The sequence below is a fragment of the Bombella pollinis genome (genome assembly GCF_026385485.1).
Lineage (GTDB): Bacteria > Pseudomonadota > Alphaproteobacteria > Acetobacterales > Acetobacteraceae > Bombella > Bombella pollinis.
On sequence record NZ_JANIDX010000002.1, the window covers coordinates 57672 to 115342 of the forward strand.

50 protein-coding genes (2 of these 50 cut by a window edge) are annotated in these 57671 nt (G+C 52.3%); 24 read left to right on the plus strand and 26 right to left on the minus strand.

The genetic code is table 11. From position 1 onward, the window contains the following. Window positions 1-1262 carry the 5' portion of an adenylate/guanylate cyclase domain-containing protein gene (locus NQF89_RS02240; RefSeq protein ID WP_266137410.1) on the minus strand. Its footprint begins 1114 nt before the window's first position, so 1262 of the gene's 2376 nt are visible here — the first part of the coding sequence; the start codon lies at window positions 1260-1262; the stop codon falls past the left edge of the window. 99 nt (window positions 1263-1361) lie between these two features. Here NQF89_RS02240 and ygfZ point away from each other — a divergent pair, with 99 nt between their 5' ends. Both ygfZ and hisI read left to right on the plus strand, forming a co-directional pair. Then, window positions 1362-2216, plus strand: coding sequence for a CAF17-like 4Fe-4S cluster assembly/insertion protein YgfZ (gene ygfZ / locus NQF89_RS02245; RefSeq protein ID WP_266137411.1), 855 nt, complete (start codon window positions 1362-1364; stop codon window positions 2214-2216). After that, entirely contained in the window at window positions 2197-2640 is a 444-nt protein-coding gene (gene hisI / locus NQF89_RS02250) for a phosphoribosyl-AMP cyclohydrolase (protein WP_266137412.1), read from the plus strand. Before ygfZ ends, hisI begins: the two co-directional genes overlap by 20 nt. Before the next feature lie 56 nt (window positions 2641-2696). On the opposite strand, the gene fghA is transcribed toward hisI, so the two are convergent. Continuing rightward, the gene (gene fghA / locus NQF89_RS02255) at window positions 2697-3548 is read right to left on the minus strand and encodes an S-formylglutathione hydrolase (protein ID WP_155579354.1); all 852 of its coding nucleotides are present in this window, start codon (window positions 3546-3548) and stop codon (window positions 2697-2699) included. Beyond that, complete coding sequence (locus tag NQF89_RS02260; RefSeq protein ID WP_155579355.1) at window positions 3545-4666, minus strand: S-(hydroxymethyl)glutathione dehydrogenase/class III alcohol dehydrogenase; 1122 nt, start codon at window positions 4664-4666, stop codon at window positions 3545-3547. The genes fghA and NQF89_RS02260 overlap by 4 nt, the downstream gene beginning before the upstream one ends. A 110-nt stretch (window positions 4667-4776) precedes the next feature. Here NQF89_RS02260 and NQF89_RS02265 point away from each other — a divergent pair, with 110 nt between their 5' ends. The 3 genes from NQF89_RS02265 (at window position 4777) to NQF89_RS02275 (ending at window position 7196) form a co-directional block, all read left to right on the plus strand. Further along, entirely contained in the window at window positions 4777-5652 is an 876-nt protein-coding gene (locus NQF89_RS02265) for a bestrophin family protein (RefSeq protein WP_266137494.1), read from the plus strand. A 70-nt stretch (window positions 5653-5722) separates the two neighbouring features. Beyond that, on the plus strand, window positions 5723-6313 hold the full coding sequence (locus NQF89_RS02270; RefSeq protein WP_099027284.1) for a CarD family transcriptional regulator: 591 nt from the start codon (window positions 5723-5725) through the stop codon (window positions 6311-6313). An 82-nt stretch (window positions 6314-6395) separates the two neighbouring features. Beyond that, complete coding sequence (locus NQF89_RS02275; RefSeq protein ID WP_155573227.1) at window positions 6396-7196, plus strand: glucose 1-dehydrogenase; 801 nt, start codon at window positions 6396-6398, stop codon at window positions 7194-7196. Window positions 7197-7268: 72 nt separating this feature from the next. Here NQF89_RS02275 and NQF89_RS02280 read toward each other — a convergent pair whose 3' ends face one another. The 3 genes from NQF89_RS02280 to NQF89_RS02290 form a co-directional block, all read right to left on the minus strand. After that, window positions 7269-7913 carry a YceI family protein gene (locus NQF89_RS02280; protein ID WP_155573228.1) on the minus strand — a complete coding sequence of 215 codons (645 nt, stop codon included), beginning with the start codon at window positions 7911-7913 and terminating at the stop codon, window positions 7269-7271. Window positions 7914-7985: 72 nt separating this feature from the next. Further along, window positions 7986-12164, minus strand: coding sequence for a translocation/assembly module TamB domain-containing protein (locus NQF89_RS02285; protein ID WP_266137413.1), 4179 nt, complete (start codon window positions 12162-12164; stop codon window positions 7986-7988). Next, window positions 12164-14215, minus strand: a complete 2052-nt coding sequence (locus tag NQF89_RS02290) for an autotransporter assembly complex protein TamA (protein WP_266137414.1) — start codon at window positions 14213-14215, stop codon at window positions 12164-12166. The genes NQF89_RS02285 and NQF89_RS02290 overlap by 1 nt, the downstream gene beginning before the upstream one ends. 164 nt (window positions 14216-14379) lie before the next feature. Here NQF89_RS02290 and NQF89_RS02295 point away from each other — a divergent pair, with 164 nt between their 5' ends. The 11 genes from NQF89_RS02295 to NQF89_RS02345 all read left to right on the plus strand — a co-directional run bounded on the left by NQF89_RS02295 (window position 14380) and on the right by NQF89_RS02345 (window position 28334). Then, window positions 14380-15357 carry a lysophospholipid acyltransferase family protein gene (locus tag NQF89_RS02295; RefSeq protein WP_155579358.1) on the plus strand — a complete coding sequence of 326 codons (978 nt, stop codon included), beginning with the start codon at window positions 14380-14382 and terminating at the stop codon, window positions 15355-15357. Window positions 15358-15380: 23 nt separating this feature from the next. Further along, entirely contained in the window at window positions 15381-16766 is a 1386-nt protein-coding gene (miaB, locus tag NQF89_RS02300) for a tRNA (N6-isopentenyl adenosine(37)-C2)-methylthiotransferase MiaB (protein WP_266137415.1), read from the plus strand. Further along, window positions 16763-17821: a PhoH family protein gene (locus NQF89_RS02305; protein ID WP_155573231.1), complete on the plus strand. Its 1059-nt coding sequence runs from the start codon at window positions 16763-16765 to the stop codon at window positions 17819-17821. Before miaB ends, NQF89_RS02305 begins: the two co-directional genes overlap by 4 nt. After that, window positions 17793-18311, plus strand: a complete 519-nt coding sequence (ybeY, locus tag NQF89_RS02310) for an rRNA maturation RNase YbeY (protein ID WP_266137416.1) — start codon at window positions 17793-17795, stop codon at window positions 18309-18311. Before NQF89_RS02305 ends, ybeY begins: the two co-directional genes overlap by 29 nt. Before the next feature lie 17 nt (window positions 18312-18328). After that, window positions 18329-19213, plus strand: coding sequence for a hemolysin family protein (locus tag NQF89_RS02315; RefSeq protein WP_230873282.1), 885 nt, complete (start codon window positions 18329-18331; stop codon window positions 19211-19213). 85 nt (window positions 19214-19298) lie between these two features. Continuing rightward, window positions 19299-19928 (plus strand): thioredoxin domain-containing protein, encoded by a 630-nt coding sequence (locus tag NQF89_RS02320; RefSeq protein WP_266137417.1) that lies wholly within the window; start codon window positions 19299-19301, stop codon window positions 19926-19928. A gap of 40 nt (window positions 19929-19968) precedes the next feature. Beyond that, complete coding sequence (locus NQF89_RS02325) at window positions 19969-24516, plus strand: coiled-coil domain-containing protein (RefSeq protein WP_266137418.1); 4548 nt, start codon at window positions 19969-19971, stop codon at window positions 24514-24516. Between the two features lie 82 nt (window positions 24517-24598). After that, entirely contained in the window at window positions 24599-25321 is a 723-nt protein-coding gene (locus tag NQF89_RS02330; protein ID WP_266137495.1) for a metallophosphoesterase, read from the plus strand. Then, window positions 25305-25613 carry a chorismate mutase gene (locus NQF89_RS02335; RefSeq protein WP_370513446.1) on the plus strand — a complete coding sequence of 103 codons (309 nt, stop codon included), beginning with the start codon at window positions 25305-25307 and terminating at the stop codon, window positions 25611-25613. The genes NQF89_RS02330 and NQF89_RS02335 overlap by 17 nt, the downstream gene beginning before the upstream one ends. Before the next feature lie 140 nt (window positions 25614-25753). Continuing rightward, window positions 25754-26134 carry a glycerol dehydrogenase gene (locus NQF89_RS02340; protein ID WP_266137419.1) on the plus strand — a complete coding sequence of 127 codons (381 nt, stop codon included), beginning with the start codon at window positions 25754-25756 and terminating at the stop codon, window positions 26132-26134. Next, window positions 26127-28334 carry a pyrroloquinoline quinone-dependent dehydrogenase gene (locus tag NQF89_RS02345; RefSeq protein ID WP_266137420.1) on the plus strand — a complete coding sequence of 736 codons (2208 nt, stop codon included), beginning with the start codon at window positions 26127-26129 and terminating at the stop codon, window positions 28332-28334. Before NQF89_RS02340 ends, NQF89_RS02345 begins: the two co-directional genes overlap by 8 nt. A gap of 67 nt (window positions 28335-28401) precedes the next feature. On the opposite strand, the gene NQF89_RS02350 is transcribed toward NQF89_RS02345, so the two are convergent. Further along, window positions 28402-28656, minus strand: a complete 255-nt coding sequence (locus NQF89_RS02350) for a hypothetical protein (RefSeq protein ID WP_155573238.1) — start codon at window positions 28654-28656, stop codon at window positions 28402-28404. Window positions 28657-28849: 193 nt separating this feature from the next. Between NQF89_RS02350 and NQF89_RS02355 the strand changes: the two genes are divergently transcribed. Next, a complete protein-coding gene (locus NQF89_RS02355) occupies window positions 28850-29605 on the plus strand; it encodes an orotate phosphoribosyltransferase (protein WP_099027253.1) in 756 nt (251 codons plus the stop codon). Window positions 29606-29631: 26 nt separating this feature from the next. Beyond that, window positions 29632-30456 carry a glutamate racemase gene (locus tag NQF89_RS02360; protein WP_155579364.1) on the plus strand — a complete coding sequence of 275 codons (825 nt, stop codon included), beginning with the start codon at window positions 29632-29634 and terminating at the stop codon, window positions 30454-30456. Here the strand turns inward: NQF89_RS02360 and NQF89_RS02365 are convergent. From NQF89_RS02365 to fabI, 5 genes are all read right to left on the minus strand, one after another. Beyond that, window positions 30453-31463, minus strand: a complete 1011-nt coding sequence (locus tag NQF89_RS02365) for a polyprenyl synthetase family protein (protein WP_155573529.1) — start codon at window positions 31461-31463, stop codon at window positions 30453-30455. The genes NQF89_RS02360 and NQF89_RS02365 overlap by 4 nt on opposite strands. A 263-nt stretch (window positions 31464-31726) precedes the next feature. Then, window positions 31727-32749, minus strand: a complete 1023-nt coding sequence (locus NQF89_RS02370; protein WP_099027077.1) for a ribonucleotide-diphosphate reductase subunit beta — start codon at window positions 32747-32749, stop codon at window positions 31727-31729. 34 nt (window positions 32750-32783) lie between these two features. Then, window positions 32784-34697: a ribonucleoside-diphosphate reductase subunit alpha gene (locus tag NQF89_RS02375; RefSeq protein ID WP_266137421.1), complete on the minus strand. Its 1914-nt coding sequence runs from the start codon at window positions 34695-34697 to the stop codon at window positions 32784-32786. A 190-nt stretch (window positions 34698-34887) separates the two neighbouring features. Next, window positions 34888-35982: a chorismate synthase gene (gene aroC / locus NQF89_RS02380; RefSeq protein WP_155573242.1), complete on the minus strand. Its 1095-nt coding sequence runs from the start codon at window positions 35980-35982 to the stop codon at window positions 34888-34890. A gap of 5 nt (window positions 35983-35987) precedes the next feature. Next, window positions 35988-36839: an enoyl-ACP reductase FabI gene (gene fabI, locus NQF89_RS02385; RefSeq protein WP_155573243.1), complete on the minus strand. Its 852-nt coding sequence runs from the start codon at window positions 36837-36839 to the stop codon at window positions 35988-35990. 171 nt (window positions 36840-37010) lie between these two features. On the opposite strand from fabI, the gene NQF89_RS02390 reads away from it, so the two are divergent. From NQF89_RS02390 to NQF89_RS02405, 4 genes are all read left to right on the plus strand, one after another. Then, window positions 37011-38261 (plus strand): 3-deoxy-D-manno-octulosonic acid transferase, encoded by a 1251-nt coding sequence (locus NQF89_RS02390; RefSeq protein ID WP_266137422.1) that lies wholly within the window; start codon window positions 37011-37013, stop codon window positions 38259-38261. Then, a complete protein-coding gene (gene lpxK, locus NQF89_RS02395; protein WP_155573245.1) occupies window positions 38261-39241 on the plus strand; it encodes a tetraacyldisaccharide 4'-kinase in 981 nt (326 codons plus the stop codon). The genes NQF89_RS02390 and lpxK overlap by 1 nt, the downstream gene beginning before the upstream one ends. An 11-nt stretch (window positions 39242-39252) precedes the next feature. Further along, entirely contained in the window at window positions 39253-40152 is a 900-nt protein-coding gene (locus NQF89_RS02400) for a lysophospholipid acyltransferase family protein (protein ID WP_266137423.1), read from the plus strand. Window positions 40153-40332: 180 nt separating this feature from the next. Then, entirely contained in the window at window positions 40333-40716 is a 384-nt protein-coding gene (locus NQF89_RS02405; protein WP_155573247.1) for a hypothetical protein, read from the plus strand. 56 nt (window positions 40717-40772) lie between these two features. Here NQF89_RS02405 and NQF89_RS02410 read toward each other — a convergent pair whose 3' ends face one another. After that, on the minus strand, window positions 40773-42248 hold the full coding sequence (locus tag NQF89_RS02410) for a penicillin-binding protein activator (RefSeq protein WP_266137424.1): 1476 nt from the start codon (window positions 42246-42248) through the stop codon (window positions 40773-40775). Between NQF89_RS02410 and rsmI the strand changes: the two genes are divergently transcribed. Beyond that, complete coding sequence (rsmI, locus tag NQF89_RS02415) at window positions 42233-43132, plus strand: 16S rRNA (cytidine(1402)-2'-O)-methyltransferase (RefSeq protein WP_370513584.1); 900 nt, start codon at window positions 42233-42235, stop codon at window positions 43130-43132. The two genes, NQF89_RS02410 and rsmI, sit on opposite strands and share 16 nt — an antisense overlap. Here rsmI and NQF89_RS02420 read toward each other — a convergent pair. The 3 genes from NQF89_RS02420 to NQF89_RS02430 form a co-directional block, all read right to left on the minus strand. Continuing rightward, window positions 43129-43758 carry a LolA family protein gene (locus NQF89_RS02420; RefSeq protein ID WP_266137425.1) on the minus strand — a complete coding sequence of 210 codons (630 nt, stop codon included), beginning with the start codon at window positions 43756-43758 and terminating at the stop codon, window positions 43129-43131. The two genes, rsmI and NQF89_RS02420, sit on opposite strands and share 4 nt — an antisense overlap. Before the next feature lie 18 nt (window positions 43759-43776). Next, window positions 43777-45162 carry a glutamate--cysteine ligase gene (locus tag NQF89_RS02425; RefSeq protein WP_266137426.1) on the minus strand — a complete coding sequence of 462 codons (1386 nt, stop codon included), beginning with the start codon at window positions 45160-45162 and terminating at the stop codon, window positions 43777-43779. Window positions 45163-45289: 127 nt separating this feature from the next. Further along, window positions 45290-46012 carry a 16S rRNA (uracil(1498)-N(3))-methyltransferase gene (locus NQF89_RS02430; protein WP_266137427.1) on the minus strand — a complete coding sequence of 241 codons (723 nt, stop codon included), beginning with the start codon at window positions 46010-46012 and terminating at the stop codon, window positions 45290-45292. A gap of 77 nt (window positions 46013-46089) precedes the next feature. Here NQF89_RS02430 and ubiA point away from each other — a divergent pair, with 77 nt between their 5' ends. Continuing rightward, entirely contained in the window at window positions 46090-47031 is a 942-nt protein-coding gene (ubiA, locus tag NQF89_RS02435) for a 4-hydroxybenzoate octaprenyltransferase (protein WP_266137428.1), read from the plus strand. On the opposite strand, the gene NQF89_RS02440 is transcribed toward ubiA, so the two are convergent. From NQF89_RS02440 to NQF89_RS02485, 10 genes are all read right to left on the minus strand, one after another. Next, window positions 47006-48412 (minus strand): MFS transporter, encoded by a 1407-nt coding sequence (locus NQF89_RS02440; protein WP_266137429.1) that lies wholly within the window; start codon window positions 48410-48412, stop codon window positions 47006-47008. The two genes, ubiA and NQF89_RS02440, sit on opposite strands and share 26 nt — an antisense overlap. Next, complete coding sequence (locus NQF89_RS02445; protein WP_266137430.1) at window positions 48402-49841, minus strand: sugar porter family MFS transporter; 1440 nt, start codon at window positions 49839-49841, stop codon at window positions 48402-48404. The genes NQF89_RS02440 and NQF89_RS02445 overlap by 11 nt, the downstream gene beginning before the upstream one ends. An 85-nt stretch (window positions 49842-49926) precedes the next feature. Continuing rightward, complete coding sequence (der, locus tag NQF89_RS02450) at window positions 49927-51294, minus strand: ribosome biogenesis GTPase Der (RefSeq protein WP_155579372.1); 1368 nt, start codon at window positions 51292-51294, stop codon at window positions 49927-49929. Continuing rightward, window positions 51287-52696: an outer membrane protein assembly factor BamB family protein gene (locus tag NQF89_RS02455; RefSeq protein ID WP_266137431.1), complete on the minus strand. Its 1410-nt coding sequence runs from the start codon at window positions 52694-52696 to the stop codon at window positions 51287-51289. The genes der and NQF89_RS02455 overlap by 8 nt, the downstream gene beginning before the upstream one ends. Beyond that, window positions 52693-53385, minus strand: a complete 693-nt coding sequence (locus tag NQF89_RS02460) for a tetratricopeptide repeat protein (protein WP_155573255.1) — start codon at window positions 53383-53385, stop codon at window positions 52693-52695. The genes NQF89_RS02455 and NQF89_RS02460 overlap by 4 nt, the downstream gene beginning before the upstream one ends. 105 nt (window positions 53386-53490) lie before the next feature. After that, complete coding sequence (locus tag NQF89_RS02465; protein WP_266137432.1) at window positions 53491-54813, minus strand: dihydroorotase; 1323 nt, start codon at window positions 54811-54813, stop codon at window positions 53491-53493. A gap of 51 nt (window positions 54814-54864) precedes the next feature. After that, window positions 54865-55773: a glycosyltransferase family 9 protein gene (locus tag NQF89_RS02470; RefSeq protein ID WP_266137433.1), complete on the minus strand. Its 909-nt coding sequence runs from the start codon at window positions 55771-55773 to the stop codon at window positions 54865-54867. Continuing rightward, entirely contained in the window at window positions 55770-56465 is a 696-nt protein-coding gene (gene dnaQ, locus NQF89_RS02475) for a DNA polymerase III subunit epsilon (RefSeq protein ID WP_099027095.1), read from the minus strand. The genes NQF89_RS02470 and dnaQ overlap by 4 nt, the downstream gene beginning before the upstream one ends. Continuing rightward, the gene (coaE, locus tag NQF89_RS02480) at window positions 56462-57097 is read right to left on the minus strand and encodes a dephospho-CoA kinase (protein ID WP_266137434.1); all 636 of its coding nucleotides are present in this window, start codon (window positions 57095-57097) and stop codon (window positions 56462-56464) included. The genes dnaQ and coaE overlap by 4 nt, the downstream gene beginning before the upstream one ends. Before the next feature lie 2 nt (window positions 57098-57099). Beyond that, window positions 57100-57671, minus strand: partial view of a shikimate dehydrogenase gene (locus tag NQF89_RS02485; RefSeq protein WP_266137496.1) — the 3' portion only. Its footprint extends 259 nt past the window's final position; the window shows 572 of its 831 coding nt (coding positions 260-831); its start codon lies off the right edge, out of view; it ends in the stop codon at window positions 57100-57102.

The following is a 57671-nucleotide window of genomic DNA, read 5'->3' on the forward strand; positions in this document are numbered from 1 at the left end:
TCGGCTAAAGCCTCACATAAATAAGGCTGCTCTTTACTGGGGTCTAACAAGCCCGTGGTGTTAATAATTTTGAGGAGGATGATATTATCTTCTTTTCTCTCCGTTGCAAAAGACCCTAACTTCTTCTGTAAGTTTTCAACACGACGCCCTTGATAAATAAGCCCCGCGGCCAAAACTAAAGCCAAACCAACGATAATAATGGAGAAGTAAAGTGTTTGATGCTTCACAACTTGTGTAAAATTAGCAAAATCATTCTCAGGAGCATTAAGTAAAAGCACCCAAGAGCGTTTTGCTAAAGGCATAGCTGCGGCAATTGTTACATAATTTAACCCACGCGTATGAACCAGACCAGAACCATCCCCCATAACGCGGAAGACATCTAACGCACGTACAAAAACAGGTTGTGTTTTAGGGTCTAGCCTCACATTAGCAGCATCAAAGCCGGGCTTGCCAATGTCAGCCATATTATGGCCCGCGATGACATGACCATCTAAATCGACAATAACGGCCTGCCCACTTTTACCGACTTTAAGGCTGTTTACAAACTTAGTAAGCTGATTAAGGGAAATATTAATTGCAAAAACAATCTTATGTCCATCCAATGCTTGGAAAGCCAAAGACGCTGTTACAATAAATTGACGTGTTGAAAGATGCAAATATGGTGCCGTCCAGAATAAACGGCGATCAGGCGTTCTACTTTCACGCTCTACAGCCTTTTTATACCAAAGCCGTAAGCGAGGGTCGTATCCTTCAGCCGAAAAACGATCTGTCGAGATAAAGCGACCATCTTTATCCGTGACTTTATGACGATAATAGGGAGCACCGTCCTCCATTTGCATGGTTGTTTCTTCATAATCATCATCACGCCGGCTCGTCATCCAAAAATGACCTTGGTCATCCGCGAGATAAAAGCTATCGACATGCGGCATATCACGCAGGACGGAACGACCAAGGGTCATGAAGGTTGCGACATTTTGTTTCTGGTCGTCACCTGTCAGCATATTGCTAGCCATAAAGGAGATCCCCGTAGCGGGGGAGAGATAATGGCTGACCTCCTCGGTAATGTAGCGTTGTTGGCTACGCAGCAAGTTGCGCGATAGGGTAATCGCCCCTTCCCGCATGGTGCGATATGTGTAGAGCGTCACCATCGCGATGGTCACAATGACCAAAATAACGCCCAAAATCGGCCCAATAAATTGGAAGAGCTGCCACCGCCGCCCTGTGGTATCAATAGCGGGGTCAACGATTTCATCTGTCAGCAAAGCTTAAAAATCCCCTCTAATCGTCCAGAACGCGAAGATAATCTCTTGTATCTCACCCCTAAATGGGGCGAAACTCCCCACACCTAAGATTTCACTATCATGCGGACACTGATGAAGCGCAACCATCTTTCTCACCGTTCTGTCATTTCATTAACAGGAAATGAACGCGCAAGCTTTCTCCAAGGGCTTATCACTAATGATGTCCTCACTCTGCCACCACAACAAAGTTGCTGGGCGGCCCTCCTTAATGCACAAGGCCGTATAGAATCGCTCTTCTTTCTCTGGAAGACAGAAGACGCTCTCTATCTCGACATTACTGCCGCGCAGGCTGAAAGCATCATTAAAACACTCAAGCGGTTTCGCCTCCGGGCTGATGTGCAGATAGACCTAACAGAGTATGGCATCCTAACAGGTACGCCAGAAGATGCCCCCCCAGAACACACCCTCATCACCGTGACAGACCCGCGGCACCCTAGCCTTGGATGGCGGGCCATATGTCCCCCCTCTATCATCACGACACCTCATCACGACACGACATTAGCCTCTTTGGAACATCGCCTGACAATTGGTGTCCCTGATGATGCGGACATCATACCCGGCCAAACGCTCGTATTAGAAGCGAATATGGATTATTTGCATGGTGTCTCGTGGGAGAAAGGCTGTTACCTCGGCCAAGAAGTCACCGCTCGTACCCATTATCGTGGGCTTATCAAAAAGCGGATTTTGCCGATTTCATCACGAGATGGAACACCCTTCCCTGCTAATGCAGCTATCACGCTTGATGGGCAAGAGGTAGGCGAACTCCGCTCCTATAACGGATCTCACGGTCTTGCTCTGCTCCATCGCCGTGCTTGGGAGGCGACTAACCTTATGCTCGGACCATGCCCCATCACACTTAATTGGCCAGATTGGCTACCTCGTGAGGAGATGAAACATGACACAGCAGGACAATAAAGTGGAATGGGCCCCTATAGCCACGCCTATTTTGACAGAGCTTTTGGGAAAAGTCCGCTTTAATGAGCAAGGGCTTATCAGTGCCATTGCTCAAGATGAGAGCAGAAACGTCCTTATGCTCGCCTGGATGAATCGAGAGGCCCTGGCAGAAACACTCACAACGGGCCGGGTATGTTATTATTCACGCAGCCGCAAAACACTCTGGCGTAAAGGGGAAAGCTCTGGCCAAGTGCAGCATCTTCTTGCCGCTGCGCTAGATTGTGATTTGGATTGTCTCTTGCTGACTGTAAGACAAAAAGGTGTGGCCTGCCATACAGGGCGGCGTAGCTGTTTTTATAACGCCCTTACCCCTACCGGCCTCATAGAACTTACCGAGCCAGACATCACACCAGATGCCCTTTATGGGGCAAAAACATCATCATAAAAGGAAAATCCCCTTCCTCTTATACAACAGGAAGGGGATTTTTTATAATAAGGACCTTACAGCAAGCCTTTAGCGTGATGAGCGAGGTGATCTTTCACAAAGCTTTGCACAAACCAATAGGAATGGTCATAGCCTTTATGGCGGCGTAGCATGAGAGCTTGGCCTGCCTTCGCGGCCGCTTCCTCCAACAAATCAGGGCGTAAGCGGTCGAGGAACTCATCATCTGTACCCTGATCAACCAGCAAAGGCCCGGGATGAGTCTTCCCTGCGGCTAAAAGTAAACAAGGGTCATATTGCCCCCATTCAGCCTCATAGCCCCCAAAATAAGCCTTTGTGACTTTCTGGCCCCATTCGACACGCGCAGGGGCAGAAATAGGCGCAAAAGCGGAGACCGTTTGCCAAGCAGAGGCATCCCCCAACGCAATGGCTAACGCTCCCATCCCGCCCATAGAATGGCCCATAATGCCACGGCATCCCGCTTTAAGGGGGAAATGGGCTTCCATCAAAGCAGGAAGCTCTTTGCGGATATAGGAGCCCATACGATAATGAGCTGCCCAAGGGTCCGCAGTGGCGTCCAGATAATAACCAGCCGCTGTCCCTAGGTCGTAAGCCTCATCTTCCCCCGCGACATCTGCGCCACGTGGAGAAGTATCAGGCGCAATAAGGGCCAAGCCATGCGCTGCCGCATAGCGGATGGCATTGCTTTTAATCAAAAACGTATCTTGGTCGCATGTCAGCCCAGCCAGACAATACACAGCCGGGACAGCCGCACCCGCCACGGCACTTTCTGGGAGGAAAAGATTAACCCGCGCTGGCAAGCCTAGCTCACGGGACTGATGGGAGAGGAAGCGTACTTCCCCCCCACAACATGCATGGCTCTCAAGAAGTGTGAAAGGATTTGCCGTCATAATCTGTAATTCACGACATTACGAATCCCTTCGCCGCGCCCCATCATGTCAAAACCTTTATTGATGTCCTCTAGCTTCATCTCATGGGTGATGAGGTCATCAATATTGATGCGTCCTTCCATGTACCAATCAACAATTTTGGGCACATCCGTCCGGCCACGCGCCCCCCCAAAGGCGGAACCAATCCAACGCCGACCTGTCACAAGCTGGAAGGGACGCGTGCTAATTTCTTCCCCCGCACCGGCAACACCAATCACGCAGGAAACACCCCAACCGCGATGGGCACTCTCTAGGGCCTGACGCATGAGGCTAACATTACCCACACATTCGAACGTATAATCCGCCCCACCATTGGTCAGCTCAATTAAGTGCGCAACAAGGTCACCCTTCTCACCAAGCTCTTTAGGATTCACAAAATCTGTCATCCCAAACTTACGGGCAATGGCCTCACGCTCTGGGTTCACATCAATACCGATGATGCGGTTTGCCCCGACCATTTTAGCCCCTTGGATGACATTCAGCCCAATACCGCCAAGGCCAAACACAGCCACGGTGGAGCCTGCTTCAACCTTCGCCGTAAATAATACCGCGCCGATACCCGTGGTCACACCGCAGCCAATATAGCAAACTTTATCAAACGGTGCGTCAGAACGAATCTTTGCCAAAGCAATCTCCGGCATGACCGTGAAATTAGCAAAGGTAGAGCAGCCCATATAATGATGAACAGGCTTCCCTTTATAGGAAAAACGTGTCGTCCCATCAGGCATAAGGCCCTTGCCCTGTGTGCTGCGGATAGACGTGCACAGATTCGTCTTACGAGAGAGGCAAGACGGACATTCCCGACATTCCGGCGTGTAAAGAGGAATGACGTGATCGCCGGGTCTCAGATGCTTCACACCTGCGCCTACCTCACGCACAATCCCTGCACCCTCATGCCCCAAGATAGAGGGGAACAGCCCCTCCGGGTCTTTACCGGAGAGTGTATATTTATCCGTATGGCATAGCCCGGTAGCCATCAGCTCTACCAAAACTTCCCCTTCGCGAGGGCCTTCAAGCTGAATAGTATCGACAACCAGCGGTTGTCCTGCCTCTAAAGCGATTGCAGCGCGAACATCCATTGCGTAATTACCTTGTTTCCACAGTTTCTGTTATCTGGATTGTGCCACAGAATGAGCGGGCTTCAAGCCCTGATGTCATCACTGCTAATTTATGTGAGGATTCTGCCCCCGTGATCATCAAACGCCGGTACGGCTTCTCCATATTATTTAAGGAAATTATCCCCCCTCTCGTTATCCTGACAGGATGGGATTGCGTGGTTGTGATTCTCTTCCAAATCTTCCATCAGGAATGGATGGAGCAACCTGCCTTACCCTTCTCCCTGATGGGGTCGGCTTTAGCTATCTTCCTCGGTATCCGCAATAATGCTGCTTATGCGCGCTGGTGGGAGGGACGTACCTTATGGGGCTCTGTCACCAATAATTGCCGCTCTTTTGGCCGTGAGGTCGACTCCCTTCTCGGCGGAGCACCGGATCTTGCACGGGCTATGGCAGCCTATCCTTATATCCTCAAATCTTCCCTCAGTAATAATGAACCTGATGCTGTCATTCGCACATTGCTAGATGAAGATACCTATAACTTTGTATTTTCATGCGGCAATCCAGCTAATGCATTGCTTTATAAGCTGGGTCAGTCTGTCCGCCATCTTGTTATAGAACGTAATGTTGATGGTGCTGTTCATGGAACAGTGGATCGCATCCTCTCCGACCTTGCCAATGCACAAGGGGGGTTAGAGCGTATTCGTAATACACCATTACCGATTCAATATTCGATGCTACCGAATATCGTTACGCATTTATTTTGTATCTTACTTCCGCTTTCGGCTGTACAAACCTTAGGGTGGATTACTCCCTTAGGCTCCAGCATTATCGGGGTGCTCTTCCAAATGCTTGATAGAAGCGGGCGCAACCTGCAAGAACCCTTCCGCGATAGCCCTCATGCTCTACCTATGCTGACTATTAGCCGCACGATTGAGCGTGATTTGCTCCAACCCTTGGGGCAAAAGCCCCACCCCATGCCCACCCCACAATTTGGGCGTGTGCCGTAATAACGGTATAAAAAGATTAATCAATGCGTAAAAACAAGACAACTTCCTCTTTTTCTGGTAGGGTCGCTACATGAACAACAGCTTCAGAATGCCCCATAAGGGTGGTGTCACTGACGAGATGGCCCGCGCCGCCGCCGAGCACACTGCCCGTCAGAAAGACCCTGAGCAGGAAAAGAATCCTTTCCGCGAGGGAGACGCTATCGTTTACGCAGCCCATGGTGTTGGCCGGGTTGACCGCATCGGCGAAGAAGAAATCGCTGATACGAAGATCGAAATGATTCAGATTTCCTTCCCCGGCAATCAAATGACTTTGCGCATCCCACTGGCTAAGGCGCGCAAATCCGGCTTGCGTAAAATTGCAACGCGCGAGATTGTCGATAAAGCCATGGCTGTGGTCAAAGGTAAGCCCCATGTTAGCCGTGGTATGTGGGCGCGTCGTGCTGTAGCGTATCAAGAGAAGATTAACTCTGGCGATCTCGTCCAAATCGCCGAAGTACTGCGCGACCTCCGCCGCAATGTCGATAGTTTGGATGGTAGCTTCTCTGAGCGGAAACTTTTTGAAGCCGCACAGGAACGCTTTGTTGCAGAGCTTGCCGTGTTGGAAAATAAAGACCCCGGCAAAGTTTTGGATGACCTTACCCAAACGATGAAAAACGCTTGATTTTCCTCTCCCTCTCCCACAGGATTCCTGCTGGGAGGGGTTTTCCTTCCCACAACCCTAACGGGAAAGGTTTGAGGTTTATATGTCCACAAATCCATCAAAACGTTTTAAAGGGCAGAAGGTCCTCATCACTGGGGCATCTCAGGGAATTGGTGAGGCTGCTGCACAATATTTTGCCAAAGAAGGGGCCCGCGTTGCTATTAATGGCCGTAAAGAAGATAAGTTACGGGCCGTTTTAGAGACATTGCCTAAAGTCGAGGCAGGTGAACACGTCATCGCTACAGGTGATATTTCACATGAGGAGACAGTCCAAAAGCTCTTTAAAGAGAGTATTGAGACCATGGGCGGCTTGGATGTACTCATTTGCAATGCCGGGTATCAAATCCCTTCCCCTTCTGAAGATGTCAAATTGGCGGATTTTGAAGGTGTATTATCCGTTAATGTCACAGGGGTGATGCTTTGCTGCCGCGAAGCCCTGCGCTATTGGCTAAAACACGGGATTAAAGGGAGGGTTGTTGTCAACTCCTCTGTGCATCAATTAATCCCTAAGCCCCATTATCTAGGTTATTCTGCCTCTAAAGGGGCAGTCGATAATATGGTGCGTACATTAGCGTTGGAATATGCCTCCCGCGGCATCCGCGTTAACGCTGTCGCCCCCGGTGCTATTGTGACACCAATCAACGATTCATGGGTAAAAGACCCTGAGCAATATAAAGCCGTTGCCAGCCATATCCCTATGAAACGACCGGGTGAAAGCCAAGAAATTGCCGATGCTATGGGCTTCCTCGCTTCTGAGGAAAGCAGCTACATTACAGGGCAGACGCTCTATGTCGATGGGGGGTTAACCCTCTTTGGGGATTTTGAGAAGAACTGGTCTTCCTAATCCCTTACCCTAGGGTCTATGGAGGATGGTTTTCGTCAAGCGGCCATCCTCCGCAGCATCTAACTATAACTATTAATCGTCTTGATCTTTGGAGGCAGGCTGTACAGCCTGCCGCTCAAACGCACCAGCAATCCGCAATTCTACTTCATCGCTGATATATGGGACGAACATTTTAATCCCAAACTCACTCCGTTTGATGGTCCCTGTTGCGTCAAAGCCCACTGTGTATTGTTTATCCAGCATATTAACACCCGCCCCAATAAAATGAACATGCAAGGTCTCTGGGCGTGTTATCCCATGCAGGGTCAAGTTACCCGTTACAAGGGCATCATTAGGCCCTGTTTGCTTCACACTTACGGAGACAAACTCCGCCTTAGGGAATTGCGCGGCCCCTAGCCATGCGTCACTTTTCAATTCTTCTGTCAGTTTGCTGCTGGTTGTTTGGACAGAGGCAATGGGGAGAGACACTGTTAGACTAGAGGATTCAGGCTGCCGAGGGTCCAAAATAAGGGTGCCAGACGCCCCAGAAAACAACCCCTCATAAACAGTAAAGCCCAGATGCAAAACTGAGAAACTAACCTGTGTATGGAGAGGCTCGACCCTATAATACCCCCCTTGGATTGCCGCTGACTCACCGCTTACTTGGGCGAAAGCCGCTACCGGTGCGGCGCATGTTAATGCCATTGCGGCAAGAAGACTACGAGAGGTCAACAACATACCAAGGTCACCCTTTTTAGGACTGTAGAAACATAAATGTATAATTCTCTATCATCTTTACAGAGATGTCCCTTAATAATCTATCCCATAAGAAAGCCCAATGCTGGAGCCAGGGTCATTTTCTGGCGTGGTAAAGCCCGTCACTTGCCCGCCTGTACCAATAGTCGTGTTAAGTTGAAGCCTTTTTGTAAGGTCTACTTTTACCTGTGCTTGCGTCCCTTTACTGGAAAGCCCTTCCCTTGCGCCAACATAAACACGTTTTGTAATATATTTGCCAGCTTCCAAACTCGTACCGCCATTACCAACGCTACTCCCCCCACCTATAGCAAGATGATCTAACCCTAGGCCATTCCTCACCTTACTCATGGGGTCAAAAGCCGAGCCACCCCCAATCTGCACAACCGCCACCCCCAAAGATGCTAATTGAGCAGGCGATAAGGAGCTACGCTTTGTCCCAAAAAGCAAAATCGATAATACCTCATCGCGCGGTAATTGAGGGTTAGAAACAAACTCAAACTTTGGCTCACTCGCATAACCACGAACGAGCAAACTCGCTAATGTGCCATCCGCATTACGATCAGCGCGAAAATCTATTGTCGGATCTAATTTATGCACTGCACTAGCCCCAGAAAAACCAATTTCCCCCCGCGTAAAATTAAGATTAATCCCCGCTAAGTTAAAATTACCCTGCTTGAGGGAAATCCCCCCCGTCACAACGGGGGCCGTACTCAACCCTCCAATATGTAATTTCCCCTGCATTTCAGCAAAAAGCCCATGCCCACGCACAAATAATGCCCCCGGGGACATGACATTAACATTCAAGCCAATAATCATCTTGGGCGGTGGCTTAACTGGCGTCTTGGTTTGTTCTGGTGTAATAATCTCTAGTTGCGGCACAGAGGCCGGCATGGAATCCGGTATCGTGATGGCTGCCTCTGGGATAGTAACATCCCCCTCTACATCCAACCGTGTTGCTGCTTGGCCATAAATATGAAGCCGACTATCTATCAGCTCGGTCAATAAATCACTTTGAACTGGCTGCGCCTTATCCATGGTAAAATGAACATCCACCGGCAGACCGGGTTGTAACGCGCCAATCTGCCCCGTTACCCCTAAAGAGCCTTGCCCTGCGCGCGCGGTAAAATGCTCGATTGTGAGGCGATCGCCCTGCGCTTTGATGAGGCCATCTCCTGCCTCAACATGCACACCATCGGCATATTCCTCGAACGAGCCATTATGTAATTGAATTGACCCTGTAAGCTGCGGCTGTTTGAGAAGGCCATTTACGCTAAGGTCTAAGTCCAACTGTCCCCCGGCCCCCATACCATCAGCCCCTAAAAACGCATTGGCAATGGAAAGGTCCGCTCGTCCTTTTGCGGCTACAGCAAATTGTCCCGTAGGAGATAATGGCACCTTCCCTGAAAGTATGAAGACCAACGGCTCCCCCGCACGGAATGTCGTATGAAGGAGTGCCTGCGTCCCGGCTAAATCGGCCTCTATATGCAGTTGCCCCGCCGGTAAGGAAGCTGTCGCAGCACTGATGAAACGAAGACCGCGCCCCTCCACCGTAAACCGCCCGGTAGGAGAGGCTAATGTGCCGCGTAGTTTTGCCGCCGCAGAGACATCCCCCTCCGCCTGTAAAGCCGGTAGAAACGGTGCGGCTAGCGCGGGGGTGATATGTTCCAATCGCGCTTCAAGAACCAGATTTGGCTTTATCGTCCCGTTGAGGAAAACACGCCCAGCCACGCCATGAGGCGGGCTAAGCTCTACCGCCATATGCTCCACGGCGAGGTCCGCCCCATAACGCACAATGGCAGGGGCTGTTAATTTGAATCTATCGCCCTTTATAGACGCTAACGCCCTATCCACTCTAACGCTGTGCTCTGGTAGATGGAGCTGTGCGGCGGCATCAAACCGCGCAGGCGCGTGCATAACATTTTCAAACGCTCCACGGGCTTGCACATCCAACGCTGTTTGCGGCCCTTTGAGAGAAAGCTGTGCCGCCCCCGTTATTTCTTTAAACCGCACCCCTGTAAGATGCAGATTCATCACCACATTAGGATTCTGCGTTATATTATGTAAATCAGCCTGCAAATGCGCTGCCTTAACGGCATAATCTTTCATGAAGGCCTGACCATCAAGCGCAATCTGCATATGGTCATGCGCCGTATTTTCCATATCCACATGGAGATGCCCCGTAAGGGATTGGCCAATTAAGCGGCTAAATATATCCAATCGCGGCACATTAAGCATGACCTCCCCTTGCGGAACCATCGTCCCCGCTGGGAGCAACAAAGAGGCACGCCCCTGCGCGTCTTTCCACGCTAATTTATGGAGATCTGCTTTTATCGTCCCATCGCTCGCACGCTCAAATTGTGTATCTACAATAAGAGGTGCGCGATCCAACATGCCCTCTATATGTAACATCCCTTGAGGATGAGAAGGCAGATGCGCCACATCCGCCGTCATCTCCAACGGGGCTACAGGGAGGGAGGCTGAAGGATGAACAACGCCCAACGCCCCCGCAAGACGGGTATGGACTGCCATATCATCCAAAGGCCCTTGCAGCTCTGCCTGCAAGGCTGCATGGCCCCGCAAGACTTTGTGCAAAGCTTCTAAATCCGGCAATGATAGCTTTACAGAAGAAGATAAATGCCTCTTTGCATCAAGCTGCCCCGCCCCCTCTAGCTGAAAGCCACGCCCTGTTAGAGCTGCCTGCTTTACGAGGAAGGCACCATCATTTTGCTGTGCAAGATGGAACGTAAGGGTGCCTTTCGGCCCGATGAGAGCCATAAGAGGCGGAGGGCCTTTGTCTATACCAAATTGCCCCCCTAACGCCGCGGATAATGCTCCGCTTTGCCGTAAGGGTACGGTAAAATCCCCCAATAAATGCGCTGTCCCCTCGACCTTCTGCCCCATAAGGGCTGTGAGGTCTGGTAGTTTGTCTATAGCAAGCTGCACATGGCCAGAAAGCTGGTTCTCTACCTTCCCCGTAACATCTAACGCCATAGCCTCATGCTTGATATGAATCTGATACGGCTTTCCCTCTTGCTGGGGTGCAAGCATGGCCTCTATCGTCAGAGGTGCTGAAGCCAAAAGAGACGAAGCCTTACCCGGCAAGCTAATCCCATCAAAACGAGCGGATAAAGCGAGATGATCTGCCCCTCTGCCCACTGTCTTTTGACGGGAGGTTGTATCATCTAAAGCAGCGGCTAGGCTGTTTCCTTGCCCTTCAAATTGTACGGACATATGCCCAATACCCGCACCTGCGGCGAGCAAACCCGCCCCTTCTAACTTAACCGTGCCATAAGGTGCGCGGAGCGGGCCGTGAAGCTCCGCCTCCATCATCAAGCTCTCCCACCCCAAACCGGGGCGCAAGGTCATAGCCGGAGCATTGAGGGAAAAATGCAGGTCATGTGTATATTGGATGAGGTTTAGCTCGCCCCTCAATATAACTAACAGCGGTGTGGCCTGATGGATCATCGCCGCTTGTATGGCCAAATTGGTCTTTAAGGCCTCATAAGGACCCTCCGCCGTAACATCAATCGACAACGGGTCTAGCACACCAACCGTTCCCGGCATGGCGGCAAAACCATTTACGGATTCATCATAATGCACATTGCTCATCATCTGATGACGGTCCATCCGAAAGTGCAAGCGCAAATACGCTGGGTTATCTAACCGCTTCATGAACAGATGGAGCTGCATAGGCGGCGCATCTGCAAAAGAGATGGGCTTAGAGAATGCACTCACATCCTTTATCTGCATATCACCAGACAGCTGCATAGACACTGCTTGCCCCATCACAGATGGGCCGAGTGTCAAACGCGGTATAGCTAGCTTATCAAGCCGCACACCCCATGCTGGCAGGCCTGTCGAAGGATGAGATGATGGAGGTGATGGTGGGAAAACGGGGTTACGCTTATAATCAAGCGTCTCAGCAGCGATCGTGCGTACACGGATGGTTTTTCCCAGCAGATCGAATAAACTTAGACGCAGCTCTAGCCCACGCCCTTCCAACCAAATGCCTTGCTGGTCTTTCAAAACAATATGCGCCAAAGAGAGATGCCACGGCAAAACGCTTTGCATCCCCTCTATCGCCACCATCCCACCCGTCCAATTTGGGACTTTATGCTCAATAAAACGCTTCGTTGGGGGCAAATTGATGCCTATGAGAGCAACAATCACCACACAATCCAGCACAATACCTACATAGGCACTATAACGGAGAAACCTACGCCAAAAGAGCATCAAAATGTCTCCCCCAACCCTAAATAAAGTTCCCACCGGTCTCCCCGTTCAGCCCGATGAAGCGGGAAGGCGACATCCACACGCACAGGGCCTATGGGCGTAAAATACCGCACACCACCACCATACCCAACCCGTAGCTTACCATGCGCAGGGATAGAGCCTGAACTTACCTGACCTGCATCAACAAACCCAACTACCCCCAGATTCTTAGGCAGTCTTTGACGAAACTCCACAGTCCCTGCATCCATAGCTGTGCCACCAATCGCATATTTTGTATGTTGATATTGCGGCCCAACCCCTTGATACCGATAACCACGAACAGAGCCCGGTCCCCCGGCATAGAGCCTTTGGTCTGGTGGTAAATGCCATGTCGTTGCCCCTTGTACGGACCCAACCATTGCACGCAGGGCAATAACACTATTCCCCGGTTTGGTTAGCCCTAGATGGGTAAGGTCAAAATATGTGGAGGCCTGTGCATTCATAGGGATAAAAAAGGAGGTTTGATGCTCTAGCGATAAAGAAGGCGTCACCCCAATAGAGGCTTTCACACCATGAGTTGCTGGTTCAATCGGATTGGAGCGATGGGTGCCGTCATAGTCCAACTGAAGGGGAAGAGACGCGATGAAATATTCCGCCTTATGGCCAAATTGCCGAATATGCTCTTGTTCCACCGTAGCCCCTATACTGCCTGAAAGGTCCTTCCCTAACGGACGAGACACCCCACCATGAAGCAAGAAGGCCGTTTGTCCATAGGAATAAAGGAGCTGTCGAATCCCCTCCAACCGCACATTAAGCGTCTGACTACGTTTGAGAAAATCAGGCTTTGTAAAATCGACATAAGCGTCATAGCCCACACCTTGTTGTGCCGTACCGCCCAGCCCGGTTGCCAAAGCCGCAACACGCAACTGCTCCCCATTCCCCAAAAGGTTGCGATGCAGCCACGAAACACCTGCTCGCCCGCCAAGGTCAGTCGAATACCCAACATCGCCAGTGATACGATGGCGTTTGCCTTCATCAAAATCAAAGCTGAGAGGCAATGCCCCCTCTGCCCCAGCGGGTAAGGGAGGAGCTTTCCCTTTTTTATCAACCTTCCCTTTTGCTGAAGCCCCTTGAGGGGGCAAAGGCAGGACATAATCCGCATTACGTTGTTGGATGGAGGAAAATAGACCTGTACTCCCTAAATCCAATCGTGCTTGCTCAATAGCAGAGGGTTGATAAAGCTGCCCCTCTTTTAACGCTAAACGCCGCCTTACATATCGCTCCTTAACGCGCTTTAGCCCCTCCAACGCGATAGGGCCGACAATCAATTTGGGCCCGCGTTTCATCTTGATATAAACATCAATCTGATGATTCGGCCGCAACATCGCTTGGGGGGTCTGTACGTCTGCAAGGCCATACCCTTCCTCTTGCAGAAAATGAGAAAGCCGCCCTTGCGCTGCTAAAATATCCCCTGCAATGGCCGGTTGCCCTTCTTGCACTCCCATACTCTTACGCTCTGCTTCAGAGAGGCTAGGCTCTTTATCCTTCGCAAGCCCCTCCGCAGGCGTGGCCGCTAAGGGAGTAATAACAATCTGTCCTATCGTAAATTGTATGCCCGGTTCTGCTTGGATGCGCACCTGAACCTTATCGTCTGCTTCAGCCTCATTAAGGAAAGAAGCGAGGTCAGGAGCGGTCCCCTCAAGAGTTTTGCCATGGAGGGACACGCGCACCACAACACGCCCTGCATAATATCCACGCGACTGCAACGCCCCTTGCAAACGCGCATAATCCCCCCTTATGCGCCCTGCTAACGCATAAGGCCCCACATGCCGCGTTTTTTGCAAACTCACAAGCTGAGAGGCCGCTGCCATATTATCGCTAATGGTTGTATCATCTGTTTGAGCAATATCGACCTCATAAGCGACGCCCTTTTTGGGAAGGGCCTGCACCTTAGGGAGGCTGTCATTTTGTTCTGCGGCAAAAAGATGCGTTGGTACGATGAGAGAGACTATACACAGCACTCTCCTAACACCGCACAGTTTTTTATTGATGCCCTCAGTCAAACGCTGCACACCACCATAGACGAGACTGCCCTCCCTTTATCGCACCCACTGGCCAATGCAAAAGTGTCTATTCTGTCATTTATCGTTAAGATAGCTGTTAAGAGAGTATAAACACTATCCCCTATGTCGGATAATGATTGTCTCTCTCCCCTAAAACGCTTATTTAATGCATTATGTCTTTTGCTGAGCTTCCTTCCCCCAAACGCCGCAACAAAAATCGTCCGGTTTTTGATCCTGACCTCCTTTTTGCGGAAGATGAACGTGCCGCTGCACATGATACAATCTGCGACCGGCTGCGTATTCGCTTGCGTGCTTTAGCCCTTTTATTCTGGGCAGCATGTGGGTGTGTTGGCCAAGGGACATGCCTCCTCTTACCGGGGAAGATGTTCCGCCGTTTTCCGCTCTTTTTCTGGACAGTAGCCTGCCGAATCCTCAATATAAAAGTACGGACTATCGGCAAGATGGAAGGCTCACTAACGCTGCGCCCTGATGGGCGGCGTGTTATTTATGTCGCTAATCATAGCTCATGGTTGGATGTCCTCGTACTGGGCAAGGTGCTGCCTGCCTTCTTCATTGCTAAGCAAGAAGTCCGCCATTGGCCATTGATTGGTTATTTAACCTATCTGGGTCGGACAATTTTCATTAATCGCAACCGGCAAGAAGCTGGGCAGGATGTGCAGGAGGTTATTAACCAACTCCGCAAAGGGTATAATATCGCCTTCTTCCCGGAGGGGACGACCTCAAAAGGGACACGGCTTTTACCTTTTATGTCCTCCCTTTTTGCCATTGCTAGGCCTGTACGCCGGCGTGATGACCCAACAGAAGATGACCATCCAACCTGCCTTATCCAGCCCGTAACTGTTACTTATGACCGCTTAGAAGGGCTACCTGTCGGGCGGCATAGGCGGTCCTTCGTCTTCTCATGGTTTGGTGATATGGATTTCGGCCCCCATCTTGTGGGCTTAACACGGTGGCGTTCTATGCGCGCGACAGTCCTCTTCCATCCTCCTCTAAAGCCGGAGGATTTCCCCTCCCGTAAGGCACTCTCTAACGCAGCTCGCGCGGCTATCGAACAAGGGAGTGAGGACCTCCGGCAAAATCGCCTCCCAGAGGACCACCTCCTCCCCACAACCGACCATACTGACCATTAACGGATAATCACACCTCTCTACTTATGCCAGAACAGCTCACCCCCTCCCCCGCTCGCGGTCTGCACATCATCACATGGGGCTGTCAGATGAATGTTTATGACAGTGCGCGTATGGCAGATGTGTTGCGCCCGCTCGGTTATAGTCCGGTCGATAGTCCCGACCATGCCGATATGATTATCCTCAATACCTGCCATATTCGTGAAAGAGCGGCAGAAAAGGTGTTTTCCGAGCTAGGGCGTCTGCGGCAAATCCGGGAGGCGCGCAAATTAGAGGGCAAGCAAACCCTCATTGCCGTTGCGGGCTGTGTTGCCCAAGCGGAAGGAAAAGAGCTTCTTGCCCGCGCTCCTTATGTGGACCTCGTCCTCGGCCCACAAACCTACCATCGCTTACCGGAAATGGTCGCCCGCATTGCGCGTGCTGGCGGCAGTGTGATTGATACGGACTTCCCCGTTGAATCGAAGTTCGACCTTCTGCCGGAGGATGCCGCCCCACAGAATGAGGGCAACCTCACCGCCTTTCTGACCATTCAGGAAGGATGCGATAAGTTTTGTTCCTTCTGCGTAGTCCCTTACACACGCGGGGCAGAAACAAGCCGCCCCGTAGCCTCCATCCTTGCTGAGGCGGAGCGACTTGTCGCCAGTGGGGTGAAAGAAATCACCCTGTTGGGACAAAATGTAAACGCCTTCCATGGGGAATGGCAGGACGGTATCGCCAGCCTGCCAGAGCTTGCCTCATTGCTCCATGAGCGGATTCCCGCGCTCAAACGTCTGCGCTATGTTACGTCTCATCCGCGCGATATGGAGCAAGCCCTGATTAATGCTCATCGCGATAACCCCATCTTTATGCCTTATTTGCATCTCCCTGTGCAGAGTGGCTCCGACAAAGTGCTTAAAGCCATGAATCGTAGCCATACAGCGGATGAATATCGCGACATCATCCGTAAATTAAGGGCAGCTCGGCCTGACATTGCACTAACATCGGACTTTATTGTCGGCCATCCGGGGGAAACGGATGAGGATTTTGAGGCAACAATGCAACTGGTCCGTGATGTGCGCTTTGCCAGTGCCTATAGCTTTAAATACTCCCAACGCCCTGGCACACCCGCTGCGGGGCAGCCCTTCCAAGTGGCAGAAGATGTAAAAGAAAAACGCCTCGCAGCCTTGCAAGCCCTCCTTAGAGAGCAGCAAGATGCCTTCAATGCGTCTCTGATTGGCACAGTTCAGGATATTCTTGTGACGGGAATCGGTCGTAAACCGGGGCAGCTAAATGGACGCTCGCCTTACCTTCAGCCTGTGCATTTTGAGGGCGACCCTGCCCTTATTGGGCAGATTGTGAAGGTACATATTACAACCCCCTTCACCAATTCCCTCGGCGGTCATCTCTCTAAACAAGAAGGCACAACCATTTGAGCAGCTCTGCTGAAGGATATCGCACGACAACCTTGCGATTTGAGGATAACCAAAGGCTACAAAACGTCCTTGGGGACCATGACCGCCATCTCATTCGCCTAGAGCAAGGGACAGGAACACGGCTTGTGTGCCGTGGCAATCGTGTTGCCATCTCTGGCGAGAATGACGCTGTAGAGCGGGCACAAGCCGTGTTACACGCACTCTATAAGCAAGCGGGGAACGGCATGACGGTCGATAGTGAACAGGTTGATGGCGTGATTCGCCTCACCGCACTCCCTTCTCATCGCCGGGCAGTGCAAAATCCTGCCCCCCATACCCAAGATGACGCCTTACCGCCGGGGGCTCTACCGCAAATACAAACCAAACGGGGGGTTATTTCGCCACGCTCTCCGGGTCAGATGCACTATATGCAGGCTCTTGCTCGCAAAGAGCTCGTCTTTGGCCTTGGCCCAGCAGGAACGGGGAAAACGTATCTCGCTGTAGCGCAAGCGGTGGCTCTCTTCCAAGCAGGGCAGGTGGACCGGATTATCCTCTCCCGCCCTGCGGTGGAAGCAGGCGAGCGGCTCGGCTTCCTCCCCGGTGATATGCGAGAAAAAATCGACCCATATCTCCGCCCACTTTATGACGCCTTGCATGACATGATGCCCGGAGATCAAGTCAGTCGCCGCATGGCTAGTGGCGAGATTGAAGTCGCCCCCCTCGCCTTCATGCGGGGGCGGACGTTAGCTCATGCCTATGTCATTCTTGATGAAGCCCAAAATACCACCTCAGCTCAGATGAAGATGTTCCTCACCCGTATGGGGCCGGGGACCCGTATGGCAATTACGGGAGATATGAGCCAAATTGACCTCCCCCGTGGGGTCACCTCTGGCCTGCGTGATGCTGTTACAACTCTTGAAGGGGTAAAAGGTATTTCGATTTGCCCCCTCACCGCGGCGGATGTGGTCCGTCATCCTCTTGTCGCACGCATTGTAGACGCTTACGATCGCCACGCAGATGAGACCTCTTACCCCTACCGGACGCATCATGAAACGCCCTATCGCCCCACGCGCTGAGATTATCGTTTCCGACCCTCGTTGGCGTGCTAGCGTGGGAAATATTGAGCAGCTCGTCCAACGCACATGCCAGATGGTTCAGCGTTATGGGATGATATTCGCACCAGATGCACCGGGGCCTTCATTTGTCTTTTCGGATAATCGGCATATTCAACGGTTGAATGCGCAATTCCGCGGTAAGAACAAACCAACTAATGTTCTTACATTCGAGCCACCGTCTCCCCTTATGGGAGGGGATATTATTCTTGCTTATCAAACCATGCAGCGCGAGGCTGAACAGGGGCGTAAGAGCCTGCAGGAACATACAACGCATCTTCTTGTTCACGGGTTGCTTCATCTTGCTGGTTATGACCATCATCACCCCGGTGAAGCCCGCAAGATGGAAGGGTTAGAGACCTTCATCCTCCGCCGGATGGGCCTCCCAGACCCATGGAAGCCACGCCTACAAGGCCATATGTCAGCCCCTGCTCCTCTCATTTTGTCGCGTTAAGGAAGACCGCTCTTACAATGAAACTTTTCAATCGCAAGGCCCGTACCAAGACTATTAGGCAGCAAATTGCTGACCTTGTCCGGGAAGCTGCCAGCCTTGGAAAGAATAGCCACGAAACACCAGAGCTCGACCGGCAAGAGCGCGCGCTCATCATGAATGTGCTGCGCCTACGCACTAGCACCGCTGATGATGTTATGATCCCCAGAGCGGACATCATCGCCATGTCCGATGACCTCTCATTTGATGAAGCCTTAGCCCTCATGCGGGAGGAAAATCATTCCCGTATGCCTGTCTATCATGGCGAGTTAGACGATATTATCGGGATGATTCATGTTAAAGACCTCGTAGCCCATATCGGAACGGACGAACCTTTCCGCCTACGCGCGCTTTTGCGCCAACCTCTTTTGGTAGCTCCTAGTATTCCCGTTTTGGACCTCCAGCTCCAAATGCGCCAACGCCGGACACATATGGCCCTCGTCATTGATGAATATGGCAGTATTGATGGCCTCGTCACGATTGAAGACCTCATCGAAACCATTGTGGGCGATATTTCTGATGAGCATGATGAGCCTGTCACAACCCCATGGTTCAACCGCCCTGATGGTACCATAGACCTTGATGCCCGCCTCACCGTCCAAGAGCTTGAAGAGCGTCTTGGTCCTATCCTCACGCGTGAAGAACGTGAAGCCGAAATTGAAACGGTAGGCGGTTTAGTCTTTCACCTTGCCGAGCATGTTCCCGCGCGTGATGAAGTCCTCGCTCATCCTAGCGGGTTGGAGTTTCGTGTTATTGATTCTGATGCGCGGCATATCCTTACATTACGGATGCGCGTTCCCCCGCATCTTAGACGCCAGCCCCCTACGGCTGAGGGTCAAGCAGCAAACACACCTTCTCCCTCTTGACGGCAGGGCTATCTTGCCGTTCATGTTCGCCTAGCGTGGTCTCCTAGACCTCTGCCCCACCTATTGCCATCGCAAAGGAGCTACCATGTCCACCCAGCCTTCTCTCTCCCGCCGTAACCTCCTTGTAGGGGGGGCTACCCTGCTCGCTGCTCCCTTCATCACGATGGGCCGTGCCCACGCACAAGCTGCACAAGACCCACGCATGGGTCCGCGCATTATTGGTAATCCACAAGCGCCTATCCTTGTGCAAGAATGGTTCTCCCTCACTTGCACCCATTGCGCTCATTTCGCGACAGAATTATTCCCCAAAATTAAAGAGCAATTCATCGATACAGGGAAGATTCGTTTTCAATTCCACGATTTCCCACTAGACCAAGTCGCCCTCATCGCCGCTATGGTTGCACGCTCCCTGCCAGAGGAGCGTTATGTACCCTTCATTGAATCTCTGTTCTCCCGGCAAATGCAATGGGCCTTCTCCGGCAATGACCCGGTCGCTCACCTCAAGCAAGAAGCCGCTTTAGCGGGCATCGCTCCGGCTGAGTTTGATAAAATCAGCAAGGATATGAGCTTTGGTCAGGCTCTTTATCAGCAGACACAAAAAGAGGGCCAAGAGTACGACATTAAAGGGACACCTTATTTCCGCTTCAATAATACCCCTTATGCGCAAGACCCCGAAACGGTGGAAAAATTTGCGGAGCTTGTCAGTAAGGCCTAAAAGGCTCTCACTCACCTCATCCCAGCGTTTATAGGGTGCAATGACACAACATAAGGCGATCACAACCCGCCTCGATATTGTTGGCTTCAAAAGCTTTGCTGATGAGGTCCATCTGGATATCCTCCCCGGCCTAACGGGGATTGTCGGCCCTAATGGCTGCGGCAAATCTAATATTGTCGAAGCCTTACGCTGGACCATGGGGGAAAGCTCCGCCCGTGCCTTACGCGGCGGGGATAGTGATGACCTCATTTTTGCGGGTACAGGCAGTCGCCCTGCGCGTAACCTAGCCCGTGTCACGCTTCATCTTGCCGAGGCTACGGGCCTTGCTCCCGCCCCCTTCCACCAAGCAGGAGAGTTAGAAGTCTCCCGCCAAGCAGAGCGTGGGACAGGTAGCACCTACCGTATTAATAATCGGGTCATGCGCGCGCGGGATGTGCAAACCATCTTTGCCGACCTCTCCTCTGGGGCGCGTAGCTCCTCTATCATCAGCCAAAATCGTGTTAGCCAGCTTATTGCCGCTAAGCCGGAGGAAAGACGCCTCTTATTGGAAGAAGCTGCGGGCATTAGTGGCCTCTATGTACGCCGCCGTGATGCGGAACTTAAACTCCGCCAAGCAGAAGCAAATCTAGAGCGTGCTGAAGAACACCGCCAAAGCCTTGAGCAACAACTCACCACATTAGCTCGCCAGTCAGAAAAAGCACAAACTTACCGCGCTGTTTCAGAGGAAATCCGCCAGCATGAGCGTTCTCTCCTCATCCTCCAACATGCCCGTGCGGAACAGCTTGTCCAAACCCGCCGCACCGCTTTGGACAAAGCGCAAGAGACACTCACTAAGAATGATGCAGCCCTAAAAGAAGCCCAAGAGCAGCTTGCTCAAAAAACACACTCGCTCCAGCAAAAAGAGGATGAACACGCAGCCCTGCGCCCTCGTTTGGAGCAGCATCGCATCCATATTGAGGTCGCCCAGGCCTCTCTCCAGCATCAACGGCAGGCCTCTGAGGACCACGCACGCCAAAAAGCCCAACTTGATGAAGACATAGCCCGCCTTAAAGAGGACCTGCACCGCCTTGACGGCCAGCAAAAAGACGCCCAACAGACATTAGAGGACCTCACCGCTCAGCAACATACGCTCAACGCGCAACACCCAACTATAACAGAGCAAATTGCCGCTCTACGCACCCAAGAGACCGAGCAACATACCCAACTTGAGAGCGCATCATCCCAGTATCATACCGGGTTGCTCCAGCAAGAACGGTTACAAAGCCGCCAACAAGCTCTCGCTCGGCAAATCTCAGATGATTGCAACACATTAGACCATCTCAAAGCTGAACTGAAACGCCTTGAAGATGACTGCGCGCAACACACCCCTACGGACGATGCTGCCCAACATGTAGCGAATGCTATAACCGAGGCAAAGCAGCAAGACGAACAAGCCCATGAAGCGGCAGAACATTTCCAAGAGCAACGCCTCATCACAGAGCGTGCCCAACGAGATGTACAGGAAATGCGCGCGCATCTACAGCAGCTTCAGCAGCGGGAGGAGGAGCTTACACAACGCTTCACCAAACAGAAGGCGCGCCTTACAGCAGAGCAAGCACAAGCCAAACACACCCAAGCCACCTTGCTGGATGACCACGCCAAAGCAGCCCTTCATCAAACCCAACAAACCGCTCAACAAGCCGCCCATAAAGCGACGGAGGTGGAGCAGGCCCTCACACAACGCCGCCAAGAGGCTGAAAAATGCTGGTTAGACGAGCAAGCCGAAACAGAAAAACAACAACAACGCCGCACCTCTTTGCAGCACAATATCACCCGCCTCGCCGAACAACTAAAGGCACAAGCGGCACGCTCTGCTACATTACAAGCCGCTCTTGAGGATGTTCATGCCAAAGCCATCCCTCATCATGCGCTTGAGGAAGCGCAAAAAAACCTCGCATCATTAGAGGCTCAAAACACAAGCCAACATAACGCAATTGAAGAAACGGAAGCCCAGCTTGCTACACAACAGCACGCTACGCAGAAAGCACAAACGCTCCTCCGTGACATAGATACGGCTTTACTCCGCCATAAAGGCGAATATGAAGGGCTACAGCAAAGCCTTGCAAGCAGCTTAAAAACCATTCCTCACCCTGTGATGGAGCAACTCCACATCCCAGAGGAGCTTATCAATGCTTTGGCCAGTGCCCTAACTGATGGTTTAGAGGCCTCTTTGCCACAAGCTGATGCCCCTCTGGCAGATACCCCACGGCAATGGTGTTTATTACCCGATGATGGGACTACCCTGCGGCCTGCTCCTGCCATCGCCGCCCTCCCTTGTTTGGCTGCTCTTATTAACGCCCCGGCCCCTCTTAGTCGGGCTCTCCATGCTATCTTTTTGCTTGATACGCCAGAAGATGGCCCAGATTTGCAAACCCAGCTACAACCGGGGCAATCGCTTGTTACAAAAGATGGGGCGTTATGGCGATGGGATGGTTTTATCCGCCAGCCGAACAGCCCTACTGCTGAAATGATTCGCCTTCAGCATGTTCAAAAACTAAAGAAAACAGCCCATCTTATTGAAAAACTGACACAAGATTATAATGCCCAAAAACAGATAACCACACAAAGCGCACATCAATGCGCGGTGCTGGAACATACGCTAAAGGACTTACGCGACAACTATACCACAATGCGTGAGGATTATGCTCAACAACGTCACGCGCTGGAGGGACTAAAACAACGCCATGCGTTGCATCAAGACCAACTTGCCCTCATCAACCATGAGGTCCAAACCCATGAGGCGCACATTGCACAGATAAAGGCCGAACATCATGCTGCACAGGAGGCTTTAACCACCCTCCCACCCCCCAAAGCTGAACCCTCAGAAGCCGCTCTGACGCTTAAAACGCTACAAGCTGAAGAACAAGCCGCCCGCGAGGCGTTAGAACAGGCCCGCGCCCGCGCACAAGAGGCAACCACACACCAACAGCAAGCTCTCTTTCAGGATGACGCACGTCTTACACGCTTAAAGGAAATAGAGCAAAATATCGCCCAGCTTACGCAAGAGCTGGAGGACATCACAGCCCAAAAACACGCTTTAGAAGCAGAACGCGCCAAGAGCGACCTCCCCGCACGCCAAGCTTGTTACGAAGACGCTCTTTCCGCCCTTCAACAGGCGCAAAGCACCGCAGAGGCAGCGGCTAAGCATGCTGCAGAAGCACGCCAAAACGCCACGCAGCTAGAGCAGGCTTTGCAGGAAAAGAAACGCTTGCTCACAGGATTGCAAGCGCGCCGCGATGGGTTGGTCCAGCATATTCAATCAAGTGAGGCTACACTCACGACACGTCAGCAGGAAGAACGAACTTGCCAAGCAGAGCAAGCCGCCCTACCGGACCTCTCTGCCTTAAAAGAAACGGTGGATCGCCTCACTGAGCACCTCAACCATACACAAGAGGCCCTCAGACGCGCACATGGCAAACGCCACGCCCTTACCCAGCAACTTTCCCTTCTCAAAGAACGTGAGGAGCATCTAAACCACACCTATCAGCAAGCAAAAGACCGCCAAAATCAGCTTAATATGCAGCTTCAAGGCCTCACAGAGCGTCAGGCTGCCTTACAAAAAACAGCCTCCGCGCAAAAAGATGACGATAGCCTCGCGCGCCATGAGCAACAGCTTCAACGCGATAGTGAAGCCCTTAAACAGCTAGAAGAGCAAGAGCAAACACTCCTAGCCACTCTGGCTCAAGCACGACAGCATCTCCAAGAACAGCAAACCCTGTTGGAGCATCATCAAGACGGGGCACATCGCTATCGTGAAGACACAATCCGCCTTAATGAGCGGCTCGCCCAAGCTCAAGAGGCCCTAGCCCTCCTCCAACATGAGACCCCTTTGCCTGACGATGCCGAAGCCCCAGAGACACTCTCGGCAGACACAGAGCAAGCTTTACGACAAACCCTCAAACGCGCGAACAAGAGACGTGATGAGCTAGGAGCTGTTAATCTCTGCGCTGAGGAGGAGTTCCGCACCGCCCAAGAGGAAGCAGAACGAATCACTAAAGAGCATCAAGACCTCTCCACGGCCATTGCCCGGCTGCGCGGTGGGGTTGGGGCTATTAATCGTGAAGGCCGGCAACGTCTTATGGCCGTCTTTACCGATATTAACACCCATTTCCAAACGCTTTTCACCCGGATGTTTAATGGGGGGCAAGCACATTTGCAGATGGTCGGCAGTGATGATCCGCTCGAAGCTGGATTGGAGATTTTTGCCCAACCACCGGGTAAGAAGCTCTCTACCCTCTCGCTCCTTTCGGGTGGGGAGCAAGCCCTTACGGCCTTATCGCTCATTTTTGCCGCCTTCCATTGCACCCCAGCCCCCATCTGCGTGCTTGATGAAGTCGATGCCCCTTTAGATGATGCTAATGTGGAACGTTTCTGCACCTTATTACGCGATATGACAGAACAAACCAAAACGCGCTTTTTAGTCATTACCCATCACCAACTCACAATGGCCCATATGGACCGGCTCTACGGCATTACGATGCAAGAGCGCGGAGTGAGTCGTCTCCTCTCTGTCAATCTTGATGAAAGTATCCGCATGGTAAATGGTTGACCTTCGGCCATTATCATCAGAGAATTGCCTCCCCTTTTAGAGAACCGGAGGCTGAGTTACCAAAACCGTGAACGAGCGACCTATTTTTTCAGAACCACGGCTTGCCGAATCGGTTTTATCCCGTATTCGCAAGTATGGGCTGCGCGTTGTCGGAGACGTCCACGGTGACCTCAATGCCTTTCGTCACGCTATCGCAACAAAACGTTTTATCATTCAACTTGGCGACCTCGTGGATCACGGGCCTGATAGTGCCGGCGTGTTAGAGACAATGCTGGACCTACAAGAAACCGAACGCGGCATGTTTGTTCTTGGGAATCATGACCGTAAATTAGGCCGCGCTTTAGAGGGAAGACGTTTAAGACGTGACCTCCCGCTAGAGACCACATTACAGCAAATCCAAGCCTCCCTCATGGAAGACCTCGCCCAACGGACCTATCATGCCGTTGCTACAGCCCCAGCATGGCAACGCCTTGGCAATTTACTGTTTGTTCATGGGGGATTTCATACAGCTATGCTCTCCGGCCCCCCGCCTGAAACAGGCCTTGCTGATATGTCCGCCCCGCTATCACGCGCACTCTTTGGGGAGACTACAAGCCGCCTCCAACCTGATGGCTACCCAGAACGCCGATTAAGTTGGATAAACCGCATCCCAGAAGGCATTACAGTTTATGTAGGCCATGATAGACGCTCCCTTGATGGCCGCCCCCTTTACAAAACAGGTCGTTTGGGGGGTAAGGCTATCTTTATGGACCTTGGTGCCGGTAAAGGCGGGCATCTCGCATGGATTGATCTCAATGACTTCTGACGCCACACAGCAGCTTTCTATCCTTCGTCAACGCATTGATAATATTGATGCCGCTTTGATTTATATGCTGGCCGAGCGTTTCCGTTGTACTAATGAGGTTGGGCATTTAAAGGCTGCTACGCATCTCCCCGCCTGTGACCCTGCACGAGAGGCAGAACAAATCCAGCGTTTAAAAAAACTTGCTGAAGATGCTGGGTTAGATATGGCCTTCACAAAAGCTTTTTTCACATTCCTTGTGGGGGAAGTAGTCGCAAAACATAAAATCATTGCACGTCAAAATCAGGCTAAATAAGCACGGACGGCCTCCAGCCTGCTATTCTAATATAGATAAAACCTTTCAATGATATAGGTTTTATCTTATATATTTACTTTCCAAGTTGTTAATTTTTGACTCATATCAAATCATGGTCCCTACCAACTGGAGGCAACAACGTGCCATCACTCTCATCTCGTAAAACCTCATTAGGATTCGCTGATTGGGTTATTTTTGCCCTCGCAGCTATCATTCTATTTTTTGGCCTTTATTTCATCATAGGTGGTGTTTGGCTCGCTTGGTTAGGTGGATCATGGTATTATATCCTATGCGGCATCGTCCTTTTCCTCTCGGGCTTTTATCTGTTCCGCCGTAAGCCCCTTGGGGCATGGCTCTATCTTCTCGCTTGGGCAGCAACAATCCCATGGACAATTTATGAGGTTGGGTTTGATTGGTGGGGATGGCTGCCACGCCTTTTTGGTCCTACTTTATTGGCTATTCCTGTCGTGGTTTCCCTGCTTTTCCTCGTCCGTAAGCAAAGGGAATACCCTCATGCGTAAACATACTTATGCACTCACCGCACTGCTTACTGGGACAATCCTAGGGGCTTCCTTTTTTGTCTCACCCTCTCTGGCGCAGATTCCGCCGTCAGTTGAGACACCCGGCCCCGGCAATGCTGATGATTCCTCAGCCGATCCATCTCCCAGCATTTACCACGACCCCTCCCCTAACACCCCTCAAGCACCGGGTGTGAATGCGGCGAATCTGCCCGATATTGATGAGCTTCCCATCGACCAGCTTCCACAAGCTGTCCCGCAGGAAAGTGCCAACCCTAAGCCAGAGGACTGGCCCGCTTATGGCCGAGATGATTCAGCGAGCCGTTATTCACCGCTCACCCAAATCACACCTGCAAATGTTGGCCAGTTAAAGCGGGCCTTCGTCTATCATACTGGCAGCCTTCCGCCAAAAGATAAGGCAAATAAATGGGCCGCAGAGACAACCCCCATTAAGGTTGGGGATTCCCTCTATCTCTGCTCCGCCACAAACGACATGATGCGCGTTGATGCCGCAACAGGGCAGGAGAAATGGCATTTCCACTCTCATGAGAGTTATGATGCCATCCCCTACACGGCTGCTTGTAAGGCTGTAACCTATTACACCTCCTCCACCAGTGCGGAAGGCCAGCCCTGCCACAATCGCATCATTGAAGCCACATTGGATAACCGTCTCATCGCTGTTGACGCTGAAAATGGCAAATTATGCGAGAGTTTCGCCCATGGGGGGCAGGTCAATCTCATGCAGGGGATGGGATGGTCTGTCCCCGGTTTTGTCGCCATGACAAGCCCGCCGCCCATTATTAATGGCGTTATTGTCGTCAATCATGAGGTGTTAGATGGCCAACGCCGCTGGGCTCCCTCTGGCGTTATTCGTGGGTATGATGCTGAGAGCGGTAAGTTCCTCTGGGCGTGGGATGTCAATAATCCCGATAATCACCATCAGCCTGATAAAGACCATTTCTATAGCCGAGGCACGCCTAATTCTTGGGCCGCAATGACGGGCGATAACGCCCTAGGCCTTGTCTATGTCCCTACGGGTAACTCCGCTGCGGATTATTATAGTGCAATGCGCAGCGAGGCAGAAAATAAAGTCTCCTCCGCTGTTGTTGCTCTTGATGTCCGCACAGGTGAGCCACGCTGGGTCTTCCAAACAGTTCATAAAGATGTGTGGGATTACGATATTGGCTCTCAGCCCACATTATTCGACTACCATGCTGATGATGGCACCATCATCCCTGCCCTCATCATGCCAACCAAACGGGGGCAGACCTTCATCCTAGACCGCCGCACGGGCAAACCTTTGCCAGACTTCCCCGTGGTGGAAAAACCCGCCCCAAGCCCCGGCTTTGTAAAGGATGACCCACGCTCCCCTACACAGCCTTGGTCCATTGGGGTACCGCGTCTTGGTATCCCCAAAATGACAGAGGAAGGAACATGGGGCATTTCCCCGCTGGACCAGCTAGCGTGCCGTATCAAGTTCCGTCAGGCGCATTATGTGGGTGAGTTTACACCGCCTACCATTAAGCAACCATGGTTGGAATATCCCGGTTATAACGGGGGAAGCGATTGGGGAAGTGTCGCCTATAACCCTCAAACAGGCATCTTACTGGCGAATTGGAATAATTTACCTATGTATGACCAGCTCGTCAGCCGTAAAGTGGCCGATAAGATGGGGCTTATCCCTATCGACTCTCCGCAATATAACCCGTCTGGCGGTGGTGCAGAAGGTAATGGTGCCCAGGCCCAAACACCTTATGGGATTGTCGTGACACCTTATTGGAATAGCTTTACAAAGATTATGTGCAATGCCCCGCCTTATGGCATGGTCACTGCGATTGACCTCAAAGCCCATAAGGTTCTTTGGCAAAAACCATTCGGGACAGCACGCGCTAATGGGCCGTGGGGCCTATCAACTGGTCTGCCTCTCACCGTTGGTACGCCTAATAATGGTGGCCCTGTGATAACCGCTGGTGGTGTTGCCTTTATCGGTGCCTCTACCGATAATCTGCTCCATGCCATTGATGTGAAAACCGGCAAAACACTTTGGACGGATGTTCTCCCCGGCGGCGGGCAAGCGAACGCTATGACCTATGCTGTGAATGGCCGCCAATATGTAGCTATCATGGCTGGGGGGCATCACTTTATGCGTAGCCCCGTCTCTGACGCGCTGGTTGTGTACGCGCTGCCAGAAGAAGAGAAATAAAATACGCCCAAATAAAAAGCGGATCTCCGAGAGGAGTTCCGCTTTTTTAAATGCACATCTTGTTAACTTAGTCTGGATGGGTGGGCGGGCAGTTACAACCACGCGTTGGAGCTTGTGACCGCCGAACAATATGATGATCAATCCATTCCGACACTAAAAGCCGTGCCTCAGGCAATGAGGATTCGGGATGATGAATCCTATAAAGAGTTGTACAGGCGGCAAAAATCTTCATCTCATTCTGCCCCATAGCATGTAACTCTTGATACGCTGTAATTACGGCGCGTTCGCATTTGCGGCCAATGCGACGAGTGTTAACTTTCATATCCTAAAACCCCTACGATACCCTGTTTCTCCTGAAGGATACCCGCAAAAATAAAGATGTACCCTCTTTATCGCTCTGACACATAACAGAGTAAAGTGTCACCAATAACAGAAATAGGAAAAAAGACATCTTTCCCCTACCCCTATCCCCTTCTAACGGGTAGATGTCTCCAAAGGAACCATTTTTCGAGATTATGGAGAGAATAATGTCCTCAACTGGCACTGCCCCCACTCTGGGGCCTCGTCTCACGCAATGGGACCGCGATGCCGCCCTCACAACAGCGCGCATCCTGCTGGAGATTAAGGCCATTAACTTCCGCCCTAGTGAGCCTTATACCCTCACCTCTGGGTGGAAATCTCCTGTTTATATCGACTGCCGCAAGATTATCTTCTTCCCCCGCGCCCGCACAAAATTGATGGAACTGGCCGTGGAGAAGATTGGCCGTCATATCGGTTATGAGAGCATTGATGCCGTTGTGGGGGGAGAGACAGCCGGGATTCCTTTCTCCGCATGGATTGCCGACCGTTTAATGACACCTATGGCCTATGTTCGCAAAAAACCCAAAGGCTTTGGCCGTAATGCCCAAATTGAGGGCGATGTGCCAGAGGGTATGCGCACTTTGTTGGTCGAAGACCTCACAACCGATGGGGCCTCCAAGATTCGCTTCGCTAACGCACTGCGTAAAGCTGGGGCGATTGTGGACCATACCTTTGTGGTCTTTTTTTACGGCGTCTTCCCCGGTGCGCAAAAAACCTTACAGGATATGGGCATTAGCCTCCATGCGCTTTGCACGTGGTGGGACGTACTAGAAGCCTGTGCAGATGGACAATATTTCTCCACCGAGGATAGCGCAGAAGTCCGCCGCTTTTTGGAAGACCCTTGCGGTTGGTCCAAAGCACATGGCGGTGTTAGCAGCGCAGAAGAAGCCCTCGCTTTTAAACAAGGCTAAGACCTACGCCTTATAGGGATTCACTGATGCCGAATACATCACCCCCTCGTATTCTTGTCTTTGATTCCGGTATTGGGGGGCTTGGGGTGGTGCAGGCTCTGCGGAGCCTCGCCCCCTCCCTCACGCTAGATTATCTCGCTGATACAGCACTCTTTCCCTATGGGGAGCAAGATGATGACTTCTTGCGAGAGCGCATTACCCAGCTTATCCGCCATGCCTGCGCTTTATTACAACCCACTCTGGTCATAATCGCCTGTAATACCGCAAGTACCTTAGCCCTCACCCCTCTGCGAGAGACACTCACCTTACCTATTGTTGGCTGCGTGCCACCTATCCGCTGGGCTGGGCGTGTGTCTAAAACGCGCACCATCGGCCTACTCGCCACCAGCGCAACAGCCCGCCGGCCCTATCTTGCGCAATTACATCACAATTATGCAGCAGATTGTAAGCTTATCATCCACGGCTCTCGCCATCTCGCCACTATGGCAGAACGTGCCTTCCGCGGTGAGATTCTAGAGCCTGAATCCGTACAGCATGAATTAGCGGCTCTCTTTGAACAATCAGACGGCAGCAACATTGATGCTATTGGCCTTGGCTGTACCCATTACACTTTTTTGATGCCATATTTCCAGCGTCTTGGTCCCCCCGGTATGATGTGGTTGGACCCCGCCCCCGCTGTCGCCCAACAAGCCCTACGGCGGTTAAGTGATGTTACTGAAGGCCCTTTAACAGCCGTACCCTCTACCCCACCAGATCGCTTCTTCCTTACCGCTCCACCACCTCACGGGGCAGACCTTGCTCAGCATATTGCCTGGTTAGGCTTTACAAATGGATGGCAGCTTCTCCCCTAACGGGCCCGCTCTACGGTATAAAGAACCGTCTCCCTCAATAAGGCTTTAAGGGGAGTTTCGGGGAAGTCCACCAAAGCCTCTACCGCTTGCTGAGCATAGATGCGTGCGCGCTCAATCGTAGCACTGATAGCCTTTGTCCGCGCGATGACCTCCAAAGCATGAGGCAAGTCGGCCTCTGTTTGCTCTGTATCCTCAATCACACGCTTCCAAAACTGCTTTTCATCTTCCGTCCCACGCTCATAAGCTACAAGAACAGGCAGAGTAATTTTCCCCTCGCGGAAGTCATCCCCCACTGTTTTGCCCAATATTTGTTGGTCTGCCGCATAATCCAACGCGTCATCCACAAGCTGGAAGGCCATGCCCAGATTCGTACCGTACTGCTCCAAAGCCAGCTCAGCCTTACGGTCTTTCTGCGCCACAACAGCTCCAACACGGCAAGCTGCGGCAAAAAGAGCAGCGGTTTTGCCGTGAATCACCTCTAAATAACGCTCAATGGAGGTCGAAAGATCATTCTGCGTGGACATTTGCAGCACTTCACCCTCCGCAATCGTTGCCGAGGCTGCAGAAAGGATAGCCATAACCTCCAATGAGCCATCGGCCGTCATAAGCTGGAAAGAGCGCGCAAATAGGAAGTCCCCCACCAGCACAGAGGCCTTATTCCCAAATAAGGCATTGGCTGAGGCCATACCCCGCCGCAAGGTGCTTTCATCCACCACATCATCATGCAAGAGGGTCGCTGTATGGATAAATTCCACACAAGCAGCCAAACCTATATGACGGGTTTCATCCGGCCTCTCACCATAGCCACATAGCCGAGCAGAAGCCAAAGTAAGCAACGGGCGCAACCGCTTCCCCCCCGCTGCGACCAAATGCGCGCCAAGCTGCGGAATTAACGGTACAGAGCTTTGCATCCTATCAATGATGGCCTGATTACAGGCAACCATATCATCAGCAAGGTAAGCGGAAAGGGCTCTTAGGGCATCCTCCCCTTTGACCTCTTTCTTCATAGCCTCACCGCTAGATGTAGCCAGAGACCCCGATGAGGAAGATACCAAAACGCAAAACTCCAGTTCTATCCGCTTGAGCTACACATAACCCTGCAAAGCGAACAAGGTTAGAGGGTTATTGCTCCGCTATTACGGCATCACCATAACGCGCAGAGCATGCCCCCTTACCCCGATTAACATGTGCACATCATATGAGCGGCTACGGAGATATGGTCAAGATACGTTTTGCCCATAAGACACTCATATCATACAGCTTCTAGGGTTTAATCAAATACACCACTCTCAAAGGCGTCTTCCCATGTGCCCTGAGTAGAGGCGCGTGAATATTCTGTAGCGCGATTCTCAAAAAAGTTCGTATGCTCCACCGCATTGAGCATATCATCAACCCAAGGGAGCGGATTCTCCTCAATGCCATAAATAGGGTCCAACCCAAGCTGGGTTAGCCTACGGTCGGCAATAAAGCGGATATAACGCTCCACTTCCTGAGCTGAGAGGCCTTCTACAGGTCCCATCTCAAAAGCAAGCTCAATAAACGCATCTTCATGCGAAACCGTTTGGCGACAAATCTCCACCAACTCGGCACGGAAATCCTCTGTCCAAATCTCCGGATTTTCCCGCACAAATGTACGGAACAGGCGAATCATAGACAGGCAATGCAGTGTTTCATCTCGCACAGACCATGAAACAATCTGCCCCATCCCCTTCAATTTATTAAAGCGCGGGAAGTTCAGCAAAATGGCAAAGGATGCAAAAAGCTGCAATCCTTCCATAAAGGCCCCAAAAGCAGCCATTGTTTTGGCGATCTCGCGCTTACTATTAATATTGAAGGATTGCATGTAATCATACTTATCCTTCATCTCTTTATATTTCAGAAAAGCGGAATATTCCGTCTCTGGCATCCCGATTGTATCTAACAAATGGGAATAAGCAGCAATGTGAATCGTCTCAATATTCGAAAAACATGAGAGCATCATCAGCACTTCGGTCGGTTTAAAGACCTGGCTGTAATACTTCATGTAAGCAGAGTTCACCTCTACATCCGCTTGCGTAAAGAAGCGAAAAATCTGCGTCACAAGGTTCTGCTCTGCTTCGGAGAGTTTGCGGTGCCAGTCTTTTACATCCTCAGCGAGGGGCACTTCCTCTGGCAACCAATGCAAACGCTGTTGTGTCAACCAAGCATCATAAGCCCACGGATAACGGAAGGGCTTATAAACCGGATTCTCCACAAGCAAATTTGCCTGCGCGGCAGACTCTGGGGCTTCTGGTAACGGAGTTGCTTCTGTCATATCTGAGACCTTCTATCCTAACGCGCTGCTGCTCTTATTGGCAGGAGAGACATTCCTCATAGCTCCCCGCCCCACTCTCTGCATGGCGCGGTGTGGCTTGAGGGAGGTGATCATCATCACCCTCCATGATATCGCGTTTCACCGCCATATTGGAAACAGTATCAGCCCGTTGGATGGATAAAGAGCGGCAGTAATAAAGAGATTTTACACCTTTTTTCCACGCTTCGTAATGAATACGCACAAGGTCGCGCTTATGCACATCTGCCGGCAAGAAAAGATTAACCGATTGCGACTGACAGATGAACGGCGCACGATCAGCCGCATGCTCAATCACCCAACGCTGGTCAATCTCAAAGGCTGTCTTAAAGACATCTTTTTCATCCTGAGAGAGGAAGTCCAAATGTTGGACAGAGCCCTTACTCAACGTGATGGAAGACCAGACCTCATCCGTATCCTGCCCATATTTCTGCAACAGCGTAGCGAGATGGCGATTCCGCACTGTAAAGGAGCCGGAGAGCGTTTTTTGCAAAAAGACATTCGCACTAATTGGGTCAATCCCGGGGCTGGCATTCCCCGCAATGATGGAGATAGATGCTGTCGGTGCAACAGCCATCTTATGAGAGAACCGTTCTTGAATCCCATAATCTGCCGCATCGGGGCATGGGCCACGCGTTTTTGCAAGAGCGCGTGATGCTGCGGCTGTTTGCTCGGCAATGTGCTGGAAGAACTTCTTATTCCACACCTTGGCCATCACGCTGCCAAAAGGAATCATCTTCGACTGCAAGAAGGAATGAAAGCCCATAACCCCCAAGCCGACCGAACGCTCCCGCATGGCGGCATAACGTGCATGCTCCATATCGTTAGGGGCATTATCGATAAAATCCTGAAGGACATTATCTAAAAAGAGCATCACATCTTCAATAAAGTGCGGCTCATCTTTCCACTCATCCCAATATTCGAGATTTAAAGAGGAGAGGCAGCACACCGCTGTGCGTGTCTTGCCGTGATGGTCTATCCCTGTTGGCAAGGTAATCTCCGCACAAAGGTTAGAGGTTTTAACCTCCAACCCCGCAAGACGATGATGCTCTGGCCGTGCGCGATTCACCGTGTCGGAAAAGACGATATAAGGCTCGCCCTGCTCCATCCGCGCCGTAAGCAGACGAATCCATAACGCACGCGCCGAGACCTTCCGAATCACACTATGATCCTTCGGGGAGATCAGAGCCCATTCCTCATCACCCGCAACAGCGCGCATGAAGTCATCTGTAAGCAAAACACCATGATGGAGATTTAGAGCCTTACGATTCGGGTCCCCCCCCGTGGGGCGACGCATCTCGATAAACTCCTCAATCTCAGGGTGCCAAACCGGCAGATAAACAGCGGCGGACCCACGGCGTAAACTCCCCTGACTAATGGCGAGTGTTAAACTATCCATCACCCGGATGAAGGGGATCACCCCAGAGGTCTTCCCATTACGGCCGATATTCTCCCCAATGGAGCGCAAATTACCCCAATAAGAGCCAATCCCGCCGCCCTTTGCCGCAAGCCAGACATTCTCATTCCAGAGCCCGACAATCCCTTCTAGGCTATCTTCAGACTCATTAAGGAAGCAAGAAATTGGCAACCCACGATTCGTCCCCCCATTGGAGAGAATAGGCGTTGCGGGCATAAACCAATGGCGCGACATATAATCATAAATACGCTGCGCGTGCCCCTCATCCGCCCCATAACGCGAGGCAACACGGGCAAATAACCCTTGGTACGTCTCACCTTCTAACAGATAGCGGTCATCTAAAGTGGCACGGCCAAACGCCGTCAGCCGTTCATCCCGTTCTGGATTTATATAAACAGGATGACGCCCCGGTAATTGCACTCTCTCTGCAAAAAGTTCAGGCTCTGTCGCCTTACCCGATGGCCGCGCGGCTGTCTGCACGTCAGGCGTTGTCATGAATCGAGCCCCTTATCCTGAGTTCTTTTATAGTCCGTTGAGTACCCTCATCTCCCATGTATAAGGGGCACATTTCAAGGCTTGTTTTTTGCAGATAATTGTGATTATGCCGATATATAGCTATTAAAGAATGGTTTAGAACACTATATATTGTTTTTATAACTTATAACCCGACTTTAAGAGTCGCCTCTTAAAGCCATCCGCACTGCGCGTGATTCCGCAAAAGCTGGTCAGCGAGAATACACGCCACCATCGCCTCCGCCACTGGTACAGCTCGAATCCCAATACAAGGGTCATGCCGTCCCTTCGTCATCACATCCACAGCCTCGCCAGCACGATTAATGCTTGGGACAGGGATGAGGATGGAGCTGGTCGGTTTAATGGCCATGCGCGCAACAATAGGTTGTCCTGTTGAGATTCCTCCCAGAATCCCACCTGCATGATTGCTCAAAAACACGGGCTCTAAAGGCGATTCCGAAGGCCGGATAGGGTCAGCATTCTCATGCCCATGTAGAGCCGCAACAGCCATGCCGTCACCAATCTCGACCGCTTTAATGCCGTTAATCCCCATCAAGCCGCCCGCAAGTTCAGCATCTAACTTGCCATAAACGGGTGCCCCCAAACCGGCGGGCACCCCTTCTGCCACAACTTCAAGAGTCGCCCCGATGGATGAACCGGCCTTTCTCACAGCCTCTAGCTGCTCGCTCCATTGCGGAACAATCGCCGCATCGGGGGAGAAGAAGGGATTGCGTTCCACCTCATCCCATGCCCAGCGCGCATAATCCACCTTTTGATGGCCAATCGCCGTTAATGCCCCACGGATGACGAGCTGCGGCCCCACAAGCTCCCGCAAGATCACGCGCGCCACAGCCCCTGCCGCCACCCGCATAGCCGTCTCGCGCGCGGAGGACCGCCCGCCACCACGGTAATCGCGTATGCCGTATTTAAGGTCATACGCGATATCTGCATGGCCGGGACGATATTGCTGGGCAATTTCCCCATAATCCTTGGAGCGTTGATCCGTATTCTCAATCATCAAAGAGATGGGCGTTCCCGTCGTCTGCCCTTCAAACACACCGGAGAGGATGCGCACTTGGTCAGCCTCGCGCCGTTGTGTCGTATAGCGCGACTGGCCGGGCCGCCTTTTATCCAACCAAGGCTGGATGTCCTCCTCCGACAGCTTCAGACGCGGGGGACAGCCATCAATCACACAGCCAATCGCTGGCCCGTGGCTTTCCCCCCATGTTGTTACACGCAACAAACGCCCAAAGCTGTTCTCTGACATAGCTATTAATCCTCTGAGGATAGGGTCATATCTGGGGCTTCTGGGTTCTTCATGCCGATAATGTTATAGCCGCAATCCACATGGTGAATCTCGCCAGTTACACCAGCGGAAAGGTCGGAGAGAAAATACAACCCAGAGCCACCAACATCCTTCAGCGATACATTCCGCTCCAGCGGGGCATTAATCTGATTCCAACGCAGAATATAGCGGAAATCCCCAATCCCATTAGCCGCTAATGTCATGATTGGACCGGCGGAAATCCCATTCACCCGGATATTATCGCGCCCTAAATCCACCGCCATATACCGCACAGAGGCCTCCAAAGCGGCTTTGGCAACACCCATCACGTTATAATGCGGCATTACACGCTCTGCACCGAGATAAGTCAGCGTCAATAAAGAGCCACCCTCATTCATCATCGCTGCGGCACGCCGCGCTACAGCGGTAAAGGAGAAGCATGAAATATCCAATGCTTTAAGAAAAGCCTCACGTGGCGTATCAACATAACGCCCGCGTAGATATTGCTTATCAGCCCAGCCAATCGCATGGACGACAAAGTCAATCTTGCCCCACTTCTTCTCAATCTCATCAAAGGTGGCATTAATAGCGGCATCATCACCCACATCACAGGGTAACACCATCTCCGAACCCACACTCTCCGCTAGGGGGCGTACCCGTTTCCCCAACGCTTCGCCTTGGTAGGTAAAGGCAATCTCCGCCCCTTGGTCCGCACAAGATTTTGCAATGGCCCATGCGATGGAGTTCTTATTCGCCACACCCATCACGACACCACGCTTGCCTGCCATGAGTGTCCCCTTGGCTGTTGCCTCTAGCGTATGAGATTCTTTCTCCGACATGGTCCCCCCTTGAGAATGGTCCAGCATATGTAATAAATTGGGCCATCTCGTTGCACAAGGATGGCCGCACGGCAAGAGGACACTGCCTTCACGACATTGTTTTCCGCCTCATCCGGTGTTGTTCTACGGCAGATGATGCGAAAATGCACCACCGGGAAAAGATAGCCCCCTATGCGCTTTGCCCCTCTCCTGTGCCTTTGGTCTCTCATTGGTTATATGGCCATGCCATGGCTATGCCGCCATACCCGTACCCGTTTACGCATTGGCAAAGAAGATGGCTCCCGCCTACAAGAGCGTTTTGGCCAGCCCACCCAGCCACGCCCGCCTCTTAACGCGCCCCTTTTATGGCTCCATGCCGCAAGTGTAGGGGAAAGCCGCGCGGCTCTTCCTGTGATTGATGCGCTCTTAAAGCTCCAGCCCACTCTTACCATCTTGGTAACAACAGCAACCCTTACGGGCGGGCAAGTCATTACAGCTCATGCTCCCCCTTATAAAGGCCGCTTGCTGCATCAATTTATCCCCTACGATGCCCCTCATTTGCTCAGTCGCTTCCTCACCCATTGGCGACCTGATGGGCTAGTCCTGATAGAGAGTGAATTATGGCCGGGTTTGCTATGCCTCTGCCGAAGACAACATATCCCTGTTATGCTACTCAACGGGCGGCTCTCGGCGCGTTCTGCCCGCCGCTGGCGGTTGGCAGCCCCTCTTTTGCGTTACTTATTACGCCCTTGCCGCTGGATTATGCCACGCAGCCATGCTGATGAACGTGCCTTCGCACAGCTCGGCATAACCTCTTTGCTGCCACCAGCAGACCTAAAGGAAGATGCTCCCCCCCTCTCTTTTGATTCCACAGAAGCCGCACATATACGCCAACAGCTTGGCGATCGCCCTCTCTTTGTTGCGGCCTCTACCCACCAAGGCGAGGAAGACCTCATCGTTGCCGCTGTGCAAGAAGCCCGTCAACAACGACCTAACCTCCTTACCGTTATCATTCCCCGCCACCCAGAGCGTGGAGCAGCTTTAGCGACCCACTTTAAGGCCCCACGCCGCTCCCAACACACCATACCACACCATAATGAGAGCCTCTGGATTATCGATACATTAGGTGAGGTCGGTTTATTCCTCCACTTAGCTGAGCGTGTTTTTATTGGTCATTCTCTCTGCCCACCCGGCGGAGGACATAACCCCTTGGAATCTCTGCGTTTTCATCGTCCTACAGCCTGTGGACCCTATATGCAAAACTGGCAGGATATTTGTGCCACATATGCCACATTCCTCCATCGCTTAGAGGGGCAAGAAGCCTTAACCCAATGGCTTATAAAGCCCGTCATCCCAGCTCCCCCGCCTTTAAAACGCACTCATATTAGCCATGATATTTCATGCCTTATTCTTACCACAATCCTTAGCCATAAGGAAAAGTGATGAAACTGACTGCTCCTTCTTTCTGGCAAGGCGATAAGCCAAGTAGCCTCTCTAACCTTCTGCTCCCCGCCAGCAAAGTGACGGAAGCTCTCAGCCACCATCGCCAAAAAAAACCGTCTCTTAAAGTATCTGTGCCCGTCTTATGTTGTGGCAATATCAGCGTGGGCGGGACGGGTAAAACGCCACTTGCGCTTCATATCCTCCAAAAGCTGATCCAACGTGGGCATAATCCTCATGTCATTACGCGCGGCTATGGGGGCCGCTCCAAAAAGACGGGGCACATACATCCCCAACATGATAAGGCGATAGAAGTCGGGGATGAGGCTATGCTACTCGCTCAGCTAGCCCCAACATGGCGTGGGCCCGACCGTTACGCCAATGCCCAACAGGCTATTAAAGCCGGGGCTGATTGCCTTATTATGGATGATGGTCTGCAAGACCCCACCCTCCATAAAGATTTAGCCATCCTCACCATTGACGGCCCTGCGGGCTTTGGTAATCAACGCCTTCTTCCTGCTGGCCCCTTGCGGGAAACATTGGCCGAGGCCTTACCGCGTTTAGATGCAGCCGTCCTTTTTGGAGAGGATACCCACAACATAGCCGAGCAATTACCTAAATCCTTACCTTTATTAAAAGGCCAGCTCACACCCTCTCCTGCCATTCACCAGCTCAAAGGGCGTAACATTATTGCCTTTGCAGGCATTGGCAGGCCGGAGAAGTTCTTCACAATGCTCCGTGAGGCTAATCTAACCATTTTAAGAACGCTCTCTTTCCCCAACCATCATATTTACTCCGAACGTGACCTTCAGCATCTTGCTCAGCTTACCCACACACCTAATACGGTCTTAGTCACGACTGAAAAAGATAATGTGAAACTGCCGTCTCTCTTTCAGCAATGCATTACCACCATTAAAATTGAACCCACATGGCATAATCCCGCCCTGCAAGAGGAGCTTCTGGACCGCTTCATGTCGTGCTAAACCCCTAAAACATGAAGACTCATTTAGAAGCGTGGGGTTTAAACGGGCTGTTATGGTGCTTTAGCAAACTTCCCCCCGCTTTTGCCTCGACCCTTGGGGGGATGATAGCGCGTTCTTTGGGTCGCTTTCTGCCCTCCTCCCATAATGCGATGGTCAATCTCCAACGCGCCTTCCCCTCCATGAGCAAGGAAGAACGACAGGCCATCATCTATAATTGTTGGGAGAATCTAGGCCGTACTTTCGCAGAATTCCCCCATCTTGCACGCTTGCCCGCTCACCCTGATAACGGGCCGGGATGGCATGTCCTAAACGACTATATTTTACACCATGCCCGTGCGCAGCAACGGCCTATTATTTTCTTCTCCGGCCATTTAGGGAATTGGGAACTCATGCCCCTTATTGTGGCGCGTTATGGCCTTACTTTCTCCCCTTTTTACCGGGCACCGAACAACCCATTGGTTGATCGTCTCCTCTGCCAATTACGCCGCAATATTGTTAATCAACCCGTGCCATTCTTTCCTAAAGGCAAGCAAGGGGCGTTAGAAGCCATACGTCACCTCGCTAAGGGTGGGCATCTTGGTGTATTAGGCGACCAGAAAATGAATGACGGGATAGAGGTCTCCTTCTTCGGCCACCCCACCATGACAGCCCCCGCCACAGCTGCCTTGGCCCTACGCTTTAATGCCTTAATCATCACCGGCCGGGTTTGGCGAGATGGGCCTGCACGCCTTACCTTAGAGGTCTGCTCCTGTCTAGACCCACACATGATGGTTCCCCCTTCCTCATCCCGCCAAGAGAAAATCCATCATCTAACACAGCATCTTAATGACCAACTGGAATCATGGATTACAGAACGGCCGAGTGATTGGCTCTGGCTACATCGCCGCTGGGAAAAAAAGTATTATCGATAACAATATGGTAACTTCCCTCTAGTCATGCGCTCAAAACATGGTAGGATTGCAAAATAGGAACCAACTCATAAGGATTGCGTGTTTCCATTCATTTTTTGCATAACACGCACAGCTTTAAGAGGATGTTCATAGAGGAATGTGGCAGCACAATTGCCCGTTCTTATAAAAGGAGATGCTGACATGGCTCAAAAAGCGTTTCGTGTGGCAGATCGTGCCGCTACTGCCTCCTCCGCCCAACAGGGCTCTGCCATTATCATCCCTTTTCGTCAGAAGATTCTCCCGCGCCATCATCACTATCTCGCCCAATGGCTAACCGCGAGCGAACCGATGGGGATTCTTGATGCCTCGATTGAGACTATGGTTGAGGAGCCTTCCCCTCTCATTGTGATTTGGGTACGGGAAAATGCAGACCCTGCTTATCTCATCCGCTTAGAGGGGCCGCAATGGGTGTTGATGGATTGCCTAAGAGAGCATGAGCTTGGCCGTTATACAGATTTGAGCGCGGCACTCCATACAATTCGTCCCGTTCTCCCTCTCTCACCCGAACATACAGCATCTTGTTAAGAAAAAGCCCGCCTAAACATACAGACGGGCTTTTTTCTATCTATGAGGCACGCCCTTTAGAAATCCGCTGGAAGGGGTGTCTCTTTTGGCTCCTCAGCTTTTTTAGCAGCGGGTGTTGCTGCTGGTGTCGCCGTTGTCAAAGCTGAAGGGGCTGTTAGGTCACGCGAAGCAGGGATAATTATTTGGCTCCCCCCACCGGGGACGATTTGATACACCCCCAAGGCCCGCAACATGCGCCCATCAGCCCGTAAATGGAACAAACCATCAATCCCAATATAGCCCTTTGGCTGGGTTAAAGACTCGGTCGTTAAACGATTTTGACGAATCAACGCACCAGCTAACGCAGCGGCATCATAAGCATAATCGGACACGGGCGATGGTGGGCGGTGATAGCTGTTTTGATAGGTCTGCACATAGCCACTACGAAGCTGCTCATCAAACGCAACATACCAGGCTCCGTGGAGGTCCCCCAATTTGCCATCAAAGGCGCGCCATAACATCGGCCCTAAAATACGAATTTGCGGTGTTAAAAGCTGATTCGCCTTTAGGGCCTCAATGACATGAGCAAGGTCTAAGCCTGTATCACCCAGCAATAACGCATCAAACGGCACAGAGGGCACTGATGAGGCCGAAGCGGTAGATGCTGTAGAGGCAGTTGGAGAGGATGAAGACGTGGGAGCCGCTGGCGCATCATTCTCCGCTAACGGGTCCTCTGCTGAGGGACCTGCCTCTTTAGGCTCTGGCGCGGCTGGTGTTGAGGTGGGCGTTGACGTGGGGGTTGATGGAGACGCTGCGGCGGCTACCCCATGGCTTAATTGCGCCATTTTCTGCGTAATATCGTTGATATCACTGCTATGATAAATGATTTTAGGCACGTCCAACCCTGCCTCTTGGCAGGTTAATGTTAGCCCTTCCCCTAAAGCATGGCCAAAAGCTGTATCAGGTAAGAACGCAGCAAGATGCTTCCGCCCATCTGTCCGCGCAGCATCCACAAGCCGCCGCACTTGTTGCTCCGGTGTTAAGCCCATCACCCACACACCTGGCCGCGCTTGTGTAACATCACTTGTAAAGGCCAGCTCCGGCACATGAGCCGATTGCAACACGGAAGCTACCGCTTGTGTATCAGCCGCTGTTAAAGGGCCAAGGACAATCTTATCACCACTCTCCAACGCCATTTGGGCTGCATGAGCAGGGCCTTCCGCCTCGGCACTATCAAACACATCAAGGGCGGGGGATTGGCCATCTGGCAAAGCAAGGCGCGCGGCCTCTTGCATACGTTGACCAATAGCTGCATGAGGGCCCGTCAGCGGGACGACCAAACCTACACGAGCCGGTTTTTCCACAACAGGGGCAGGATGTGCAAAGAGGTCTGCCCCTTTATCGACTTCCTCCCGACCGCCACACGCTGTGAGCAAAAGAAAAACGCCCGCCGTGACTATCGTACGGCCATGTTTCCTCTTGCCGCGCCCCTGCCCATCGCGGCTATAAGGGATAGAGCAGCTCTTTAAGGATGGCGATGTCTGACAAACCATATACTTCCCCCGTTAACGGATCGTTCCCCTCTTCTACCGGGCAGCTCATACTTGTGGCAACGCCTATTGGGAACCTTACCGATATTAGCCAACGCGCGCTTGAGGCTCTCAAGACAGCAAACGCCATCTTATGCGAAGATACACGCGTTACCACAAAATTATTACGCCATTATGGCATCAATAATCAGCTTATTCCCCTCCATGACCATAATGAGCAAGAGCGCATCCCCACTGTGATTGAACAATTACAGCAAGGCCAATGCCTCGCACTCGTCTCCGATGCGGGAACACCGATTGTCTCTGACCCCGGCTATCGGCTTGTGCGCGCTGCTCAAGAGGCCGAGATTGCCGTCACCTCTTTACCGGGGGCAAATGCGGCCATCACCGCTTTAACCCTCTCAGGCTTGCCACCACACCCTTTTATGTTCCTTGGTTTTCCACCACGCGGGGAAGCAAGACGACAACATTTTGCCGCCCTCCGCGCTATGGAACAAGCAGGCTTAACCGCAACATTATTATGGTATGAATCCCCCCATCGCCTGCTTGATACATTGCACACACAACAACAAGTCTTTGGTGCAGACCGAGCCGCAGCCATAGGACGGGAATTAACCAAACATTTTGAAGAAATGCGCCGCGGCACCATTGCCGAACTCATTGCCCATTTTGAGGCAAACCCACCGCGTGGTGAGATTACCCTCCTCCTCGGCCCACCAGAAGCCGCAGAAACAGGCGCGTTAGAGCTAGACCATGCGCTAGAGGACGCTCTGAAAACACATTCCGTTAAAGATGCTGCAAGCCTCGTAGCGGGGATTGTCACCCTTCCAAAACGCACTGTTTATCAACGCGCTTTGGAATTAGCCAAACGGAAGAAAAGCTCTTAATCATCTTCCTTCGGCAAGGTGAATTGCCCCGCCGCAATCGGCATCCCTGTACGGATATTCGTAAAATGCACAACCGTTTTATGGCTTTGTGCGTCTAACACTGTCCATCCCTTCAAAGTGAGGGGCTGAGCAGCGAAATAGAGCGTCATCTCCCCCTCACTTGGGTTTTCCGTCCTCGTGACACGCAAGCGAATCTCATTGCCGCGTTGCTCATAATCCAGAATCGTTACATCACCTGAGAAGCGTGGGTCAGGCCGTAACAGCAACCCCAACGGGGTATGCTCCAAGGGGATGGTCGTAACCTGCCCTATGCTGCGGTCCTGAAACACCACTTTCCCCTCATTAGCTACTAGTAAGAGCGGGCTTGGTGGATCGTATGAAAAACGCATCTGCCCCGGCCGCTCTAGCAAGACCGTGCCCGTGGCTGTGCCATTCTGCTCACTGAGTTGCTCAAAACGTGCTTGAAAGGTTTTTGTCGCTTTCAAGCTCGATTCAATCTTATGCACCCAACCTTGCTGCGCCGGGGTAAGGGATGCCGCAGCATATGCCTCCTTCCCTAGAGCCATGACCCCACTGCCTAAGCTAATAGCCATCGCGCAAGCGGTTATGATATGTTTCATCTTCATCTGACCACTCCGCCTTACTTATAAAGAGATATCCGCAGCTTGGAAAATGGGCCGCACATCCTCACGCCATGCCCCATAATATTGCTCTAACCAGCGTTCGGCTTGTGTTTTAGCCCCATCAGCAATCTCATAAAGCGGTGCGAGGTAATATTCCTCCCCATAATTACGCGCTTTTAGGCCACGTTCCGAAAGCTCCAAAACCCGCTTAGCAAGAGGGCGCAACCCACCGAGGAATGGCGCATCCATAGCTTTCTCGACAACCAATTCCGCAAGGGATTGATATTGTAGCCAAGGCTGCTCCTTCACCAGCTGTTCCACCTCAGCCAGCACATCAGGGTCATAGAACAGCCCGACCCAGAAGGCCGATTGTGCAATCATCATAGACGGATTGCCCGCATCAGCCCCGCGCATCTCTAAAAACTGCTTCAACCGCACATCAGGGAATAATGTTGTGAGATGGTCCTCAAAATCCCCAAGGGTGGGACGTAGGCCCATTAAAGGCTCTTGTTGCTCCCCAGCCAACCATTTACGGAAGGAACAGCCTGCAACATCAAGGTTATGCCCATCCCGATTGACAAAATACATCGGGACATCCAACGCCCAATCCACATAACGCTCAAACCCAAAGCCTTCCTCAAAGAAAGGCGTGGGCTGGCCACTCCGCTGGTTATCCGTATCTAACCAGATATAAGCCCTATTAGAGAGACGGCCAGTTGGCTTACCCTCTGCGAATGGAGAATTGGCCATCAGCGCGGTAATAAGCGGCTGTAAGGCAAGGGAGACGCGCATTTTGCGCGCCATATCGGCCTCACTGGAGAAATCAAGATTCACCTGCACAGTGCAGGTACGCGTCATCATATCCAGCCCACGCCGCCCAACTTTCGGCATATAACGGCGCATAATCGCATAGCGGCTTTTGGGCATCCACGGCATGGCATCACGCGGCCAAAGCGGCTGGAATCCCAAAGGGGCAAAGCCCAAACCCAACTCCCGCGCAGGCCCACTAATCTGCTGGAAATGAGCAATCATCTCCTGCTCTGTCTCTTGCAGCGTCCGCACGGGTGCGCCAGAGAGCTCAAATTGCCCCGCAGGCTCTAGGGAGATGGAACGTCCCTTATGCGCCCCAGCACCTTTTAGGCCAATAATATGCCCATTATCGCGGATAGCCTGCCAGTCTGGCCCTTCCAAAGCGGTTAAAAGGGCTTCAACCCCTTCTGGTTCGTAAGCTGGTGGGGCAAAAGGCTTTAAATCCCCCCGCGCACGCTCTGGCAGGCGGAAGCCGAACTTCTCATGCTCTGTCCCAATCCGCCACGCCTCTTGCGGCTTACAGCCCTTAGCGAGAACATCAATAAGCTGCGCTTTATTTTCAATTGGAGCTGTATTGCTCTCACCTGGATTGGACATACACAAAACCTTACCGGCTATAATTCATCTTAATACGCTATAGGACCGCCAGAATTGTCCGTAAGCCAGAGACTGCATATTAGGGGTCATCATGATGCTCATTCAAGAGACCAGCACAGAATCCCCTTTATCGTACCGCCATAATCTGCGCTAGAGCAGCACAAGCAGCCGTATCAGCCCGCAAAATACGCGGCCCTAAAGAAAAAGACTGCACAGCTTCATGCTGCGTTAGACGGTGGATTTCATCCTCCGCAAAACCTCCCTCCGGCCCAATGAGCAGCGCATCACATGAAGACGGTGCCCCACCTTGGCCAACACGCTCCAACGCAACAGTTAAGGTACGCCGGTTAGGCCAACGGGCCAGCACAGCGGCCAATGGCTCTAACGGCATAATCTCTGGGACATCCAACCGCTCGCATTGCTCTGCGGCTTCCTGCGCGATAACGGCTAGACGCTCCAAATTAAGGCGATGCGTATTCGTCCTAGCTGTCACAACAGGGCGAAAGCGCGTTACCCCAAGCTCCGTCCCCATGCGAATAACTAACTCCGTCGCATCGCGCTTTAATGGGGCAAAAAGCAGCTCTATCCCCTTTGTCTCCTCCTGCGGGCGCAGGCAAGAGCGCAACCGTGCAGAGCCACGCTGCTTTTGTAAGCTCTCAATCTCGGCATGCCATTCGCCATCGCGCCCATTAAACAGCACAACAGCGTCCCCCACCTGCAAACGCATGACCTTACCTAGATAATGCGCCTGCCCTGCAGAAAGCTCAATAATCGCGCCCTCATCCCAAGGGAAAGCGGATTCGACAATAAAAAGGCGTGGTTCTGTACGGCTCATAATCTCTAAGGGCATAACGCGTTCCCTCACAGCTTGCCAGAGATGATGATAAAATATTGACCTCCCCCTCATTCTCGCTAAGCACTAACTTTATGATTCAAAAACATCCTCATACTGATATTTGCCATAATGGCCTCATCGGGCGGCTTGGTGAGCCGTGGCGGTCCTACGCACTTCTTGCCCGTTTAGACCGGCCCGTTGGCACATGGCTCCTCTTTCTCCCCGGCGTGTTTGGCATTTTCCTTGCGGCTCAAGGCCCCAGCTTGCAAAAACGGCTCCTCTATGTCGGGCTATTTGCCATTGGCTCACTGCTAATGCGCTCTGCAGGATGTGTAATTAACGATATATGGGACCGCAAAATTGACGCCCAAGTCTCTCGCACGGCAGGCCGTCCCCTCGCCAGTGGGGCTCTCAGCCTAAGACAAGGAATCGGGCTGCTCGTCCTTCTTCTGTTAGGCGGGCTGGCTGTCCTCCTCGCTTTACCACCCTTCTGCTGGGCCTTAGCTCCTGTCGCGATGCTCTTTGTGACATTCTACCCCACCGCAAAACGCCTCACATGGTGGCCACAACTTGTGATGGGCTTCACCTTCGGCTTTGGGGCCCCTATGGGCTACGCTGCCAGCCAAGAGAATATCGATCTACCAGGGATACTCCTCTATAGTGGGGTTATCCTCTGGCAACTCGGTTTTGATACGATTTACGGCTTCCAAGATATGGAAGATGATGCACGCATTGGCGTGAAATCGACCTCACGTTTAATGCTCAGCCATGCCCGCTTATTTGTTGGGCTTTGCTATGGGCTGACGATGGCCTTCTTTGCCGGGGCGGCTTACACAGCACACCTAGCATCGGCCTTTTGGCTGCCTTTCCTCCTCGCTGGCCTGACGATGGCCTATCAGGTGAAACGCCTCACCCCCCATGATGCGCCACTCTGCCTCTGTTTCTTCAAGCAGAATGTCCTAATAGGCCTCATACTGGCATGCGCCTTTGTCCTAGGACGCTTGGGAGTTAACGGGGGGCCACTCGGCTTTTAAATAAAATCCGCCCCGCACTCAGCATAGCCCCAAAAAAAGCCACAAACGCCGCCGCTCCTAAGCAAATGAAGGCAGGGTGAGAAAATAAGGTAAACAACCCTGCCACCAGCAAAGCCCCCGTTGTTTGGCCAGAGAGACGCGCTACGGACAACATCCCGCTTGCTCCCCCTTCGCGCCCCGGCGGGGCTGTAACCATAATCGCGCGATTATTAGGCGGTTGGAAAAAACCAAACCCCATACCCGCTAATAAAGTCCGCCATGCAATGGCACTATTGCTCGCATCCAATGGCAAAGTACAGAGTAAAATAAAGCCAATACAGGTTATCAACAGCCCAATGGAGGACAATAACGATGCAGGGAAACGATCAGCAATTTTCCCCACCGTGAAGGACATAACCGCAACCCCTACGGCCCAAGGGGCAATCAACAACCCAACTGTTGCTGGGTTTTTATGAAAAGCAACAGCCAAGGTGAAAGGCATCGCCACAATATACAGGTTGGACGCCACAAAACCACAAAAGCTTACCAAACATGCGACAAGAAACGGCACACGTTTGAGCAAATCCAGAGGGACAATTGGCTCAGGCCGTTTTTTCTGCCAGCGTAAGAGCAACCACCAGCTCACCAAACTCCAACCTGTCAGACCCGCTCCCCAGCCTATATCACCGTGCATGAAGCCATCTAGCCCCACACCTAAAAGTGTGAAGGACACGACTGTAAGGATAGAGCCGGGAATGTCAGTTTTCACATCGCTACGCGGTGTTTTAGGTAAAGCACGGCTCGCTAGTAAAATAGCCGCACCGCCCAAGGGTAGGTTAATCCAAAATATCCACGGCCATGAGGCAATAGAGAGGATAAACGAACCAATAGTCGGCCCTAATGCCACCCCTAACCCAATGAATAACCCATTGAGTGCAATCCCTTTACCAATCAATTTATGAGGGTAAATAAAACGTACGAGCGCAATATTCACACTCATAATGCAGGAGCTACCAATCCCTTGTAACGCGCGGGCTAAGGTAAGCTCTAACATATTTTGGGATACAGCACAGGCTACCGAGGCGATGAGGAATAAAACAATCCCTAACTGGCTCATCCGCCCAAAGCCAACCCGCGCCCCAAGAGCAGCTAACGGCAAAAGACACGCCAAATTCGCAAGCTGATAAGCATTGATCACCCAAATCGCCTGCGATGGAGACGAATGCATATCCATAGCGATGGTCGGCAATGCCACATTCGCAACGGAATAATCCAAAATTGATAGCATCAAGGCTAAAATGACCGATGACATCGCCTTGACACGCTGCATCCCATATAGGCCAGCATGTCTCTCCGGGTCGTATTCGCCCTCTAAGCTGGGGTCAGCTATCTTACTGCTCATGCTCTCTCTGCTCTCCTAAATGGCGCAGGGAGACCCCTGCAAAAAGATTAGCCTCTATTTGCTCCAAAGACGTACCCTTTGTCTCTGGCACAAAACCTAATGTGATGAGAAGGAATATACCATTAAACACCGCAAAAAGGACAAACGTCCCTGATGCCCCCATCACCAGCATCATAAGGGGGAATATGCTGGAAATCACCCAATTTGCCACCCAATTTGTCACCGTGGAGCAACCAATACCAAAATCCCGCCCGCGTGTAGGTTGCACCTCAGAGCATAAAGCCCAGACCAACGGCCCTTCCCCAATAGCAAACCCCGCCACAAAAAGAAGGATAAACCCACAAAGCAAAAAGGAGGCCGTTACACTCTCCCCACCATAGGCCAGAACAGTACTAACCCCTACCAAAGCTCCCCCAACAATCGCGCAGCTTGCTAGCAAAAGAGGACGCCGGCCCCAACGGTCTGCAGACATAATCGCCACACCGGTAAAGACCATATTCGTCAAGCCAACGAGTGTAGTCGCCCAAACAGAGGCATTCACGCCAAAATGAGCAGCCTCAAACACGCGCGGCGCATAATATAAAAGCGCGTTAATCCCGCTAAGTTGCTGCATAATTTGCAGCATAATCCCCAAAAATACGGACCGTCTGAAATGACGATTACTACGGAATAACCCAAAGCCAGCATCACTACTTTTAGAAAGGCGGCTATGAATATCGGCAAGCTCTGCCTCGGCTACTTCTTCATCAGAGCGAAGAACACGCAGGACCGTACGGGCACGCTCTGTATCGCCCCGCATCATCAACCAACGCGGGCTTTGGGGAAGTATCAACACCACAATAAGGAACAATATAGCTGGTAGAGCCATGATGCCTAACATCCACCGCCAATGCCCCCCTGAGGACAAAAAGCTATCGGAAATAAAGGCAAGGAAAATCCCCAATGAAACCATGAGTTGATAGAAAGAAATCATCGCCCCACGAGCGGATTCTACCGTGATTTCGGAAATATAAAGCGGGGCGGCAAAGGCGGCTACACCAACAGCAAGCCCTAATAAAACGCGCCCGACAATCATCACCCCCACATCAGGAGCAAAAGCGCAAAAAAGCGTCCCTATTAGGAAGAAAATACCCGCCCCTAGCATGGCCCCTGTTCGGCCAAAGGAGACGGAAATGCGCCCAGCAAACATAGCTCCAAAGGCTGCACCTGCCATCATGGAGGAGACAATCCACCCTTGCAAAACAGGCCCCGCATGGAAATCCACCGCCATAAAAGGCAACGCACCAGCAACAACACCCGTATCCAACCCGAACATCAGCCCAGATAAAGCGGCAAGAATCCCCAATATTGTGGCACGTCCTGTAGCTTTTTGGCCCGCTGGAGGAGCAGATCCACCCTCCTGCGGAGCTACCGGTGTTACGCCTACCATGATGTCTCCCTAGCCACACTCTACGATACCTCTCCGGTACGAAGCATCGGGGACTATGAACTTATTGGCCCAATCTGCAATCTTTTTAATGCTCGTTTTGCTTCACAAAAGGGTTACGGCTACCCCGCAGGAGCAATCTTATCGGCGTACCGGGAAGATGGAATGTCTCCCGCAACCCATTGATAAGATAACGCTTATAGCTATCGGGCAGTTGTTCCGCCCGCGTCCCAAAGAGCACAAAAGTGGGAGGGCGGCTCTTTGCCTGCGTCATGTAACGCAATTTTAAACGCCGACCATCCACAAGGGGAGGCTGGTGTTTTTCCACCGCTTCTTCAAACCAACGGTTTAAATCGCTTGTCCCCACGCGAGCATTCCATACCTCGCCTGCACGGCGCACAGCGGGCAAAAGGCGATTTAGCCCTTCACCTGTTAGAGCGGAGAACGTGACCACTTCAATCCCCCGCATTTGCGCGAGTGATATTTCAATCCGTCCCGCAATGGCCTTACGTGTTGCTTGACGCTCCTTTACCGCATCCCATTTATTAAGGGCCAGCACACATGCCCGCCCTTCTCGCTCGATCAACCGTGCGATTTGCAAATCTTGCTCATCCACACCGCGCTCGGCATCCAACACAAGGATAACGACTTCCGCCATCTTCATTGCCTCAATAGAGGCAGAGACAGAGACGCGTTCTAACCCTTCCTGTACACGCGCACGTTTACGCATGCCCGCTGTATCGACAATCTCAATCGGCCCAATGTCATCCTCTAGCCCAACGCTAACAGCATCGCGTGTTAAGCCAGCCTCCGGGCCGGTAATCATGCGCTCCTCACCGAGCAAACTATTCAAAAGGGTGGATTTCCCCGCATTAGGACGGCCAATAATAGCGATGCGAAGCGGCTTTTCCCCATCATGCTCCGCAAGTGTATCTTCATCAGGGAGAAGGCTTGCAATCTCTCCCATAAGGTCCGCCAGACCTTCCCCATGCTCAGCAGAGACCGCAAGAGGCGTCCCTAAACCTAGGGAATAAGCCTCCATCGCAGCCTCGGCCCCTGCACGGCCCTCCGCCTTATTCGCCACAAGGAGAACGGGGCGGTTCTGCCGCCGCAGCCAATTGGCAAAATGCTCATCCGCGGGAGTGATACCAGCCCGCACATCAACACAGAAAACCACCAAATCCGCTTGCGCAATACCCTGCTCTGATGAGGCGCGCATACGGCCAAAGAGAGTCTCTGGAGCGGCTTCTTCCAACCCGGCTGTATCAACAAGGCGCACACGCCGCCCGCGCAACATCGCTACGCCGTCTTTACGATCACGCGTTACGCCGGGCACGTCCGACACAATGGCCTGACGCCGCCCAACAAGCCGGTTGAAAATGGTGGATTTCCCAACATTTGGCCGTCCTGCGATAACGACAACCGGCAGTCGGCCTGATTCAAATTGCTCAACCATAGGCGCGTAAGACACCATCATCGCTTAGGACAAGCAGCTGCCCATCACACACAATCGGCTGAACTTGGCAGGATGATGGCGTGTCAATCTTCCCGATATCGCTCCCTGTTTGGGCATCAATAATCACCATGCCGCCGCGCTTCATACTGGAGAGGCAAACAAGCTTATTATTCAATAAGATTGGGCCTGTCCATTGAACGCCCTTTTTCTCGTGTTTTGGGTCTTCAAAGCGGGTTAGCTGCTTCACCCAACGCACTTGCCCACTCACCCGGTCGAGGCAAGCAAGCTGCTGATCTAGCGAAATAACATAGAGCCAATCACCACAAATGCAGAGCGGGGACTGACCGCTCACCTCACGCTCCCACAAACGGCGGCCGGAGCGCATATCAATCGCTACCAGCACGCGCGAGAGAGAAATTGCATAGGCTGTACCATCCACCACGACAGGGCCACCGCGCACACAAGCGAAGTCCAGCATCGCACCGAGCCCGTTGCCTCCGCCAAGGCTATCGCTCCATACAATCTCACCAGAGGCTGCACGAAGGGCCACGAGGTCGCCACTACCAAAACCGACAACCACAATGCCATTCACCACAGCCGGAGCCCCTGCCCCAAACAAGCTCGTACTCACATTGGTGGCTTGATAGGTCCAACGCTGTTTACCCGTGCTGGCCTCCAGCGCAAATAACCGGGCATCAATAGTGGTAAAGAACATCAAACCATCAACGATGGTTGGGGCAGAGCGGCCCGGCGTACCAATATCAACAGCCCATTTCTGCTTCCCTGTTGCGACATCTAAAGCAAGAGCTTGGGCAATGCCATCCACAACATAAAGCGTATCGTCAACCAGCGCGATGCCGCCACCAATATTAGTCGAGCGTGTTTTACGCGCGGGCTGGCAATGCCATAGCAGCTTACGATCCGGCCAGCTCCAAGCGCGAATAGCCCCTTGAGCATCCACCGTAAAGAGCCGCCCGCCCCCTATAACGGGAGAGGATTGCAAAGCCCCACGGCGATTAGGCATGAAGAATATATTGGACAGCCAACCAACTTCCTTCACAGCGGCACCGATAGATTGGCTCCATAGCTGACGCGTGCCATTCCATGCCGCATTTACAGCCTCATGAGAGGGTAGACGACCTTCTTGCGTCCATTGATGAATAGGCTGCACCGCAGGTAAATGAATAGCCGTTTTATCATGCGGATCTACCGTCAAACCCGCCCCGGTGGAGAGGACATCAATACGTCGGCCGGGGAGAACCGTCTTTTTAGGATCATCTGCAAAAATGCCGCAACCTGCAAGCCCGGCCATCGCCGCAACAGAGCAAGCCCCTTTTAGAACAGACCGCCGAGATGTCTTTACAGGCTGGCCACGCAAGGGTGAAGAAAAACGATGGCTCATCCAGCCTCTCCTAATGTTTGTAATAACATCCCAGCCCGTTGACGCAGGCCCTCTGTACTATCGGGGGAGGATTGCACTTGCTGTAAAAGGCGACGTGCCTCCTCATGGTCTGTCTTTGTGCTACCCGGTGCAAGGTCAAGCACCGCTAGGCCTTCCTTCGCAAGGGGGACCCAGCTCCCGCCCTCTTGTACTAAAGCTTGATACCCCGCCCGGAGCTCATCACGCGGGGCCGTATCCATCCGCGCATTCAACCCTCGATACTGCGCCATAGAGCGAAGAGACGTATCTGCTTTTTTATCCTCTGCAACAGCGGACCATAACTTCAAAGCGGAGGCTGTGTCATGCTCTTGCAGTTTAAGTTCCGCCAAATACATAGCAGCGTAGCTCCGCACACCCTCTGGCGCGCTTTGGGCAAGATCTTGTAAAATGCCCTCAGCTTTTTGATGCGCCGCCCCCTCTGTCACAGGCTTGCCCGACAACGCCCCAAGCAGTGACATGGCCTCAAAATAACGATTAGACGCTTGCGCTTGAGCAGTATGGAGCTGATGCTGCTTCCATCCCCAAACACCACCGCCAATGCCTGCCACAATAAGCACGCACAACACCACCACACCCACGCGCAAGCCCACGCTACGCATTTTTGCAAGGCGTTGTTCTTCCTCTAATTCTTGAAATAAATCGTCTGCCACGCCGTATCCTTAGCTGGACTGCACACACTCATCCCGTACTCTATAGCATGGCGGCTCTGCTACCAACATACTATCACGATAAAAAAACATCGCCTTCTTAACTCGTTATGGCTGAAAGCGGATAGGCTGGCCTACATTATGCGTGATAATCGCATCATCCTCCATCACCACATGACCGCGCACAATCGTCCCAACGGGCCAGCCTGTCACGCTTTTACCGTCATAAGGCGTCCACCCGGCGGGGGAGGCTATCCAGTCATTACTAATGGTGCGTTGCTTCTTCATATCCACAAGGGTGATGTCGGCATCAAACCCCACGGCGAGCCGCCCCTTATTGGGCAAGCCATAAACCCGTGCAGGGCCAGCAGACATCACATCAACAAGGCGTGTCAGGCTCAACCGCCCCGCATTTACATGGTCCAACATCAAAGGAACAATCGTCTGCACACCCGTTAGGCCGGAGGGGCACTCCAACCAAGGGAGCTCTTTCGCATCCCTAGGGTGCGGGGCATGGTCAGAGGAAACAACATCCACCCGGCCATCACGCAAGGCGGCCCATCCAGCCTCAAAATGGCGGCGTTCATTCCTCAACGGAGGATTCATCACCGCCTTACCTCCAAGACGCTCATAGCATCCCGGCCCTTCATTGGTTAGGTGATTAACCAGAACCTCCACGGTGGCGTAACGCCGGTTCTCAGCCAGAAGGGTAAACTCCTCCTCTGTCGAGACATGAAGAATATGGATAGGCCGCCCCGTTTTATGCGACAATGCCAAGATGCGCTTCGTCCCACGGATGGCACATTCAGCATCTCGCCACTCTGCATGGAGATGGTAAGGCTGCCCCGGCTCAAACAGCTTCCGCCGTTCCCGCAGGCGATATTCATCCTCTGAATGGAATGAGACACGGCGATGACCCGAGCGTAGAACAGCCTCTATCCCCTCATCATCCTCAATCATCAAATCACCAGTAGAGGAACCAGCAAACACCTTCACTCCACATACGCCCTCCTCTTGCTCAAACTCAGCAAGCCAAGGGGTATTCTCCCGCGTAGCCCCGATATACATTGCGACATCTATATGGGCTGTGTCGATAATATGCTGACGCTTCCAATCCAGCATCTTTTTATCGGTCACAGTGGGGTTTGTGTTGGGCATATCAAAGACGGAGGTGATCCCCCCTAAGGCAGCAGCGCGTGTGCCTGTCTCCAGCGTCTCTGCCTCAGGCTTGCCGGGGTCACGCAAATGAACGTGAGAATCAATCAGACCGGGAAGAACATAAAGCCCTGTTGCATCGATCACCTGTGCAGCTTCATCCTGCGAGGAAACACTCAGTGAGGCAATCTTCTGATCACGGACCCCAATATCCGCTTGGGCCTCCCCCCACGGGAAAATGCACCGCCCGTTCCGAATGATGAGGTCAAATCGCATGATATCTCCTTAGAGGCTTGGCCATCGCTCTATCTAAATAACGGTATAATCCTACTGTGCTCTGGCCCGTTCATAAAGAGCCAAGGCGGCATGCTGCACATTTTCCACCTTTAAGGCGGCCATATCACCCTCTCCCTCCGGGCCGGGGGCCAAAAGAACCTCCGCCCAGCGGCCTGACGGCGCATATTGAGACGCATAGCTTGGCCCAAACAACCCTAATGTTGGCACATTTAAAGCCGCAGCAAGATGCATCAACCCCGAATCACCCCCCACAAAGAGAGAGCAACGCGCAATAAGAGCCGCTACCTGAGCAAGGCTATACTGCCCGCCCCCAATATCCAACGCATTAGGCAATAAGGCCCGTACTGGGGCGGCAAGGCGTGCTTCTCGCTCCCCCGGCCCATAAACCAGAAGAGGGCGAAACCCCCTTGCCTGCATCTGCCGCGCGAATGTCGCAAAGGATTCAGCGGGCCAGATTTTATGCTCTGTCCCCGCCGTAATGGCTAAAGCGAGCCAGACACCCTCATCAGGCAAAAGCGTAGCAGCATAGGCCTGCTCCTGCGCTCCCAACCATAAGGTGGGGTAATGTGCATATTGTACGCCTAAAGCGCGCGCATGTTGAGCCAGCTTTAAGCCCTTTTGCCGCCCTCCACGAACCTTATAACGCGCCCTGCTCCATACCCCATAACTAACAAGAGAGGCCCGTAAATCCACCACCGCCTCCCACCGATAACGCACAACATCGCGCCATAGAGCAAGCCAATGCTGATTATAAGGGCGTTTCTCCATTACAATCAGCCGTTCGCAACGCGGCATATAACGAAAGAGGTCACACACAGCCGGGCCGCATACGATGGTAAAATATGCCTGCGGATAGCGTGCCATCATGGCCGAAAGGGCCGCTAAAGAGATAACAGCATCCCCCAACCGATGCGCCGTGATGAACAGGACGCGCTTCACTCTCGCATCCAAAGGGGGTTATCGACCGTCTCTAAAAACTGGGCATGACGGGCTAATGTAGCTTCATCTGGCGGGGCCATAGGGCGCGGGGTACGCCCTGTTACCGCCTTACGCTTTACCCGCCCCTCTGATGAAGTTCTTTGTGTTTGCTCATTACCCAGCCCCAAACCGCGTTGTCGTCCACCGATAAGCTCTACATACACATCGGCAAGCAAGCGACAATCAAGCAACGCATTATGCGTGCCACGCTCGGAGAGGTCGATATTAAAACGACGGCAGAGCGCATCCAAATTCGCAGGCATACCGGGGAACTTCTTCCGCGCCATAATGACTGTATCAACCGCGCGGCTTTCATAATCCAATGGTGGACGCCCGGCCCGTTTTAGCTCCGCATTGATGAACTTGAAGTCAAACGGTGCATTATGGGCTATCATCTTCCCATCACCGATGAAAGCTAAAAACTCATCAGCAATATCAGCAAAAAGGGGTTTGCCCTCCAAATCGGCCAACGTAAAACCATGCACTTTTGTGGCCTCAGCCGGGATGTCTCGCTCTGGATTAATGAGGACGTGGAAGTAATTTTCCGTCCGCAAATCATTCACCAATTCCAAAGCAGCAATCTCAATGACCCTATCGCCAGTATCAGGGTCTAGCCCTGTGGTCTCTGTATCAAAGAGGATAGAACGCGTCATATCTTCCCTTCCTGTGCAGAAGCCTCATCCCTCTCCTGCCGTAATTGCTGCAAAAAGCGATGAATCTGCCGCGCACTAAACGCACGAGACAGTCCCGTTTTTATCACGATATCGGCCCGCTGTCGTCTCTCTTGGTCTGTCATTTGGCGTGTCAGAAAGGCTTTGGCCTCCTCAACACTCATCTGCCCGCGATGTTGATGACGCTGCCGCAAACGCGCTATCCGCACAGCGAGCGGGGCCTCCACCACCATCACGGCTGTGCAATCACGCTCTGCTCCTGTTTCCCACAATAAAGGAATATCCAATACGCAAAACGGCACGCCCCGCGCCCGACACCGCGCCAAAAATGCGCGTCTTTCTTGCCTAACAAGGGGATGGATTATCTGCTCCAACCGGGGCAACACGGCTGCATCTTGCCCGATGAGCCGCCGCAGAGCCACACGGTCTAACTGCCCATTATGCACCACCGCAGGGAACGCCCGCTGCAAAGGCCCAATAGCCCGCCCATGAGGGGCTTGTAGGCGATGCACGCAAGCATCAGCGTCAAAAACTGGGACCTTAGCACGGCGAAATAAAGCCGCGATCGTACTTTTCCCCGCTGCCATTCCCCCTGTAAGGCCCAGAACATACATAACTAAGTAAGGTCTGCCATCAAAAGGTCAAAGCTCTGCTTATCAACCTCTGGCCATAGACCAAACCACGCATGAAACCCAGCCCGCGCTTGATACAGCAACATCCCTAAGCCCTCTACAGTGCGTAACCCACGCTGTTGAGCAGCGCGCAATAAAGGAGTTTGGAGGGGGGTATAAACAATATCAGCAACACTCAACCCTAATTGAGCCTGTTGGAGGATGCTGGGCCAATCTGTCTCATCATGGCCACCCATACCAAGTGATGTCGCATTGATGAGTATCTGCATCTCCCCTAAACGGGCAGGCCAATCCGCCCATGGCAACACAACCCCTGCCCCAAGGGCCGAGACTAAGGCTTCAGCCCGTGCGGCCGTCCGATTGGTGATGAAAACATCGCACCCGCAATCCTGCAAGGCTGCAGCAATCGCCCGTGCTGCCCCACCTGCACCAAGAATCAACACAGACCCGCTGGGAGATACGGCATGAGCCCGCAAATTATCGCAAAAGCCCGTGCCATCCGTACAATCACCAAGGATGCGCCCATCCTCAAAACGTAGCGTATTAGCCGCACCGG

What these genes read in the sequence shown, in the direction of transcription:
- NQF89_RS02455 (WP_266137431.1), bottom strand. Translation starts at nt 52,696, where the DNA reads ATGAGCCATCGTTTTTCTTCACCCTTGCGTGGCCAGCCTGTAAAGACA.
- NQF89_RS02325 (WP_266137418.1), top strand. Translation starts at nt 19,969, where the DNA reads ATGACACAACATAAGGCGATCACAACCCGCCTCGATATTGTTGGCTTC.
- NQF89_RS02440 (WP_266137429.1), bottom strand. Translation starts at nt 48,412, where the DNA reads ATGAGCAGTAAGATAGCTGACCCCAGCTTAGAGGGCGAATACGACCCG.
- lpxK (WP_155573245.1), top strand. Translation starts at nt 38,261, where the DNA reads ATGAAACTGACTGCTCCTTCTTTCTGGCAAGGCGATAAGCCAAGTAGC.
- NQF89_RS02280 (WP_155573228.1), bottom strand. Translation starts at nt 7,913, where the DNA reads ATGTTGTTGACCTCTCGTAGTCTTCTTGCCGCAATGGCATTAACATGC.
- NQF89_RS02410 (WP_266137424.1), bottom strand. Translation starts at nt 42,248, where the DNA reads ATGGTTTGTCAGACATCGCCATCCTTAAAGAGCTGCTCTATCCCTTAT.
- NQF89_RS02375 (WP_266137421.1), bottom strand. Translation starts at nt 34,697, where the DNA reads ATGACAACGCCTGACGTGCAGACAGCCGCGCGGCCATCGGGTAAGGCG.
- NQF89_RS02260 (WP_155579355.1), bottom strand. Translation starts at nt 4,666, where the DNA reads ATGGATGTTCGCGCTGCAATCGCTTTAGAGGCAGGACAACCGCTGGTT.
- rsmI (WP_370513584.1), top strand. Translation starts at nt 42,233, where the DNA reads ATGTCTGACAAACCATATACTTCCCCCGTTAACGGATCGTTCCCCTCT.
- ubiA (WP_266137428.1), top strand. Translation starts at nt 46,090, where the DNA reads ATGATTCAAAAACATCCTCATACTGATATTTGCCATAATGGCCTCATC.
- NQF89_RS02400 (WP_266137423.1), top strand. Translation starts at nt 39,253, where the DNA reads ATGAAGACTCATTTAGAAGCGTGGGGTTTAAACGGGCTGTTATGGTGC.
- NQF89_RS02360 (WP_155579364.1), top strand. Translation starts at nt 29,632, where the DNA reads ATGCCGAATACATCACCCCCTCGTATTCTTGTCTTTGATTCCGGTATT.
- aroC (WP_155573242.1), bottom strand. Translation starts at nt 35,982, where the DNA reads ATGTCAGAGAACAGCTTTGGGCGTTTGTTGCGTGTAACAACATGGGGG.
- NQF89_RS02465 (WP_266137432.1), bottom strand. Translation starts at nt 54,813, where the DNA reads ATGCGATTTGACCTCATCATTCGGAACGGGCGGTGCATTTTCCCGTGG.
- NQF89_RS02420 (WP_266137425.1), bottom strand. Translation starts at nt 43,758, where the DNA reads ATGAAGATGAAACATATCATAACCGCTTGCGCGATGGCTATTAGCTTA.
- miaB (WP_266137415.1), top strand. Translation starts at nt 15,381, where the DNA reads ATGCCAGAACAGCTCACCCCCTCCCCCGCTCGCGGTCTGCACATCATC.
- NQF89_RS02295 (WP_155579358.1), top strand. Translation starts at nt 14,380, where the DNA reads ATGTCTTTTGCTGAGCTTCCTTCCCCCAAACGCCGCAACAAAAATCGT.
- ybeY (WP_266137416.1), top strand. Translation starts at nt 17,793, where the DNA reads ATGAAACGCCCTATCGCCCCACGCGCTGAGATTATCGTTTCCGACCCT.
- NQF89_RS02365 (WP_155573529.1), bottom strand. Translation starts at nt 31,463, where the DNA reads ATGAAGAAAGAGGTCAAAGGGGAGGATGCCCTAAGAGCCCTTTCCGCT.
- NQF89_RS02390 (WP_266137422.1), top strand. Translation starts at nt 37,011, where the DNA reads ATGCGCTTTGCCCCTCTCCTGTGCCTTTGGTCTCTCATTGGTTATATG.
- NQF89_RS02355 (WP_099027253.1), top strand. Translation starts at nt 28,850, where the DNA reads ATGGAGAGAATAATGTCCTCAACTGGCACTGCCCCCACTCTGGGGCCT.
- NQF89_RS02275 (WP_155573227.1), top strand. Translation starts at nt 6,396, where the DNA reads ATGTCCACAAATCCATCAAAACGTTTTAAAGGGCAGAAGGTCCTCATC.
- NQF89_RS02430 (WP_266137427.1), bottom strand. Translation starts at nt 46,012, where the DNA reads ATGCCCTTAGAGATTATGAGCCGTACAGAACCACGCCTTTTTATTGTC.
- fabI (WP_155573243.1), bottom strand. Translation starts at nt 36,839, where the DNA reads ATGTCGGAGAAAGAATCTCATACGCTAGAGGCAACAGCCAAGGGGACA.
- fghA (WP_155579354.1), bottom strand. Translation starts at nt 3,548, where the DNA reads ATGACGGCAAATCCTTTCACACTTCTTGAGAGCCATGCATGTTGTGGG.
- der (WP_155579372.1), bottom strand. Translation starts at nt 51,294, where the DNA reads ATGGTTGAGCAATTTGAATCAGGCCGACTGCCGGTTGTCGTTATCGCA.
- NQF89_RS02285 (WP_266137413.1), bottom strand. Translation starts at nt 12,164, where the DNA reads ATGCTCTTTTGGCGTAGGTTTCTCCGTTATAGTGCCTATGTAGGTATT.
- hisI (WP_266137412.1), top strand. Translation starts at nt 2,197, where the DNA reads ATGACACAGCAGGACAATAAAGTGGAATGGGCCCCTATAGCCACGCCT.
- NQF89_RS02445 (WP_266137430.1), bottom strand. Translation starts at nt 49,841, where the DNA reads ATGGTAGGCGTAACACCGGTAGCTCCGCAGGAGGGTGGATCTGCTCCT.
- NQF89_RS02270 (WP_099027284.1), top strand. Translation starts at nt 5,723, where the DNA reads ATGAACAACAGCTTCAGAATGCCCCATAAGGGTGGTGTCACTGACGAG.
- NQF89_RS02370 (WP_099027077.1), bottom strand. Translation starts at nt 32,749, where the DNA reads ATGACAGAAGCAACTCCGTTACCAGAAGCCCCAGAGTCTGCCGCGCAG.
- NQF89_RS02345 (WP_266137420.1), top strand. Translation starts at nt 26,127, where the DNA reads ATGCGTAAACATACTTATGCACTCACCGCACTGCTTACTGGGACAATC.
- dnaQ (WP_099027095.1), bottom strand. Translation starts at nt 56,465, where the DNA reads ATGACGCGTTCTATCCTCTTTGATACAGAGACCACAGGGCTAGACCCT.
- NQF89_RS02405 (WP_155573247.1), top strand. Translation starts at nt 40,333, where the DNA reads ATGGCTCAAAAAGCGTTTCGTGTGGCAGATCGTGCCGCTACTGCCTCC.
- NQF89_RS02320 (WP_266137417.1), top strand. Translation starts at nt 19,299, where the DNA reads ATGTCCACCCAGCCTTCTCTCTCCCGCCGTAACCTCCTTGTAGGGGGG.
- coaE (WP_266137434.1), bottom strand. Translation starts at nt 57,097, where the DNA reads ATGTATGTTCTGGGCCTTACAGGGGGAATGGCAGCGGGGAAAAGTACG.
- NQF89_RS02315 (WP_230873282.1), top strand. Translation starts at nt 18,329, where the DNA reads ATGAAACTTTTCAATCGCAAGGCCCGTACCAAGACTATTAGGCAGCAA.
- ygfZ (WP_266137411.1), top strand. Translation starts at nt 1,362, where the DNA reads ATGCGGACACTGATGAAGCGCAACCATCTTTCTCACCGTTCTGTCATT.
- NQF89_RS02425 (WP_266137426.1), bottom strand. Translation starts at nt 45,162, where the DNA reads ATGTCCAATCCAGGTGAGAGCAATACAGCTCCAATTGAAAATAAAGCG.
- NQF89_RS02350 (WP_155573238.1), bottom strand. Translation starts at nt 28,656, where the DNA reads ATGAAAGTTAACACTCGTCGCATTGGCCGCAAATGCGAACGCGCCGTA.